Genomic DNA, 57,671 nt, shown 5'->3' on the forward strand with positions numbered 1-57,671 from the left:
TAGGTAGCTTGACAATCCAAGAATCGCCTTTGGCTTGGGCTTTCACGCCGTTAATAGAAAATTCTTTCATCATTGACATTGCATCATTCTTAGTTGCAAAGTCAATGGTAGCCTCGCCTTTCTTAACGGTTACCTTAGCTGATTCAGTCATGTAAGTAGCCATGGTTGAAGCATCAGTAGTACCTGATTTGTAAATTTTGTAGTTTATAGAATAATTGCCGTCTTTTTCAATAGTTGGGTTAGCTGGTGTGGTTGGCTTGCTTGAAGAAGCGGCACTAGAAGAGCTTGAGCTAGGTTTGCTTGAAGAAGCAGCACTAGAAGAGCTTGAGCTAGGCTTGCTTGAAGAAGTAGCGCTAGAAGAACTTTGACTAGGTTTGCTTGAAGAAGCAGCACTAGAACTTGATGATGCACCACCATCATTATCTAATGTTTTAACGCTCTTCATATCAAAGACAATATCTGCACTAGGTGTTTCTGTGAAATTGATAGCAGCAACAAAAATAGTCATCTGGGCATTAGCTGTCTTAGTTAAATCTTTAACAGGTAGCTTGACAATCCAAGAATCGCCTTTGGCTTGGGCTTTCACGCCGTTAATAGAAAATTCTTTCATCATTGACATTGCATCATTCTTAGTTGCAAAGTCAACGGTAGCCTCGCCTTTCTTAACGGTTACCTTAGCTGATTCAGTCATGTAAGTAGCCATGGTTGAAGCATCAGTAGTACCTGACTTGTAGACATTATAATTAATAGAATAAGTGCCGTCTTGCAAGATGTCTTTATCAGGTTTTACTGGTGTTTCTGATGATGAGCTAGCTGATGAATCAGTTTGGTCATTTGATGGATTTGTTAGTGCAGGATTCATATCCAAAGTTATGTTTGATGCATAACCTTTATGTGGACTCATTGGTACACTTGTGAATGATGCAATGGTAACTTTGCCATCTTTGTTGGGTGTTAAGTCCTTAGTTGGAATGGTAAAATCAACCGTAGTTTTGCCATTTAGATCTTTTGTTTGACCATCAAATGTTACATTTGGAATCATTGCCATCATGTTAGGGTTTTGATAAGTAACAGTTACAGTACTGGTAACGTCACCAACTTTAACGTTAAACTTTGGTGCAAAGAAACGATCCATTTGACTGTCAGGACTAACGGCGATTTGGTAGTCGCCAGTTTTGAATGTCTTTTGTGCAGGCATTAATTGACTAATATTGAACGTCAAGTTTGATGGATAGTCCATGACGTGATCTGCAGCATCGACATGGGTCGTTGAAGCTAACGTTACATTACCATCTTTATCTGCTACTAAGTCCTTAGTTGGGATGGTGAAAGTGATATTTTGACTTGTTACATCTTTCTTTTGACCATCAAAAATCATATAAGGAATCATACTAATCACTTTATCGCTATTAAGACTCAAAGTAACGTCGGTCAAATCCCCTTTAATGTTAATATAAGCAGAAGGCTTTAAGAATCTATCCATCCCTTGGTCAGCTGTCATTTTAACTTCTTTACCAGCGGGAATTTGATCATCAGCTTTTGCATCTACAGTACTTTTAGTCGTCTGTGAATTATTAACTGTTGAAGCGGCTGTGTCACTAGTTGCTTGTTGTGAATCATTTTGTGATGAGTCAGTTTTGGCAACAGTTGATTTAGATGTATCAGTTGTTGATGATGGGTTGTTCTTAGTGCTTTGTGAAACACCATTTGCAACATTTGATTCAGTTGTTGCACTATTAGCAACACTGGAACTTGGTGCTACGGCTGAACTGTTGGTAGTTGAGGCACTAGATGTGCTTTGTGAACTTGCAACAGGTTCAGGTTTAAATCCTTGGATATTTAGACGAATTGTATAGTTATGGTCATAGTTCATCATTGGAATATTCACGTGAATATTCGTTTTGATAGGTTGGCCGCTCGCTAATTCATTAGCTGACAAAGTCATCCGATAAACTGTCTGATTGTAACCATTATTTTGCTTTGTTCCCATTTTTACCACTTGGTGTTGGGTATCTGTACTAGCAATCGGTTCATCCCCTAGATTAGCTGGGGTGTTAGATGTTAGGTAGGCATAGTAATCACCATTAGCTAACTTTTCTAATGAAATTGTATCTAAATAAAATTGTGAAGCTGTTGAAGGGGTATCTTTATCCCCTTGCAAAATTTGTAGTTTGTAACTTTGCTTTTGAGCAGCAGTTTGCGTTGTTTCGGCAGCGTGAATAACGGTATCGACACTGGATACTGTGGTTGCTGTCAGCATACTTCCCAAAGCAACTGTTGAAAACAATGTTGCAGTTCGTGAAAAAGTACTCATAATTGTCTATGATCTCCTTATAAAAAATTTAATGTTTGTCCGATAAATGGGACATAGATAGTTTTCTTTGAAAATTCAAAGAATGTTCACAATTGAACATAGACCATTTTAAAGCTTATTTTTAGGTTTATCAAGCAACAGTTGTCATCACAGTTTAAATGTGATTAGTGATAAAATAAATAGAAGAAAAATTAAGAGGTTATGGATATGAAACAAACGTATGCAATTGTTGGTTTAGGCCGCTTTGGTAGTTCGTTATTAGAGTCGTTAATTAATGCTGATCAAGAAGTTTTGGTCATTGATAAAGATCCAAATTTAGTAGAAAGTTATATGGATATTGCCACACATGCTGTCATTGCTGATGCGCAAGATGAAGATGCGTTACGCGATTTGGATTTGGCTAGTTTCGACCATGTCGTTGTCGCGATTGGGCATAATCAACAAGCATCAATTCTAACAACTATTCTATTGAAGGATTTGGGCGTTCGTCATGTAGTTGCAAAAGCTGAGAATAATCTACATGCACGTGTGTTAGATAAAGTTGGTGCTGATCAAGTTGTCCGTCCGGAAAGTGAAATGGCACATCGGTTAGCTGAACAACTGATGACCCCCAACCTTCTTAATTTTATTGACTTGGGAGATAAACATTCATTAGGTGAAATTAAAATTGGTAATTTACGTTTTGCGAATAAAGAAATTGCAGAACTTGATGTTCGTAAGCAGTATGGATTAACAATTATTTCTATTCGCTCACAAGATCGTGTTGTTATTACACCAGATCCAGATGAAATAATTCAAATTGGGGATGTTTTAACAGTAGTTGGTGCAACAAAAGATGTTAAACATTTTGAGTCGTTGGTGGCCAAAATTAGATAATGCTTTCTTGACTAATAATGATAAACAGCATATAGTTAACCATACTAATTTCAATCTCGAAGAAAAAAGAGATTACTAGTCATAAACATGATTTTAGAAAGTTTGCGGTTGATGAAAGCAAATGATTGTAAGCTAGTAATGGCGCTTTTGGAGGGATGAAAATTACCTGTAATTAAGTGGCTTAGTCAGTGACTAAGAATTAGGGTGGAACCGCGTTATCAAACGTCCCTATGTCAAATTTAATTTGGCATGGGGGCATTTTTTTGTCCTCATGCAGTGAGGTATATATTATGAATAATGATGCGGAGCGTGAGCTATCACGTGGACTTAAAGCACGCCATGTACAGATGATTGCTATTGGTGGTGCGATTGGAACAGGACTATTTTTAGGTTCAGGTTCAGCAATTAAAGCAGCTGGTCCTGCCCTTATTTTAGCTTATGCAATCACAGGTTTGTTTGCCTATTTCATGATGCGAGCAGTTGGTGAATTATTGTTGTCTAACACCAAAATACGGTCATTTATTGACTTTGTTCGCATTTATTTAGGTAATAAATGGGAGTTTGCGATTGGTTGGGCATACTGGTTAAGTTGGTCGAGTTTAGCGATGGCTGATTTAACAGCAAGTGGTATTTACTTACGTTATTGGTTTCCAACGTTACCACAATGGGTGACGCCATTGATTGTTATTGTTGTGTTGGTGGCTTTTAATTTAATTAATGTAAAGTGGTTTGGTGAACTTGAATCATGGTTTGCTTCAATTAAGGTCTTTGCAATTCTGGCTTTGATTGTTGTCGGTATCGGTTTGATTTTAACTGGTTTCCATACAGGTGGTAATACGGCTAGTTTTACAAATCTTGTATCACACGGTGGCTTTTTTGCAACTGGTTGGCAAGGATTTGTCATGGCATTTCCAATGGTCATCTTCGCCTTTACTGGTATTGAAATGGTTGGTTTGACTGCTGGTGAAACTGAAAAGCCAGAGCGTGATCTACCAAAGGCCATTAACTCAGTTCCGATTAGAATTGGTTTGTTTTATGTTGGTGCGATTGGTATTATCATGTCAGTTTATCCTTGGAATCAAATTGACACGACACAATCGCCCTTTGTTCAAGTTTTTGCAGGGATGGGTATTAAATTTGCAGCAACATTAATTAATTTCGTGGTGTTGACAGCAGCGTTGTCAGCAGCCAATTCAGCTATTTTTTCAACATCACGTACTTTATATGTATTAGCTAAAAATAAGCAAGCGCCAAAATCATTGGCAAAAGTATCAAAAAATATGGTCCCTATAACAGGGATGTTAGCATCAGCAGTTGTCTTTTTAGTTGTTGTTTTGTTGAATTACTTCTTCCCTTCAAAAATTTTCACACTAATCACAAGTGTTGCAACAATGAGCTTTATTTTTGTTTGGATTTTGATTATGATTGCTCATATTAAATATAAGCAATCGGCAGCATCAAAAAACAATCCATACAAAATGCCATGGTTCCCAGCAACTAGTTATGCTACTATTTTGTTCTTCCTGATTATATTGATTATTCTGACAATTGATGGGTCAACGAGATGGTCAGTGGTTGCAACAATTGTATTTTTTGTTGCGTTAGTTGGTGGTTATAGTTTGTGGTCTAAGCAACATGATGCGCTTAAATAGATGATGATATTAAGGTGGTACAAAATATTTTGTACCACCTTTTTTTATAGAAAGGTTGTTGTGACAGGACTGCAACTAATAGGTGCAAAAATGACGGTTTCAAAAACATTACGTGGGTTTGCTTATTATATTTACTTTGATTTTGTATTTCGTTCCAGTGATTAATAATTTTATTATGAGTTTTATAGCTGGTTTTCAGGATGGTATAAATAACATTAAATAATTTGCATAACACTAGCACTATCGCTTAAATAATATGCCTATAAATAAAAGAAGCCTTGTTTACCACAAGACTTCTTTCGTAGAGCCGTTTAAAACGGTATTAGATTGTGTTTAAATAACCGTTAGCTCTACCAAGCTAAGACGGTTATTTTTTTCTCAAAAATATTAATCAGTCAATAAAAGTTGAAATGCCAATCGATCACCATTTGGCACGGGCATTAACACATGACCACGATAATCAAAGCCGGCCTTTTTAACTGTTTTTTGCATACCTTGATTAATTTCATGTGTATCAATACGGATATCTCGGTAACCATGATCTAAGGATAGCAAAACTAAATCATGAATTAGTTGATGTGCTAATCCTTGCCCCCGAACGTTGGCATCGATGGCAATGCGATGTAGTGTCATATATTGTTTTTCATCCCCTAGCCACGAACCATCAATATTTTCATAGGCTTGCTCTGGACCGGGTACTAGTTTACCAATGCCGGCTATAGCATGATTATAAATTAAAACATAAACGCTCCCCTTTTGGATATCATGAATGAATTCATCGCGTTTTGGTTCGGCCGTGCCCTGCCATTGTGGTGAATTTTGACTACCTAGATATGCAACCGCTTGTTGAATAATACTAAAAATAGCATCAACATCCTCTGGTTGAGCTAGACGTGTATAAGTTAAAGGCATATGATATTCCCCCATAAAAATATTTTGTAATTCATTATAGCAAAGAACTTAAAAAAGAATTTTGTCATTAAGTTAATAAAAGTCTATTTTTTAACTTATTATAAGCCTTTATCAGATATAATGAAGAGAAATAATATAAATATCAACAAAATGATAAATGAAATGAGGCTATAATCAATGCAAAAACGACCAGGAGATACTATCTTCCGTGCTGTTAAAGGCGCATTAATTGGATCGGGATTTATTTTACCAGGAATCAGTGGTGGTGCTTTAGCTGCTGTGTTTGGTTTATATGAACGTATGATATTATTCATGGCTAATCCATTCAAAAATTTCAAAGCTAATTTCTTATTCTTCCTGCCAGTTGGTATTGGCGCTGTGATTGGTATTTTTCTACTTTCCTTTGTGATTAGTTTTATGTTGGGTGAAGTAGAAAATGTGGCACGTTGGTTCTTTATTGGGGCCATTGTAGGAACGATTCCAACTTTGTGGCAAGAAGCTGGTAAACATGGTCGTTCTAAAGCTGATCTAGGTATTATGGTTATGACTGGTGTGCTAATGTTGCTATTCTTATGGTTTGGACAGCCCCTATTTTCGACCATGACACCTAGTACAGGTGCTTGGTTATTATCAGGTGGCTTGATTGGACTAGGTTTATTAGTTCCAGGGCTAAGTCCATCAAATTTTCTGATTTACCTAGGATTATATAAAGGAATGAGTGATGGTATTAAAACAGGTGATTTATCAGTACTGGTCCCACTGATTGTTGGCTTATTAGTTATCGTTTTAGTATTTGCAAAAGTGATGGCATATGTGTTCAAAGTGGCTTATGCAAAGTTATTCCATGCTATTTTTGGAATTGTCATGGCTTCTACCGTCATGATTGTGCCGTTGGACTATACCGGATTTACGATTTGGCACTACTTGTTTGCAATTGCCTTGTTAGCGTTGGGAACTTGGCTTGGTTGGTGGATGGGAAATCTGGAACAAAAAGTTAAACCAACAACAATTTAATTATGGAACCGCTTACTTGAAAGGATTGTATTAATAAAAAAAACGTGCTACTGTTAAGTAGTTAAGTTAATTAACGTATCTGGGGTGCCACATATGGCTGAGAATATACCCACTGAACCTGATTTGGTTAATACCTGCGCAGGAAGATACAGTCCATTTATAGAAATTAATGGGTAGTCTTTTTGTGTATGCAAAGAGACTACCTTTTTTATTTTATTCGGATCGTATAGAGCGATTGGTAAAAATTAAATCTAAAGAATCATCGTCTGGGGTGCCGTAAGGCTGAGAAATACCCATGAACCTGATGTCGGTAATGCGATCGAAGGAAGAGCGATATTTGACTATGTGCAAATGCCCTTCTTTCATGATCAGAAAGGAGGGCATTTTTTAATGATTAATGTAAATGGTAAACCAATGGATCAAATGGTTGGTAAAACTTTAACCGATTTACTAAAAGCTAAGACAAGTATGATGCAAAATGTTGTTGTTGAATTAAATGGTGAAATTATTCATCGTGATCAATTAGATACAAAAATCTTGGTTGAAAATGACAAGGTTGAATTAATTTCTTTTGTAGGTGGTGGTTAGAAAAGAGGACGATGAAATGATACCAAAGTTTCAAGGCGTAGACGTCAAAGAATTCTTTATGGGAATGAAGGAACGTAATGTTGCTGGTACAACTGAGCAATTACAACAAGCGCATGTAATCATTGCAGGTGCTGGCGGATTGGGTTCTAATATTGCAATCGCCCTTACTCGTAGTGGTGTTGGTCATTTAACAATTATTGATTTTGACACGATTGAAATGAGTAATCTTAACCGGCAACAGTATAAAGTTAGTCAAATTGGTTTACCAAAAGTAACGGCGTTAAAGCAAAATTTATTGGAATTTAATCCATTTATTGAGATAGATACGGTGCAAACTAAGATAACATCAGAGAACATTGCTGAATTATTTGCAGATGCTGATATTATCTGTGAGGCATTTGATAATCCAACAGCAAAGGCAATGTTATTGGAAGGTGCAACAAAACATTATCCTGATAAGCCATTGGTTATGGGGAATGGGATGGCTGGGTTGCATCTTACCAATGAAATACAAACAAAGCAACCATTACCAAATGTCTATATTTGTGGGGATGGCTATAGCAAAGGCATGGAAGGATTGATGGCACCACGTGTTATGGTATGTGCCGGACATGAAGCGAATGCGATTTTACGTTTATTGACTAACCAACCCGTATTGTCAGAATAGGAGAAACATAATGACTGAAAATAATGATGAACTAATTCTTGGTGGACACCATTTTTCCTCACGGTTTATTTTGGGTTCTGGTAAGTATTCATATGAATTAATTGATTCAGCAATTCATCATGCCGGTGCGCAAATTATTACGATGGCACTTCGTCGTACGAATACGCAAGAAGAAAATATTCTAAATTATATTCCTGATGATGTTACTATCTTACCTAATACATCTGGTAGTACGAATGCTCAAGAAGCAATTCGTATGGCCCGAATTGCACGTGAATTGAGTGGTAGTGATTTTATTAAATTAGAAGTTGTCCCTGATAAGACATATTTATTACCAGATAATGAAGAGACAATTAAGGCAACACAGGTATTGGCTGATGAAGGATTTATTGTTTTGCCATACATGTTACCTGACTTAAATGCAGCTCGTAAATTAGTCGCAGCTGGTGCAGCTGCGGTAATGCCATTAGGTGCACCAATTGGTACTAATAGAGGATTAGCAACAAAAGATTTGATTCAAATTTTGATTGATGAAATTGACGTGCCAATTATTGTCGATGCTGGTATTGGTCGTCCGAGCCAAGCGGCTGAAGCCATGGAAATGGGTGCAGCTGCAGTGATGGCAAATACAGCAATGGCAACGGCTGGTGATATTCCATTGATGTCAGAAGCTTTTAAGTTAGCTGTTGAAGCAGGACGTAAAGGTTATTTGGCCCAGCCTGGTCGTGTCTTAGATAAAAAAGCAGCTGCATCATCCCCTATTTTGGGAATTAGTAAGTAGCTAGGTTATTAGAATGTCACAATTGTTAGATTTATTGAATCAGTTTACTCATCAACATAATCAAAATAGACTTGTATATAACCAAGACTGGTTGTCCAATCAACGAGCATTAATTTTATTAGGTCAACGTAACGGTGCAACGGCAACGGTCGATGATTATGGCAATGTTTACTTAGATTTTCCTGGACAAATGAATGACCGGCCTGTCGCAACTGGTTCACATATGGATACAGTAAAACATGGTGGCCGTTATGACGGTTTATACGGTGTTTTGGGTGGCTTTTGTGCTATTCAACAAATTTATGAGCAACATGGTATACCAAAACACCCGCTACGATTAATTTCATTTAGTGAAGAAGAAGGTAGCCGTTTTCCAGCTACTTTTACGGGTTCAAAATATTATACGGGTACATTACAGACGGAAGTAATATCAGATAAACAAGGGATAACGTTTGACGAAGCGAGACGTTTAGCGGTTACACAATTGCAGCAACTACCTCATGTTAAAACCCAGCGCGTGTCACTGCCCGTAACTTTTACCGAATTACACATTGAACAAGGACCACGTCTGGCAGAAAGTCACAAAAAAATCGGTTTAGTAACCGGTATCGTTGCACAAAAACGATATGAAGTGACAGTACATGGGCAAGCCAATCATGCTGGTACAACACCAATGATACAACGGCAGGATGCGATTGCAACGGCTAGTGCATTAATGGCGAAGTTATATGCATTAGCAGCTAAAGCAGCAGAAGATTTAACGTTTACGATTGGTGAAATACATGTCTCACCCAATGTCAGCAATGTTGTTGCTGAAAGTTGCCGCTTTACCATTGATTGCCGAGCAAATACTGATGATCAATTAACGGCTTTTGTGACACAGATGCTGCAATTGCTTGAACAGTCTAAACGAACAAGTGTTATCGAAACACTATGCGTATCTGCAACGCGATTGTCAGATGATTTACGTATGCAAAATGCAGCTTTGGCAACCCAAATGAATTATTCATATCAAACATTATTTTCTGGTGCTGGTCATGATAGTCAAATTATGAGTTCGTTTGTACCGACAACGATGATTTTTGTCCCTAGTGAGGCTGGCATTAGTCATACTCCTACTGAATATACAAAATCGGCTGACTTACTAATGGGTGTATCGTTGCTGGCAAACAGTTTATTTGTACAGGCAAATGGTGAATGAAATGAGAATAAAATTAGGTCTAACAACGCAAATTATTATTGGTGCGGTATTAGGCATCATCTTGGGTGCTGTTTTAAGATCTAAGATTGCCGATATTAAAATTATTGGCGATATTTTCTTAAGGTTGATTCAAATGGCAGTAATCCCTTTGGTTTTCTGTACGGTTATTGCGGCAATTGGTAAATTACCCATCAAGCAATTAGGCCGTTTAGGTATGCGAATCGTATTATGGTTTACGATTACAACCGTGATTGCTGCCCTAGTTGGTTTAATTCTAGGCTGTTTGTTCCATCCGGGTATGGGACTACATTTAACACTTAATGCACCTCTGACTGATGACATTGTTAAAAATAAAGTTGCATTAACTGATATGATATTGGGATTTTTTCCAACTAATATTTTTGAAGCCTTAACACAAGGTAACACGATTCAAGTGATCATCTTTGCTTTGTTGTTTGGAGTGGTATTAAGTAAGGCAAATACTAGTCAGCAATATGACGCTATTCTTACGGGATTGTAGCAGTTAAATCAATTATTGGTGTCATTAATTCAAGCTGTTTTACGGTTAGCGCCACTAGGAATCGGTGCTTTAATGGCAGCAGTGACAGCTGATAACGGATTAAAGGTGTTAATACCTTTAATCAAATTTTTAGGCATATTTGGGTTAGGCACGCTACTATTTTTAATGGGCCTATTTACCATGATTATGCTGCGAGCACATATGTCTTTGCATGCGGTCCTACATGGTTTTGCGAATATTATATTGATTGCTATGACGACCACGTCTTCTGCTGCTTCATTACCAGTCGAAATGCATGATGCTGAAAAACGATTGGGTGTTGGGAAAGAAATTAGCGAATTAGTGTTGCCGTTGGGGATGGCATTAAATAGTAATGGATTAGCAATGTATTTAGCTTTAGCTTGTGTTACGATGACGCAATTTTATGGTTTGTCACTTTCGTTTTTGATGATGTTAGAAATTGTTTTATTAGCAATTGTTGCCTGTTTAGGCACTGTCGCTGTTCCAGGTGGTGGCTTAGTTGCTTTAACGATTATCGTCCCTGCCCTTGGTTTACCACTTGAAAGCATTGCTTTATTGGCTGGTATCGACTGGTTTGCGGGTATTTTTAGAACAACTTTAAATGTCGTTGGTGACACAACAACTGCGATTATGATTGCGGCAGATGAGCATGAACTATCACAAGTGTCCGTATCAATTGAAAATTAAAAGTCATACAAAAAAGCAGGTTGCAATTTAAACATTGTGACCTGTTTTTACGTATTCTTCAGTACCATCGGCAACTGCTTGTGTATAGTAATGACATTTATAGTTAATGGTATCTAGTGTTTTTTGGAGTTCAGCCATTTGCTCTTGAACTGATTGCTGTAGTTGTTGGAACATATTAAGGCGTTGTTGAAGTGTTTCATCCCCCGTCTCACACCATTCAATGAAAGTCTTAATATCTTTAATCGACATATTGGATTTCTTTAAACATTCAATGATATTAATGGTGTCCAAGTTTTCTTGTGTGAAAACTCTTGTCCCTGCTGTATTTTTTTGTAAATTTGGGATTAAATGCTCTTTGTCATAATAACGGATAGTTGAGATTGAAAGATTGAATTGTTTAGCAACCTCACCAATCGAGTAGACTGTTGTCATAATTACTACCTTCCTTATTGTTTGACCTAAAGTCAGGTTTAGGGTTTAAAGTAATCGTATCATATAATGTAACCAAGGGGGAAACGAATATATGTCAATTAAAGATAAGGTGATTGTTATTACAGGTGCTTCAAGTGGTATTGGTGCTGCAACAGTTGCAAATTTAGCAAAACAACATGCAAAGTTAGTTATTGGTGCACGACGTGTAGATAAATTAGATGAGCTAAAGGAAAAATATTCTGAAGCAGAAATCATCACACAAAAAGTCGATGTCACTAATTTTGATGAAGTTAATGATTTAGTAAAAACGGCAATTGAACATTTTGGAAAAATTGATGTCCTATTTAACAATGCAGGTATTATGCCGATTAATCCTTTAATTAAGGGTGCTCGTAATGAGTGGCAAAATATTTTGAATGTTAATGTTATGGGTGTTCTTAATGGAATTGCGGCTGTTTTACCAATCATGCAATCGCAAAAATTTGGGCATATTATTGCAACTGATTCGGTAGCTGGTCATGTCGTTGTACCCAATTTAGCAGTTTATAATGGGTCAAAATTTGCGGTACGAGCAATTATGGAAGGTTTGCGCCAGGAACATCATAATGATGGCATTCGTACTTCAATCGTGTCACCTGGTGCTGTAGCAACGGAATTATATAAATCATCTACTGATGAAGCAACGCAACAAGCAGAACTAGAAAACGAAAAGGAAATTGGACTTTCTGCTGAAAATGTGGCGACGGCTGTTGCTTATGCAATTGATACGCCTGACAACATGGATGTTAATGAAATTATTATTCGACCTATCAAACAACCGGTTTAATTATATGAAAGAGGTAATATGATGACTAAAATTTTAAATGATACACGTGTATTTGCAGTAAATCCAAATATAGATGTGCAAGATGTGACATTTCAAAATAGATTCGGTTTTGTTTTAGCTGGTCACCTTTATAAGCCGTTGAATTTCGAAGAGGGAAATAAATATGCAGCAATTGTGATATCAGGACCTTTTGGGGCTGTTAAGGAGCAATCAAGTGGCTTATATTCACAAACTTTAGCAGAACGCGGTTTTGTTACCTTGGCATTTGATCAATCTACTACTGGCGAGAGTTCAGGAAATGTCCGTAACATGGCATCACCAGATATTTTTACAGAAGATTTTTCAGCTGCTGTTGATTTTATTGGTATGCAAGATTATGTTAATCGTGAAAAAATTGGTGCCTTAGGTATTTGTGGGCTTGGTAGTCATGTGCTTACTGCGGCTGCAATTGATAAACGTATTAAAGCCGTTGCGACCAGTGTTATGTACGATATGGGTGAATCAATGTGGCAAGGTATAGATGGTTCTAAGACGCTAAAGCAACAAGATATTGAACGTGATTATTTAGCAGAACAACGTTGGCATGATGCTGAAAATAATACTCACGAAGTCGGACCACATGAATTACCTTTCGATGAGAATGACCAACCTATTCATTTGACAAGTATATTGCCAGATAAATTGGATGAAGATGCAGATCCAGTAACTACCGACTTTTTCCACTATTATAAGGAACGGGCTTTCCACCCTCGATCAGTTAATTCAAATGGTGCTTGGGCAGCTACGAGTCCTTGGAGTTATTATAATTTTAGCTTGCAGCAGAAAATTTCTGAAATCGCTCCTCGACCAACACTAATTGTAACCGGTGAGAAAGCACATTCTCGCCATATGGCAGAAAAATCATATGAATACTTGCACGAACCTAAGGAATTAGTTATTGTACCTAATGCAACACATGTGGATTTGTATGATCAAATGACATTAATTCCCTTTGATAAATTTGAATCATTCTTTAAAGGTAATTTAAAATAAATTTTCTTTATTTGATGCGCTAGTAGATAATTTGAGAAATTTTAGGGGTATAATATGGAAATAAAAGAACTAATAAATAAGATGGACACAGATCACGTTATACCTGCAAATTCAGAACTTAATCGTGCAATGAATGACGTGTCGTCAGAAACACGCCGCTTGTGTATGACTTTAAATACAGGTGTTTACACGGATGATGAAATCAGAGACCAATTTTCTCAGATTATTGGCAAAACAGTTGATTCAGCATTTACACTGTTTTTACCTTTTACAACAGATTTTGGGAAAAATATTGTTGTTGGAAAAAATGTGTTTATTAACTCAGGTTGCCGTTTTCAAGACCAGGGTAAAATTGAGATTGGTGACAATAGTTTAATTGGTCATAACGTTGTCATTGCAACGATTAATCATGATTTAAATCCAAAACATAGAGGAACTTTGCATCTACAACCTGTGAAATTAGCAAATAATACATGGATTGGTTCTAATGCCACCATTTTAGCCGGTGTTACGGTTGGTGAAAATTCAGTCGTTGCTGCTGGTGCGGTGGTTGCCAAGGATGTACCAGCTAATACAGTTGTTGCAGGCACCCCTGCTAAGTTTGTTAAACATCTGGAATATTAAAAAAGAAGCAAGCTACCACTAATTGGCAGCTTGCTTTATTTAATTAATAGATAATTATGCTTCAAAGTCTTTTAAAATGTCACTAAATGCGGGTTGTCCATCAACTGGTAAGTCATATGTTTCACGATAATTATTGACCATGTCTTCACCAAAAGTGCTTGTTTCAAGTGGCATAAAGCTAGTATCAATAGGATCAATATTTTGGATTTTAGCATCCAAGACGATTGGTTTGGTATTACCATGTGCTTGGAGTTCATTAATCTGAGTCATCGCTTCGTGTAATTCAGTTAAATTAGTAACAGTAAAGCCAATTGCCCCCATGTTATTAGCCATCTCACCCCAATTTGCACCTAATAAATCAATACCATAAGGTGCTTGGTTAGCTTGAATTTTTTCATGTGCAATGTAACCAAAGGCACGATTTTCTAAGACAACATTAATAACAGGCAAATTATACTTCACTTCAGTTAGTAAATCAGGCATAACCATAGCGTAACCACCATCTCCTGAAATTGACCAAACTTGTTTGTCTGGGAAACTTAATTTACCAGCTAGACCTGCTGGTAGCCCGAATCCCATGGTTCCGTACCATGCAGACATCGTAAATTTTTGTCCCTTATTAAGTGGTAATTGACGAATTGACCACTCCGTATTATTACCAACATCAAGACCAAAGATAGCGTCATCTGAAGCATTCTCTTTAATTGCTTGTAAGACACCTTCAGCCCGTAAACCGTTTTTATCATCTTTAGCTAGTTTGTCTAACCAATCTAGCCAAAGGTGACGATCCTGCTTAGCAGCTGCTAAGAAAGGCGTCGTTTCTGCTTGATAATTAGTGTTAGCTAATTCAGATAAGAAACGCTTGGCATCAGCTAGGACTGTGATATTCGCATCAAATTGCTTACCTAAGTCAGCTAAATTGTTGTTTACTTGGATAAATGTTTTATCTTGTGGCATGAAACGAGCGAATGGATAGTTGGTTCCGACGAATAGAATCAAATCACTTGTTTGACTGACTTCAAACGCTGATTTAGTCCCAAGACGACCACGAGCCCCCATGTAATAAGGATGATCTGTTGGGAAAATACCAGTTGCTGGAGCAGTTGATAGGACTGGTAGACCAAACTTTTCAGCGACCGCAATTGCTTCCTCACGAGCCCCTTGTGCTCCTTTACCAAGCCACATAATAGGACGTTTAGCGTTTTTAATAGCCGAAGTCACTTGGTTCACATCTGCAGATGACATAGCTAAGTCTAGTTGATGCTGCTTATAAGGCTTGGTTTGACGCTCTGTATAGTCAATTTTTTGACCCGATAAATCATCAGGCAAGATAACAACTGAAACTGAACGTGTTGCGTATGCTGATCGAATTGCTTCATCAACTACTTGAGGAATCTGTTCTGCACTGACAACTTGCTTATGGAAAGTTGCCACGTCAGCAAAGATTGGGTCTTGGTTCATTTCTTGGAAGAAATTAGTGTTCATTACCCCCGTAGCAGATTGACCAACTAATGCTAATACGGGCGTATGATCCATTTTGGCATCATATAATCCATTCAATAGATGAACGGAACCTGGACCAGCTGATCCAAATGCTACGCCAATTGTACCTGTTAACTTTGAATCTGCTGAAGCAGCTAAAGCCCCAATTTCTTCGTGTCGCACTTGAATATATTTAATGTTTTCACGTTCTTGATATAGACCGTCAACCATATTGTTAACAGAATCAGCCGTAATACCATAGACGTGATCTACGTCCCATTTTTCTAATACCTTTGCTAATGCTTGTCCTGCTGTCATATTTGCCATGAATAGATACCTCTTTTCACATTAAACGGAGCGGTATAAAATCGTTCTTTTGTTTTTATTAATTGATATTTGTTCAACTTGTGAACAATGATTAGTATATCACTTACTTTTTGTAAGTTAAAGGACTGTTTTATATTTTTGGAGTAAATTCGGGATTTTGTTTCTGTTTTATTTGTAAACTTTTACACTGTGTCACAGTATATGGATGTATGGGTTGAAATCAGAACAACGAATGATATTATCAGTGAAGAATTAATGGATTTATTGTACGACAATCAAATGGGTGTGCGAGAGAAAACAATTGTCGTGATTGATGACAATTTATTTTTTGAAGAATAGGTATACGTATACAAAAACGACAGTAAATATTTACTGTCGTTTTTAAAATATAAAAATTACATTTATTTGCCTTTTAAATATCGATTGTTTTATTTGTTAATCAACATAATCTGTCTTAGTCTTGTTCATCCAAGCATAAGTCATGCCAATGATTAACGCACCACCTACATAATTACCAATTAAGGCAAAGAATAAGTTGTGTAGCACGCTTCCAAGAGTCATACCAGCAATTGTGCCATGTGAGGCGAAGAAAGCTAGTGAGAATGCTGGGAAATTAGCAATAACATGTTCATATCCTAAGAATGCAAAGATGAAGATGATAAAAATAATAGCCATCACTTTACCAGCATCATCTTTCATTCGTAAGTTCATAAATAAGGCTGTATTAACGATAATGTTAGCAAAAATGGCTTCGACAAAAATTTGCAATGAGGGTTTACTTAGTTTACTCGCAATACCATCAAATAGGTAATTATTTGTTGGTAAATCTTGGAACGGTCCGGTCAATGAAATAAGATAAGCAAATAAAATTCCCCCAATTAAATTAAATAATAATGTTGTTCCTAAAACCTTAACGGCGGTTGAAAAATTAATTTTTTTACGGTAGACCCCAACAGTCACAAACATCATGTCGGATGTTCCTAGTTCGGCTCCCATGAAGATAATCATAACCAATGACCAACTAAACATAAAAGCAAAGGTAAATTTACCAGAACCGGGTAAGATCTTTTCAGCTTGTAGAGCTGTTCCGAATGCGGCAGCCGTTCCTAAAGTTAAAAACAAGGTTGCCAGCATTGCCCGCGCAGCGTAACGTGCATAACTTGTTTGAAACAAAGCGACCTTGTTCATTAAAGCAGCATCTATTTTGCTAAATAGTGGTGATTTTTTAACGGAAGACTCCTGCTTATGGATGGTATCAGCGACAGGTGGTTTCACAGTGTTATCTCTTGTTTGAGGTATATCCATGTTATTTTCTCTTTTCTAGCAATTTTTGAATTTCAGGGTTTATTGAGAAACATAGCATGTTAAATAATAGATATTCTTTATAGTAGTTTGTAACTTGCGTAGATGTTACAGCTGCTCTTTATTTGGTAAAAGTTATTTAATTAAAAAAGACGGGAAATCTAGCCCATACCGGATTATGCCGTGATTATACAAACCTTTTTTCCAAAGTTATCGAGCTTAATAAAGAATTTCTGATGTATTTAAAATTGTAATGTACTCACTCATAACATCATTTTATGAACATAAAAATAAAAGATGTAATGGTATACATCTTCGTCGACGAACTTACATTACGCTGTTATATGCCGTAATTCAAGAAATATTCTGTGAACATTGTGAAGAAAAATAGTATAAAAAAGCATACCGGTATAATTATCGGTATGCTGGCATGGATCATAGATTTATTTATGATATGGTGTGTGGGCGTTAATCATAAATCCTCGATAGATTTGTTCAGTTAAGACAAGACGCATCAATTGATGTGGCAAAGTAAAACGTCCAAAACTAATTTGCGTATTGGCACGCTTTAAAACTTCAGGTGATAATCCTAAAGAACCACCAATGATAAATGTTAAATCTGATTTTCCTTGAACGGTTAAATGTTCAATTTCAGCAGCAAGTTCTTCACTAGAACGTTCAGCTCCTTTGATAGCTAGTGCAAACACATATTCTTTATCTTTAATTTTACTTAGAATGCGTTCGCCTTCTTTACCCATGACTTGGTCCATTTGCGCTTGCGAAAGTTGTTCAGGTGCTTTTTCATCTGGTACTTCAATAATGGATACTTTTGCAAATTTATGCAATCTCTTAGTATATTCAGCTATGCCATCCTTTAAATATTTTTCTTTTAGCTTACCAACGCCAATAATTTTTATGTTCATTTGTTTGTTCGCCTTTCTATAAAAAATAATTGATTTTTAAAATTTATTTGTTTAAATGTGGATAAATAGCGAAAATCATATTAAAAATAAGGTTATCCACAAGTTACTAACAGGTTTTAAAACAACTATAAACATTATTATATCAGACCTTTTAAAGGTTTACGTTAACATTTTTACCTATTTATACACAGTTGTGTGTTATGTCTGTGCATAACTTTTAAAAAGTTATCATAACAGTATTTGTAAACGCTACATTAAATGAATTTTCCCTAATATAAGAATAGTTATAAAAAGTTATGCACAGACTAGATTTCATATTTGTGATTTATTAACAAAATATATAACTTGTTTAAAAGAAAAATATTCGATTTTAGCAATTTATCTCCCCTTTTTTAGTTGATTTAATAATAGTAAAACGATTTAAACACATATTATTTTTGAAAAAGTATGGTAAATTTTATTAAAAGCCTAAAATTTAATAAGGTTTAACCTAATTTTAAGTTAAAACCCTAATTTAATAGTGTTTTGCTTTATTTGCTTCTTTTAAACAGGTTATCCACATTGAGGTATTGGTTGATTTAACAAGGTTTTCTTTGGAAAAAACGTAAGTTATTAACAGGTTATCCACAGATGACGGTGGAATACGTGGACTTTTCCTCCATTTGTCCACAAAAATCTGTGAAAAACTTTTGTGTTCCTCCTGTATAATGTAAATATGTTGGGAGATACTTAATTATGAAAAAAATATTTAGCAAATTAACGCCACCACAGATTTTAACGCTGGGATTTTTGGTTATTATATTTGTTGGTGCTTTTGTATTAAGGATGCCGATATCACAACAACCAGGTGTACATGTTAACTTTATGAATGCATTATTTACGGCAGTTTCAGCTACGGCCGTAACGGGATTAACGGTTGTTAATACTGCGACGACTTGGTCATTATTTGGTCAGATTATCTTGCTTATTATGATAGAGATTGGTGCTTTAGGATTTATGACGTTTGCAGTGTTGTTATTTGCGCTTACCGGCCAACGTTTGGATTTGAAAGCCCGTTTAATGGCGCAGCAGGCCTTAAATCTTAGAAATTTAGCTGATGTTAAAAGTGTGTTATCATATGTGTTTTCATTGTCAGCCATTATTCAATTAATTGGCGCATTTTTGATGCTACCTGATTTTATACCACGCTTTGGTCTGACCAAAGGTATTTATCTCAGTGTGGCTTCATCGATTTCATCATTTGGAAATGCTGGTTTTACATTTTTTGATAAACCAGTCTCTTTCTTACAAAATGATCCGTATATTTTGATTATTTGGATGTTGCTGATTACAGCTGGATCGCTTGGTTTCTTAGTTTGGCGTGATCTGTTATTGTTTTACAAACAACGACGCGTCAGCTTACATACTAAAGTTGCCATTCACGTGTCTGGTTGGTTGATAGGTATCAGTTTTGTTCTATTCCTTATTACTGAAAAAATTTTAGCACCACTTATGACGACCACCTCTTTTGGTAATCGTATCGTGGATAGTTTGTTTTTAGCAGTTGTACCAAGAACCGCTGGATTAGAGGTCATACCGCTATCTAATTTATCTGCTGCGGGAATTATGATTATTACCTTTTTAATGTTTGTTGGTGGAACGCCAGGATCGACATCTGGTGGTATTAAAACGACAACACTAGGTATCTTATGGATGCAGTCAATGGCGGCGTTACGTGGTCAAGAGCAAGTGAACTTTGGCGGCCGACGTTTTAGTCAAAAAATTGTGATTAAGGCGATGATGTTAGCGGTTATCTCAATTGTTTTTGTGGCAGTTGTTTCATTGTTGTTAACGATTACTGAAACAATACCGAAAGGACAAGGTTTAGAATACATTGTTTTTGAAGTAATCTCAGCATTTTCAACGACTGGTTTTTCTTTGGGGCTAACTCCTCATCTGACAGAATTTGGAAAAGTTGTGATTATGATTGTCATGTTTATCGGTCGTGTTGGTTTGTATACAGTTATGTTTTCTGTCATGAATATTCGTGACAAGCCACGTAAATTCCAATACCCGACTGAAGAAGTCATTATTGGCTAGAATAAAGAAAAAAATGTAAATGATGGGAGTTTAAAGTATGACAGAAATTAAAATGATTGCGTCAGACTTAGATAGCACGTTTTTAAATGATAAAAAGCATTATCATAAAACACATTTTACGGCTATTTTAAATCGATTATTGGCACAAAATGGTCATTTTGTAGTTGCAAGTGGTCGTGATGTTGCATCAGTGGATCCAATATTTAAGTCCTTTGCGGGTCAATATGATTTAGTTGCCGATAACGGCGCAGTTGTCCGAACGGCTGCTGGAGAAATTATTCAAATGGTTGGGCTACATGTAAAAGATGTTGCTGTCATTATGGAAGTTGTTAACGCACTACCTTTCCAACCGATACATGGCGCAGTTTTTACGGGGATAACACAACCTTATATGTTGAAATCACAAGCACGTATTAATCTAGCACACAAAGCTAAAATAGCTAAATTTTATCCGAATTTAAAATTAATTGATTCGGTGGATCAAATTAATGAGGCAATTTTAAAAGTAACGATTACGTATGAAGAAAATAAAATGCAAGAATTTATTGATGCAGCGCGCTTAACTTTGGACGATCGTGGCCATGTGACAACATCTGGATATGGTTCAGTTGATATCGTAGCCCCTAAGATTAATAAAGCGAATGGTTTGCAGGTGTTAGCTAGTCATTATGGGTTTAAATTAAATGAAAATTTGGCTGCATTTGGTGATGGCTTAAATGATGCCGAAATGTTAGCCACTGCAGCACGCCCATTTGCAATGATTAATGGTGATGAAACGCTAAAAGCCCTTTATCCGTTAGCTGTTGATGATAATAATCATGATGGTGTATTGAAAACGATTGATACGTTAATTTAAATAATTTTGTAAAAAGCCAGCTTTGTTGTTAAAACAAGGTTGGCTTTTTAATTGCATAAAATGTATAAATATACACGATGTAATGAGGTGGTTGGAGAAAAAGTTCGATTGAAAATTAAATGTGTTAATATTTTGTTTCCCCTTTTAAAATGTAGATAAATTTTCCTTGATATTTATAGTGAAATAATTCACAATTAAGTATAAAAAAAGCCAGCCTAGCTGGCTGGTAGTTTATGATAAGTTATCCATAGCGTCGTTTAATAGTTGATCAACAGTAATGTTACCGTGACTTGTAGCATGACCTTTTACCCAAATGAAAGATAAACGTGTTGCAAGCGGTGGTATTAACGCATAAATCTGTTGCCAAGCATCTAGATTAGCAATTTCACCAGAGCTTTTGCGCCAATTATTATCTGCCCAGTTATACATCCAATTTGTGGCACTATCTAATACATATTTTGAATCACTGACAATCGTAATGGGATCTGAAACTTTACCTGCCTGTAAAAGCGCATTAATCAGGGCTAAAATTTCCATTTCATTATTTGTGCGTCCAAAATAGGCGCCACTGTCGGTGAAAATCGGATCAGTTAGGTTAGAACCGTGGTAAATAGCAATTGCCCAACCAGCTTTATCACTAGCTTTGACATGACCACCAGCTACGTTACCAGTATTACGGCTACCACCATCGGTGAAAATATAATATTGATGAGGGTCGGCTTTAAACTGACCATTATACGCAGTTGTGTACTGACGTGATTGATCATTTTGAACAGCTATTTGCGCATCAAACCAAGTTTGTGCTTCAGCTTTGGTCGCGAACCCCTTAAATTTTGGTGCAGGTTTTGTGCGTGTATAAGCTTGGACTTGTGACCAAGGTTTTGTGTAAAGACCTTCGTATTGATTACCAACAATGGCGTAAGTTTTCATAGTAAATCAGCTATCCTTAATCATGAATTTTATGACTTAATCATAACGTATTTTTTGGTATACTGCCAAGTTGACAGTTAATATTGTTTTAGTGTAGTATAACAGTGCAACACTGAAAGGAGCTAACATGGAATTTAGTTCGAATCAACCGATTTATTTACAAGTTGCAACTTGGCTAGAACAACAAATTATGGAAGGCACGTATCAAGCTGGTCGTAAAATACCAGGGGTACGTGATTTAGCTGTAACATTAATTGTTAGTACGCGAACTGTGCAAAATGCGATTAACCAATTAGTTGAAAATGGCTTAGTTGTTACGAAGCGCGGTCAAGGTAATTTTGTTACTGAAGATCCAACGAAAATTAGCATCATAAAAGCAGATAAAAAAATTGATATGACCAAACAATATATTGATAATGTGATACACGTTGCGCAAGTTAATGAAATACCTGAACTAGTGGCTCATGCTATCGCTAAATATGAAGAAACACAACCATAGGGAGGCATAATGTTACAGGTTAATAATTTACATTATACAAAAAGCCGGCATGTTATACTACGAGGATTAAGCTTTACTATTCCAGAGAACCGCACAGTGGCTTTATTGGGTGAAAATGGCGTTGGAAAAACAACGTTAATGCGGTTAATTGCAGGCTTGATTGAACCCAATCCACATTCAGACATTATGATTGATGGTGTTATGGGTGCAACGATTAAGTCGAAATTGTCATATGTTTCAACATTGAGTTGGACTAATAATTATGATCGTGTCAGTGACGTTGTGGCTTATTTTAAAATGGGATATCCAGATTTTAATGAAGACCGTATGGAAGAATTGATTAAATTTATGCGTATTGATCGTAGTCGGCGGATTGCTAAATTATCTACTGGAATGATTGAAAAATTACTGATTGCCTTGACTATTTCACGAGACACCTCAGTTTATTTGTTAGATGAACCTTTTGGGGGTGTTGATGTATTAGCCCGCAAAAAGATTATGCAGTCATTGTTACACTGGCTTCCAGAAGATGCGACGGTATTGGTGTCAACACATTATATCCAAGAAATTGAAAGTTTAGTTGATGATGCGCTTATCCTAAAAGATGGCCGTTTATTGGCCTACCAATCTGTTGAAAATATTCGTCAAACAGAAGGCTTGTCGTTAGAACAATACTATACGCAACTTTATATTGAGGATAATGGAGGGCGTGAATAATGTTAAAAAATACACGTCTCTTTAAAATCTTCGCTAAAGATTCAATGAATCATGTACTATTCATTACTGGAATTGGTGCAGTGGTCGCAATACTAATTATTATTTGGCAATTATTACCTTTTGTACCGCATAATACGTTAATAAATGATGGTGGCGGTATTGCCGCATTTAAAGATCGTGTTATCGTCTTTGAAGGCCTTTTAGCATTTTTAATTGTTTTAGTTTTGGGTGTGCGTATGTTTATTTCATCTTCTAAATCATGGAATAAATCAAAATATGTTTTGCTACCAGCACGTATTGATCAATTAATGATTTGGAACTTGGTCGGTCGGTTTATTGTGAATGTGTTTGCCATGATGGTTACTGGAATTGTCTTTTTAGGATTGGAATGGTTGATGAATTCAGACTATCATGACAATATTATGGACGTTTTAACCTCTGTTACGCTGTATCATGTCGGTCAATTTTTTGATGGGTTAATCTTTTTATATTTATTTGTGAATTTAGCCGTTGTAACGAATAATTGGTTAATGGGTTTTGTCGGTGATAAATGGCAACAACGTGCAAAAATATTCGGCCTGATTTTAATGATTTTTATTTTGGGCTATGGGTTATCATGGTTACCTGATAGCTGGATTACAGATATTATTGCTGATATTGGTATGCTAGGATTAATTTGGTACTTGTTAAGATATCATAATGAGGCAAAATAATGAAAAAACATCTCACTGAGCAAAATGTGACTTAGTGAGATGTTTTTTTGTGTAATTTAATTAACTGTACCAATGTGTGTTAATTTATGATCTAAATGACTAAAAATAAAGCGATCAGCATAGCCAACAAATAATCCTTGGAAGAAAAATGAAAAGAGGGTACCAATATTTAATGCCACAATTTCTCCAGAAGCTAACCAGACAATCAGTGAAATAACCATTGGAAATGAGAAATTGAAAGTTTGTGAGATGGCAGCATTACCCTTGAAAAACATAAAACGAGTAAGATTAGTTAAATCATCCATTGGATGCAAAATAAACTGCAGACGTTGGGTTATGGAAACCCCCATGGCAATGAATATAATACCAATGAAGTCAATAATAATACGCCATACCAGTGGTAAATGCTGTAATGAAGAAAATTGTGTTGAAACGATACCAATAACGCTACTAAAAGCGATTAAAAATAATAGGTTACCGAAAATATGGGGCCAATCAATTGCGCGTTGTAATGCACAAGTAACAACGGTGGCGATAACACCGTAAATAAATAAAAAAATACTGATTGATATACCAGTAACATTAGCAAGATTAGCTGCAGATGCAGTCCAAGGTGCTGATCCCATGTTAGTTGCAACGGTAATCCCGTTACCAAAAGCATTAAAAACTAAACCTGCAATAAAATAAATACTAAGCTCTGCTGAAGATAATTTTCTTAGTTGGCCATGATTGTTATACATAAAATACCCCTAAATGTTAAATACGTTCTCTTTTTCATTCTAACAAACTTTACTAAGACTGACTGTTGGATTTGAAGAGAATTATTTAACTAATGACAGCCAATGACTCAATGTTCGTGAAAAATGAATTAAAGTTCGCTTTTTGTCAGGAAAAATAAGCCGTTTACGAAAAAAATAAGATAAACTTTGATTTTTAATGGTTAATTATACTACAATAGGAAAGTTGTTTAAAAATTGAATTATGTATTAAGGGGTCTGATTTCATGTTTGAACGTTATTTCAAGCTTTCTGAATCTGGAACATCTGTTAAAACAGAGTTACTTGCTGGTTTAACAACGTTTCTATCAATGGCTTATATTTTATTCGTTAACCCTTCAGTTCTTGGCGCAGCGGGGATGGACAAGAATGCCGTCTTTGTTGCAACAGGACTAATTGGTGCTATTGCAACTGTCTTTATGGGTGTTGTCGCAAAGTATCCATTTGCGATTGCGCCTGGCCTAGGTATTAACGCTTTTTTTGCTTATAGTGTTGTTATCGGTATGGGTGTTAAATGGCAAACTGCGTTAGCTGGTGTGTTTGTGGCTGGTGTGATTTTTTGGATCTTAACAGTCTTTAAAATCCGCGAGATTATCATTAATGCGATTCCGGCTGATTTGAAAGCTGCGATTGCAGGTGGTATTGGTTTGTTCATTGCCATGATTGGTTTGGTTGATGGTGGTATTATTTCTGCTAATAAATCAACAATTATTGGTTGGGGTGACTGGAGTGATCCAAAAGTATTGCTAACCATTGTTGGTGTGTTAATTACTTTTGCACTATATGCTCGAAAAGTTCCAGGCGCTATCTTTATTGGTATGGTGGCAACGTCAATTATTGGCTTGTTCACTGGTTTGATTCCATTGCCTTCATCACTAGTTGCTAGTGTACCAAGCTTATCTCCAACCTTTGGTCAAGCAATCTTTGGCTTGAAAGATGTGTTTACCTGGGAAATGGTGCCAGTTATCTTAACATTTTTGTTAGTTGCTTTCTTTGACACAGCTGGTTCATTGATTGGAATTGCCCGTTCAGGTGGTTTCTTAGTTAACAATGAGTTACCACGTGCCGGTAAAGCCTTGATGGCCGATGCAATTGGTATGTTGGGTGGTTCTCTACTAGGAACGTCACCAACTACAGCATTTGTTGAGTCATCTACTGGAATTGCAATTGGTGGTCGTACCGGACTAACTTCAGTATTTACTGGATTGTTCTTGCTATTATCGTTATTCTTCTCACCATTATTGGTTGTTGTGACATCTAATGTTACAGCAGCCGCTTTGATTATTGTTGGTGTGTTAATGGCAAGTAACTTTAAGGCAATCAATTGGGATGATTTCCCAATTGCTGCTGCATCATTCTTAACGATTATTGGTATGCCATTATCATACTCAATTTCTGATGGTATTGCGCTTGGATTTATTGTTTATCCATTGTTGATGATCGTTACGGGTCGTGCTAAAAAAGTTCATCCAATTATGTACGGATTAGGTTTGCTATTTATTTTGTTTGTTATTATTCTACAAACAAATGGATAATAGTTTCATGTGAAACATTAAAAAAACGATAGGTGTCTTTTTAGAAGATGCCTATCGTTTTTTTATAGTGTTTTTAATGCATGTCGTATCTCATTTATTAAAAAAGCCACTAAACGGGTAGTGCGACCGTTTAGTGGTTAATACGTAGAATAGTCTTTCTTATCAATAAGTACATTATACAAGGTAATTTGAATCATGACTAATAGAAGCTATCAGATGACTAATTTAATTCATGTTCACTAGTTTTTCCGGCAATGATTGTGAGCATGTCGTGTAATGAAATTTCGACCATATTGCGAATGGCATTATCTGTGTAAAAACCAATATGTGGTGTCATAATGGCATTAGGTAAGGCCATGATAGTTTTCAAATAGGCATTATTAAAATCAGTAGTTGAAAAATCATTACTGAAAATATCTGCTTCACCTTCAATTGTATCTAATCCAGCGGCAGCAATCGTGTGATTCTTTAGAGCAGTAATTAATGCAGGTGTATCAACAACACTGCCTCGTGAAGCATTGATAAAAATAGTGCTAGGTTTCATCTGTTGAAAAACAGCTGCATCAAATAGGTGATAAGTACTATCAAGTAATGGTGTATGTGTTGTAATGATATCAGCAGTTTTGAAGATTGTTTCATGATCAACATAGGTTAAAACGCTGTTTAGTTCAGGCCGATGAATAGGGTCAGCAGCAAGTACGGTCGCACCAAGCGCTTTAAAAATGCGAGCGACTTCACTACCGATTTTACCAGCACCGATAATACCAACGGTTAAATCGTGTATTTCACGAGATTGAAGACCATCCCAGGTGAAATCATGATTTTGCACACGTTGTTGCGTCGTGTGCAAGTTGCGTAATAACCACATGGTTTGGGCTAAGACCATTTCAGAGACTGAACGTGGTGAATATGCAGGGACGTTGGTGACTTTTAGATTATTTTGAGTTGCTAACGGTAAATTAATAGTGTCGTAGCCAGTAATGCGAAGTGTGATTTGTTTAATTCCAAATTCATGCAATTTTTCATATACGATTGGATCATCAATAAGATTGTCTTGCTCAGTTGAAATACCGTCATATCCGTTAGCTAAATCAACCGTATCAGGATTAAGGGTGACAGTATTCCAATCAATTTGGACATCATGATGATGCTTTAGCCATTCGGTAACGACAATTTTTTCATCATCCATGATGTTATACATTAAAATTTTGATCATTAGCATTTCCTCTAATTAAAAAGTTAGTTTTTCAAAAGCACGGACTGCTGCTTCTAATGTTGTCATATCTTGTGTAACAGCGATGCGAATATAACCACGACCAGCATCTCCAAATGCCCGTCCAGGAATAACTAAGACACCTACTTGTTCTAGTAAGTAGTTACTGAAGGTTACATCATCCATGCCACTGGCTGAAATATCAGCAAAGAGGTAAATACTACCGGCAACAGGTAATATCTTTAGCCATGGTAATTTATTTAAAGCAGCAGCAACGTAATTGAGGCGGTTACCAAATTCTTCTTTAAGGGCAGGTGTAAAATCATCAATGTGATTTAAAGCATAAGTACCGGCTGTTTGTGAAATACTAGGTGCCGAAAATGTAATGCCTTCATTTAATAAACCAGCGGCGGCAATGACATTAGCAGGACCGGCTAGGTAGCCAATGCGAAAACCAGTCATAGCGAAAACTTTAGATAATGACCCTGTGACTAAGGTGTGGTTTGGAGCCAGCTTTTCAAGCGGGGTAAATTCATGATCACCATAAACAAATGGCCAGTAAACTTCGTCAGCAATCAAATAAAAATCATGCTCTTTAGCAAGATTAGCAAGTGTTTGAAGTAATTCCTGATCATAAACAGCACCAGTCGGGTTATTAGGCGTGTTGACTAAAATTGCTTTTGTTTTATCGCTAATTGCCGCTGTAATGGCCTCTTTAGTTGGCTGGAAGCCGTTTTTAGCCTCACAAGTAACGATGATTGCTCTACCGCCGTTAGCCTCTACTTGGGTTTTATAAGGTGAAAAGTAGGGCTCAAAAATGATGACCTCATCCTCGGGATTAATAATGGCACCAAAAGCTAAAAAGGTTGCATGTCCGGCCCCAACTGTAGCGCGAACATTTTCTTTTTTGTAAGACAAATCAAATTTTTCTTGATAAAAGTCAACAATGGCTTGCAAATATTCGATGTCACCATCACTAGCTGAGTAATGCGTATTACCTGCGGTTAAACTATCTTTAGCAGCAGTTAGTATTGGGGTAGCAGTTACCATATCGGGATCCCCGATTGATAAATCAATGACATTTGTCATTAGGGCAGCTGTTTTGCCAATTTCTGACATAATATTTTCGGATGGTTTACTAAATAAATTAGCTAGACTACGTGGCATATGAACACCTTGCTTTCTCATTTTATTTTAATGTTATTATACATGTATTATGACTGATGTACAGATAATGTTATATGGTGTGGTTTATCGTGATTTATTTGAAAAATCATAAAAATACCCCGAGAGTTAAGTTTTTACTTTAACTTTCGGGGTACACTTCAGTTTGCGTTAGTGGTTTTTTATTATCATTAAGATAAATAAATCGTTAAATTAGTGTGCGTTAAGGATTTACAATAAAGTTAGCGACTTCTTCTTGTTCAACCAAAATAACGTTGTCGGCTACAATTTTGGCCATTGCATCACGAGCTTCCACGGTAGCATTGCCAATATGGGGTGTTAAGATGACGTTCTTTAATAACTTCAAACCATCATTTACGTCTGGCTCGTTTTCGTAAACGTCTAAAGCAGCACCAGCAATTTCATCATTGTTAAGTGCTTCTAATAAAGCAGTTTCATCAATAATTGGACCACGACCAACATTAATAATAGCAGCTGTCGACTTCATTGCTTTGAAAGCACTCATCGCAAATTGATGATAATTTTCATCAGTTTGTGGCGCACTAATGACAATAAAATCACTTGTTGCTATTAATGTATTTAAGGGTGCATAAGTAACTTTTTCTGAGCGTTCTTCGGGATCAGATAGTGGATTGCGCTTGTAATATTGAACATGCATCCCCAAAGCATTTGCCTTACGAGCAATATCACGGCCAATATTTCCTAGGCCAACAATTCCCAAGGTTTTCCCAGCGATTTCATTGCCTAAAAAGTACAAAGGTGCCCAACCTGGAAAACCTTCACGCCGCATTTTTTTGTCGCCTTCAACAATACGATGGCTCAGTGATAAAATAAGGCCGATTGCGACTTCAGCAACAGCATTAGTCGATACTTTTGGTGTGTTGGTGACAACGATTCCTTTTTCTTTAGCGTAAGCTGTATCAATGTTGTTAAAACCAGCCCCAAAATTAGCAATTAATTTTAGTTTGGGTGCAGCGTCGATGATATCACGGTCAACCTTAGTAGAAAGTGGTGTGATCAAAAAATCAATATCTTCAACATTTTGTAATAGTGTCTCGTGTGAAATGAGTTTTGTACCGTCATATACAGTAACTTCAAAACCAGCATCAATTAATTTTTGTGTGGCAACTTTAGGCAACTTTGCTGATAAATAAACCTTACTCATGATAGTCTCCTTTGTGTTTTGGTTACGCTTACATTATCTCGTTATTTACCAGAAACTTCAAATAAGTTAACTGTTAGTTTTCTGGATTTTTTAGTAATATTTAGATACAATGACTTTTAAAATACATTTGGGGGATAACATGAACAAACGTTATATACGACTCTTAATAAAAATATTATCAGTGATTATGCTGATTTTATTAGGTTGGTTAATTGTTCGTTTATATCAAATTGGGATGTTTAACGATACAAATACTTTGATTAATGTTTTGAAAAAGTATGGTATCTGGGCGCCCATTATATTTATTTTTGTGCAAATCATTCAAGTTGTGGTACCTATTTTACCAGGTGGTGTTTCACTAGCTGCAGGGGTTGTGATGTTTGGGCCTTGGTTAGGATTTATATATAATTATGTAGGGATTGTCCTGGGATCAATGATTTTATTTTGGTTAGGACGACGTTATGGTCGTCGTATCATTGATGTTTTCGTCAGTGAGGATACGTTAAATAAATACATTGGCCGTCTGGATTCAAAGGGATGGCATTGGACATTTGCGTTACTAATTTTTTCACCAGTAGCACCAGATGATGCTTTGGTACTCCTTACAAGTTTAACTAAAATGACCTGGCGAGAATTTATCATGATTTTATTGTTGGGTAAACCATTGTCAATCTTTATTTATAGTTTGGGGATGTTGTACGGTGCAGATTGGTTGTTGAGAATACTAGGTAGTTAAAAGATAGACGGCATCTAAGTTACTTATAGAGACAAATAAGCCACCAACCTAACCATTTTAATTTGGTAGATTGGTGGCTTATTTATATTAAAAATATTTGTTTATTCTTTTACTGTTTTATTTAACTTTTCAGCTTGGTAATAATCTGGGAATACTTTGGCACTTTTGACACCCCAGTAATAGAAAATTAATGAGATGATAATAATGACAACAAAGTCCCAAGGATAATGAATCCAGTTAATGCCGTTAAATTCATGACTACCAATAAATGAAATGATTGAAATAAAGATTAAGTAAACAATCAACCACAAAGCTGATTTAAACGCTTTAAGGGTATCGTTGTGCTCGGCTTTATATTCATAATAAAAGTAGATTGGTAGACCTAACATGATGACAAGAATAACTTCCACTGTGGTTGGCCACATTGACCAGTAAATAGCTAATGAAGCTAATACGAAAGCAAGTGGCGCCATAATTGATAAGAAACGTAATTTAATAGGCCGTTTGAAATCAGGTGCTAAGCGTCTAAAAGCAACGGTTGTAACTGGTCCAGTTAAGTAAGCAATTAATGTTGAAGCACAGACAACAGTTGCAAGTGTTGACCAAGAACGGAACACAGAAACCATTAGCATACTAATCACAAGGTTTGTTAACATCGCAGCATGTGGCATATGGAATTTACCACTAAGTTTACCTAAAAAGCTGGGGATGTGTTTATTGCTTTCCATAGCGAATAGGACACGACCAGTAGAGGCGGCAAAAGAGACACCAGTTCCAACGGGTGAGACAAAGGCATCTAAGTATAGTAAAACAGATAACCAATGAATACCTAATAGAATAGCCAAATCAGCAAATGGTGAACTGAAGTTAATACCATGCCAACCATATTTTGCTAAGGTTGCTGGATCAATAGCAGTAATAAATGCACTTTGAATAAGAACGTAAATAATACCACTGATTAATAGTGATAAGAAAATACCGCGTTTGACATTTTTCTTAGTATCTTTAATCTCACTTCCCATGTTAATCACAGTTTGAAAGGCGTTAAATGAGAAAATAATTCCTGCTGTTGCCGTTGCTGAGAAAATAGGCGCAGAGCCATAGGGCATGAATTCATGTATTGAGTGGCCATAGTTACCAGGATGAAAACTTGAAAGTGTCAACATGATAATCGTAATGGCCGGAATACCAATTTTAAAAATTGAAATAAAATTAGTGAAGCGTGTTAATAATGTAACTGACCAAAAATTAATTAGGGTAAATACAAACATAAAAGCAAAAACGAGCCATAGCCCTGATGTTGTAATTTCACCGTTACTAAAAAATTGGTTTGTCCAATTAGCCCATGACCAAGGCCATGAACTCATATATTGAACAGCTGCAACAGCTTCGATTGGGATTAATGCAATCAAAGATACCCAGTTTGACCAGGAAGAGATGAAGCCTAGTAAAGGTCCGTGTGAGTATTGCGCATAACGGCTCATACCCCCAGCTTCAGGAAACATTGTTCCTAACTCAATATAGTTATAGGCGATTGAAGCGATAACTAAACCACCAATTACCCATGAAATGATTGCGGCTGGTCCAGCAACACGGGTTGCCTCCCAAGATCCAAATAGCCAACCTGAACCAATTAATGATCCAAGAGTCAGCATGACAAGTTGAAATAAGCCAATCTTTTTTGTTTTCTTTGACTTCATAAGTCCTCCTTCTGATAATAGCCACTATTGTAACAAATTTATGAAATAATACCAAATTCCGAAAAATACTACATGGTTTTATCTTTAAAATAAATACGTAACGAATACTTGTTTATTGATTAACGTGTGAAAGCGTTTGAAAAAAATAGTGTGTTCATGATATATATTTTGAGGATACGTCATAAATAAAATGCAAATTGATTGTAAAGATTATTACAAGCGAATTGTTAACGAATTAATTAATGCATGTTACAAAAGTTCGCTATATATCGAACTTTAAACGATTAAATGTTAAGAGTATTTGAATTTTGTAAATAATATGGCTGAATTTTAATGATTAATTGACCTTATGTTACGAGAATTTTGTTGCGTATTAGTCTATATTTTTCGATAATATAACTTGTGTCTGTATTATTTTTTTGGGAATCTGATTAAGGAGAACAGCCGTGATTTTTAAAAAACGTCTTGATGAGGCAATCACAACATCAAAGTTAGCAGTACTCTTAATTCCAGCTATGACATTATCAGCTGGTATAACATCTTTAATGGCAGCTAAATCGTATGAAATAATTAGGCTAGCAAATGCTAACGGTAAGGCAATTGAGGAAGAGAAGAAACTGCATGATTAATCGTATTTTTACGTACCTCAAAAGTGACATCATGTTTACTGTTAGTATGTCATTGGCGGTGATAACGTCTTTTTTTGTGGTACCAGACTTCGGTGCTGTTAACTGGCACACCATTTTTAGTTTAATGACGATGATGATCTGGGTAAGCTTACTAGAAAATGCAGGTGTGTTACATGCTGTATCCGTCTGGTTAGTTAGTAGAAGTCATCATACACGAGCGTTAATGACAAGTGTGACGCTATTATCATTTTTTGGTGCGATGTTATTGTCAAATGATATTGCAATCTTAACGCTGATGCCAATTTATTTACGTTTAGCATCTGAATTATCTAATCAATTAAAGATCATTGGGTCGACTTTAATTATTATGGCTGCCAATTCAGGAGCGATTTTGTTCCCATTTGGTAAGTCGCAAAACTTATACTTATTTGGACACTATGGTGTTAGTGTTGGTGAATTTTTTAAATGGTCAGGCGCACTGACAGTTGCATCATTAATTTTGATGTTTATTATTACAAGATTTATTAAATCAACACCGTTATCAATTAATTTACAACCAGCAGAACGTATTGAAAGTCGTTCAATGACGTTTTTGATTATTACTGGCGTTATCTTGATTGTAACAATTTTTGGTTGGTTACCATTTAATATTGTGGTTCCAATCATGTTAGTTATATTCTTTATTTATAATCATAAAATATTTACAATGGTTGATTATGGCTTATTAACAACATTCTTTTTCTTCTTTGTTGCCACAAATAATTTAGCAAACATACATATCGTACAGGATTTAGTTAGTTCACTATTTGATACACCGTCGCATGTGTTGTTTGGAAGTTTTTTGTTGAGTCAAGTCATTTCAAATGTACCGTCAACAATTTTGATTTCAACATTTACAGATCATGCACACGAATTATTCTTAGGAACAAATATTGGTGGTTTGGGAACGATGATTGCATCGATGGCTAACTTAATTGGTTACCGTGTTTATCGCCAAATTGAACCTGATTCATCAGCTGCTTTTTTGCGATTGTTTATGGTTTTAAATTTTGTTATGGCTGTCGTACTATTAGTATTATTCGGCATTTAGTTAATAAAACAGTTTAAGGATTTGATGGGTATATCAAATCCTTTTTTATATGCAAAAAAGCATAATGGTCACTGATTACTGCTATTAAATTGAGGATAAAACAGGTATAATTAGGGGGAGATTTTGGCTTTTTAATGAGTCGGAGAAAGAAATGCAGAAAAAATTAGATGAACCCGATATTGAAACTTTGGCAAAGAAGGATATATTTGCAAAGGTAGCTGATGGCGATTGGTATCAATATGCCAAAGAACCGCAGATACAAGCGATTGTTAAGGCAAGTACACAAGCGATTCAACGAATTAATCAGATAGCTGTTACTGACACGCAAGAGGCGTTGCGCCAAATACATGCGTTAGCACCTAATATAGCCAATGATGTTGAGTTTTATTTTCCGATAACTAATATTGAGCACCCGAATAATTTGTATATTGGTGAGGGAACCTTTATCAATTTAAATTTTACTATTTTAAGCGCTGGTAAAGTTACAATTGGAAAGAATTGCTTCTTAGGACCAAATACACAGTTGTACACCCCTAATCATCATCCACGAAATAAAGTGTTGCGTCGGGCTGGTTGGCAGTATGATTTGCCAATTACAATTGGCGATGATTGTTGGTTTGGTGGCTCGGTAATTGTTTTACCAGGAGTGACGATTGGCGATAATGTCGTTGTTGGTGCTGGAAGCGTTGTAACGCATGATATACCTAGCAATACGGTTGTTGCAGGTAATCCTGCTAAACCAATTCGTTATGAATGATAAAGTGTTGGAGTATGAAAGTAATCTAGCGTAAAAAAGTAGTAACTTGCCTGATTTATCAGCAAGTTACTACTTTTTTCATTATCACGAGTTAAATAAAATCTTTACCAACAAAACCAGTTTTATCTGTATCGGTAATTTTTCGTAAAATGCGGCAAGGATTACCAGCTGCAACAACGTTATTTGGAATATCGTGTGTCACAACGCTACCAGCACCAATAATCACATCATCGCCAATGGTGACCCCTGGTAGGACCGTAACGTTGGCGGCTAACCAGCAACGATTGCCAATCGTAATTGGTTTGGCGATGCACCCGCCAATTTCACGTTCATGAGCATCAAATGAATGGTTGCTTGTATACAAACCGACCTTTGGACCAAATAAAACACGATTCCCAATGGTGACCTTAGCGCCATCTAAGATGACCGCATCATAGTTGGCATAAAAATAGTCGCCCACATGGATATTACGACCAAATTCGCAACGGAAATTTGGATTAATATCAGGTTGTAGACCGGCACTTCCAAATAAATGACGGATTAGTTGCTCTTTTTTCACTGGGTCTGTTTCTTGGTTGAGTTCGTTGGTTAGCTTTGTAGATTGCTTGCGCTCGGCCACTAGGATTGGATCCAAATCATTATATGTTTTACCCGTGGCCATATAGGTGAATTTTTCATCTAAATTCATTATATATCCCCCAAAATTATAAGTATAACTAGCATAGCATAATTATCTTTGCTGGCTAAATAATAACAAATAGGTTGACAAATGATTTTAAATTAGATTATTATGAGAATACAATTAAAGCCGAAGGAGTTATATTATGAAAAATCATCGTATATCACAAGTAAATAGTTGGCGTTATTACTTTCGTTTCTTTATGTAGTGTTTGCATCACATTAATACAGGTGCAAACACGAAACACATGTTTGCACCTGTGGGAAATGAAAGCTATTTAGAGTGGCTTTAAAAGATCCTGCAGGTTTAGGAAAAATCTGTAGGGGAATTATATTTGGTTATGGATGACCCCCGGATTATTTCTATCTGGTGGGTCTTTTTTGTATTATTGGCGCTTGTTGTAATGAAAATAACCAAAGAGGTAAAACATAATGGAAATGACAAACTATTTAAATCGACAATTAGCAGGTGTTAAAGCTTCTGATATTTTGAATTTTGCAAATTTTGCACAACAAATTCCAAATATTATTAACTTCACATTGGGGGAGCCTGATTTTAATACACCAGAACATATTAAACAGGCAGCAATTCAAAGTATTCATGATGATCATTCACATTATGCACCAGCAAACGGTACATTAGCTTTACGTGAAAATGCTAGTACGTTTTTGGCAAATAAATATCAACAACACTATACACCGGATGAAATTATTGTGACGCAAGGGGCAACAGAAGCACTTTATACTGCAATTGTGTCAGTTTTAAATCCTGGTGATAAAGTTATTATTCCAACACCAACATTTCCCTTATACATTGCAGATGTTACGGTAGCTGGTGGGCAACCAGTATTGGTTAATACAGCAGCGACAGGATTTAAACTAACACCTGAGTTATTAGCAGAAACGATTACCCGTGAAGGTGAAGCTGTTAAGATGGTTATTTTGAATTATCCAAGTAATCCAACGGGTGTTGTGTACTCACCAGAAGAGTTAAAAGCTTTAGCAGATGTACTACGTGATAAGCCAATTTTTGCATTGTGTGATGAAATTTATAGTGAATTACATTATGATCAACCACATGCGTCATTAAGTGCTTATTTACCAGAACAAACAATCTTAGTAACCGGTGTGTCTAAATCACATGCTATGACGGGTTGGCGAATTGGTTTATTGGGTGCACCACAATCATTAATTAACGAATTAAGTAAGATTCATCAATTTACGATTACAAGTACAGCAACGGTGACTCAGGATGCTGCGGCTTCAGCTTTGGGGCAAGGAAAAGATGATGCGTTACCTATGAGAGATGCCTATAGTACACGTCGTGATTATATTTTGGCGACATTAGATGATTTAGGGTTTATAACGGTTAAACCAGAAGGCGCATTTTACATTTATACAAAAATTGCACCAGATTTGGAACAAGACGATGAAAAATTTGCTTATGATTTAGCAGAAAGAGGATTAGTTGCTGCAGTACCAGGTTCATATTTTGGCCCAGGTGGTGAGCATTACTTACGTTTGAGTTATGCAACGAGTATGGCTGAAATTAAGCAAGGTATGACTAATTTGAAAAATTATGTTGCACGACAACGTACAGAATAATTCAAAACTAGGAGATAAAATGACAAAAATATTATTATTGAGTGTACGACCAGATGAACGAGCTGCAATCAACGCATGGGCGCAACGACATCCAGATATCGATGTTACAATGTCAGAAGCAGAATTACATTCCGATACGGTTGAACAAGTTGCCGGATATGATGGTTTAGTAATTCAACAACGTAGTCAAATTGAAGCAGATGTTTACCCACGTTTGCATGCCTTAGGTGTTAAACAGATTACCACAAGAACAGCTGGCTACGATGTAATTGATCTAAAAGCAGCACAAGCAAATGATTTAGTCGTTAGTAATGTACCTGCGTACTCACCACGTTCAGTAGCAGAGTTGGCTTTGACACATACGATGCGTTTAATTAGGAAACAAGAATTAGTGGATCAACGTGTGCGTGAACAAGATTTTCGCTGGGACGGGTTACAAGGTAGCGAAATTCATTCGCTAACAATTGGTATTATTGGTGCTGGACGTATTGGAGGTACATCAGCAGGATTATTTCATGCATTAGGAGCGAACGTCATTGCTTATGATATTAAGCCTAATCATGACTTAGATGATATTTTAACGTTTAAATCATTAACAGAGGTGTTGCAACAAGCTGACGTTATTTGTTTGCATGTGGATTTAAACGAAACCTCAATAGATTTAATTGATGCAGATGCTTTGTCATCAATGAAATCAACTGCTTATTTAGTAAATGAATGTCGTGGACCAGTTGTGGATACTGATGCGTTGATTAAGGCATTGGCAAATAAGCGTATTGGTGGGGCAGCACTGGACACAATGGTTGGTGAAGAAACGTTCTTTAATTTCGACTTACGAGGTAAAGTATTACCTAATGAAAATTTAATCCGATTACGTGAATTTGATAATGTTATTATTACACCACACGTTGGTTTTTATACAAATATTGCTGTACAAAATATGATTGATATTAGTTTAGACGATACCTTAGCAATCATTACGGAGGGTAATTGTAAACACTTAGTTGGATAATATAGAAAAAGCCTAATCTCGTAAAAGAGATTAGGCTTTTGATTATGTTTCATGTGAAACATTAGCGACTACGAGCAGGTAGATCTAATGAAGCATCTGCCAATACATGACCGTTAATAGCTCGTCTGAAATCATTTAAAAAGTAACCGGGTGTCAAATCCAATTGATCGTCTAGCGCAAATACTTTTAATGTATAATCGTGTGTTTTATCAGGAGGCATTGGTCCAACGTATCCTTGTGTAAGTGCTGGATTATCTTGATGATATTGCGCATACTTTGAATTGGTTCCTGGTACGTATGAAATGTCACTGTGAGCTATATTTTCTGGAATATCTGCGACAGGTAAACTAGCAGCTAACCAGTGAATCCAAACAAAACCTGCCACTGGAACTGAATCATAATCAACAAAAACAACCGCAAGTGACCGAGTACCAGTTGGTATGTCAGTCACTTTAATTGGAAAGTTGGTTGTTGGTGTATCATCTAATCGGTTTTCTGCGGGTGCAAATTTTGCATATTTATCAGGTAAAAAATGATTATCATCTAGGGATACATGAATTTTCATAAAAATAGCCTCCGTCCTTATTTACTAAAGTCAATTTATCATAATAATGATTGTTAATTGTGAGATTGATTATTTTGTTTAATTAATTTAAAGTAACATCCTCACGAGCATGAATTAATTCAGTAATTAATTCGTTAACAGGTGTAGGAATATTTAGTTCTTTACCCATACGAGCAATTGCGCCATTTAGATAATCTATTTCGGTACGTCGTCCAGACGCAATATCTTGATGCATTGATGGATAATGATCACCGGCTTGATCAGGTGCAAGGGCGGCGTTAATTGTCGTTAAGGCAAGCTTTTCAGTTAGTGGAATACCTTTGGCTTTCGCTACTGCTTCGAATTCAAGGACCACTTTATCTGTTAAAGTAGGCACATAGTGACTCATGTTTAGATCCATTACTTTGCAATCTAGTAAGGTACAAAAAGTATTTAATACACTGTTAAGACAAGCTTTTTTCCAAATTGATAATAAAACATTGTCGCTTACGCGCGGATTTAATTTCGCATTAGTTAATGCGTCATTAATCGCGTTCAATGTTTCATGTGAAACATTATCAATTGCCTGGAATTCAATATAACCTGAACCATTTAAAATGATAGAACCGGGTCCTACTAATTCACTAGTCCATAGGGTCGTTCCCACTAATAAAGGTGACTTTGGTGCAAACTTTTGGATTGTTTCTAGGTTACCGATACCGTTAGATAGGCAAAGAATTGCTGTGTCTTTATCCAATAAGTGAGAAATCTTTTGCAACATATCTTCAAGCTGCATGGCTTTGGTGAACAATAAGATCAAATCATAGTTATCATGAATGTCCTTAGGAAAGGCAGCCGGAATTTGAACAAATTGTTGTGTATCGTTTATTTCAACAGAGAGGCCCTTATTGTTAATTGCCGCAATATGCTCTGGCCATAGGTCTAGTAAGGTGACATCATTGCCTGATTGTTGGAGCATGTAGCCAAAACGACTACCCATTGCGCCACTACCTGCAATTGCAATTTTCATGATATATCCTCCAATTTAGTTGGTTGTTTCACCAATTAGTAGTTCGGGAACTATGTAAACAGATTGGACAGTTTTTCCAGATAATTCGTCTAATAATAATTGGACCATCTGTTGTGCAATGTCCTTTAAGGGTTGTTTTACGGTCGTTAATGATTGTTCTGCTAGTTGATGTACATAAATGCCATCAAAGCCGACGATGCCGACATCACGAGGAACAGATAATCCTTGATGGATACAGGCACGCAATGCACCTAGGGCTAGACGGTCAGTAGCTGCGACAATACCGGTTTGGGGCATTAGCGATTGACCAATTAAAAATTCTCGTGAAACATGTTCATCATTAGCTAGCTTATATATTTGAATCGGTTTTTCAGCTGTTTGCATAGCTTGTCGATATCCAGCTTCTCGATTGAGTTCAAAAGCCTCGTCGACGTCCATGCCTAAAAATAAAATGTGTTGATAAGATTGTTTTAGTAATAGTTCAGTTGCTAATTGTGTACCGATAGTGTTATCGATATCGACAGCAGTAATGCCAGGCTCACTACCGTATATTACTACTGGGACTGATAAATTACGCAAAGCGTCATAGTCACTGTGACGAACACCACTGACTAGAAAGCCATCCACATTTGTGACGTCAAAATTACGTTCATGACGCATTTCAAGTGTGTAGCCATATGACTGTAGTACATCAGTTAAATGTATTAACAAATGAGCGTAATAAGGCTCAATTTCGTCAACATTGTCTAGTAGAATGAAGGCAATGTTATAGTGACGATGGTTGGCTAATGCACGACCAGCACGATTTTGAACGTATCCTAGTTGATTAATGACACGTTGTACTTCAGTTCTTATTTCCAAAGAGACTTGTTCGGGATGATTAATAACCCGTGACACAGTCATCTTGGAAACATGGGCACTACGAGCAACATCTGATAACGAAACCATAATATACACCCCAATAATATTGTTTAATGATTAAATAAATCATAACACGAATAGACAATAGCAAACGATTTGTTTAAACGTTGAATGAACATTGTGTGAAAAATATGTTAACGGTAACAGTGAAAATACACTTTCATAATTTGATCATAAAAGCTATAGTTTAACTTGTTGTTAAAGCGCTTACATGAAAAATCATTGCATGCAAGTAGATTAAGGAGTTAAATTATGGAATCATTTAAAAATAGTTTGGGGAAGAAACGTTTACCAACGTTATCAATTACAACTTTGATGTTGATGACATTTGGAAATCTAGGAACTTCGATGGCTTTTTCATTACAAAGTGCCAATATGGGACGTATTTTTCAAACTTTAGGGGCAGATCCTACTAAATTAGGGTTCTTTTTTATTTTGCCACCATTAGCAGGTATGGTTGTCCAACCATTAGTAGGGTATTTTTCTGATCGTACGTGGATTCCTAAAATCGGGCGGCGACTACCTTATCTAATTTTAGGTGCCACTGTGGCTATTATTGTGATGATGTTATTACCAAATGCTGGTTCTTTTGGTTTTAAAGCATCAACGGCTTTGTGGTTCGGGGCTGTTGCCATTTTATTTATGGATTTGTCTTCAAACATGTCAATGCAACCATTTAAGATGATGATTTCGGATATGGTAAATGACAGCCAAAAGGATATGGCTTGGTCATGGCAAACAATTTGGGGAAACATTGGTGGTGTTATTGCTAATTTATTTCCATTCTTTTTTACAGCAATTGGTGTTGCAAATGTTGCTGCTCAAGGTGAGTTACCAGCGTCGGTTAAGTGGTCATTTTATGTTGGGTCGATTATTCTAGGTATTTCTGCAGCATTTACGATTTGGAAAGTTGATGAATATGAACCTGGTAAATATGCTGAATATCATGGTATCGCTGAGAATGCTGAAAAAATTAATATGGTTAAACTTATCAAAAAAGCACCTAAAGTATTTTGGACGTTAGGCATTGTGCAATTCTTCTGTTGGGCAGGATTTCAGTATTTGTGGACCTATGGAACGGGGGCTATTGCACAAAATATTTGGCATACAACCGATGCAGCTTCAGGATCCTTTCAGTCAGCAGGTAACTGGTTTGGCGTGTTATCATCAATTGAAACAGTTGCTGCCATTATATGGGGATTGATGATAACGCGTTTGAATAATAAAACCCGTAAACCAGCTTATACGCTAGGATTATTGTTGGGTGCTGTTGGTTTCTTTATATTAGCAGTGACGGGTTCAAAGACCATGTCAGTAGTAGCTTTTATTTTGCTCGGCATTGCATGGGTAACGATGAATGCCATTCCATTTACAATTTTAACAAATGCATTGGATGGTAAGCATGACGGTACTTATATGGGGTTATTTAACACATGGATCTGCTTACCACAAATTGTGGCATCAATTGTATCATTTGCACTTTATCCATTGTTAGGTAACCAAATGCCACATATGATCTTGGTATCGGCCATATTGTTTATTATAGGTAGCCTTAGTGTGTGGTTCATTAAAGAATCTTCGGTTGAACGAGGCGATTCGTTTTAAAAAAATACTTTGTTGTTTTAATCATTAACGACTTCATTTATGCTAGTCAACATTATGGCAATTTAATAAGTGTTTACTGATAGAATATAAGTTGTGATGTTTTTATTGCAGTTATGAGCGGATGTAAATTTCTAAAAAAATAGAGCAGGTAAGAAATATTATTTTCTTACCTGCTTTTTAACTTATCGTTGTCTAAATGATGTCATGCTTATTAGCAAGAACTTTACGACGATACAGAATAATGATGACCAATGTAATATCTAATAATAATAGATAGATGGTGAAGGCAACATTACTAAATGACCAATGAGTTGTTGCAGCCAAAATACCAGTTGTTGTAGAAATAATACCACCTACGTAGTAAATCGGTGCTTCAGAACTGGGACGGATCCAAGCTTTCCGCAGAGTAGGTAAGGCAGCAATCGCATCACTGATAATCGAAAATATAATTGCTAATATAGGATTACTAGTTGCTAACCAAACGATTAATGCTAATATAGCAACCACACCACATAGATAATCTAGGGTTGTTAGCTGCCAATAGGCATCTCGATTAAACATAGAAGTAATAAATACTAATAAGGGCATAAAACCAGCCATAAAGACAGGCAAAATGGCCCAATTTATACCAGTATCAGTGATAGTAGCACCAACTGATATTAAGGGTGCGATAGCCCAAAGTAACCAAGTGACCTTGTTGGGTTGAACTCTACCTTGAATGGTTGCGATGAGATAAAATGACCCAAAGAAAGCAGAACACAAGGCACCAAAAATGACTAAGTATTGCACGATTTAATGACCTCCATTTAAAATCATATCTATGTGAGGAATATTATCCTCTAAGTAAACGTCTGAGACGGCTTTAAACCCAAATGATTCATAAAATGAACGCAAATAGTTTTGGACACCAATTTTAATCATTTTATTTGGATAAAGATGGTGAATTTCTGCAATAGTTGCAGTAACAATCTGGCGTCCGTAGTTCTTTTTGCGGTAAGCCAAGGGAACTAACACACGCCCAAAACGAATATAAGCATTATCACTATCCTTAATAATACGTGTATAGGCCAGCAGATTATTGTCTAATGTTAAGTAAACATGGTGGGCATTAAAATCGGCTTCATCAATTTCTTGATAAGCACAACGTTGTTCCACAACAAAAACCTTAGTACGTTCCTGCATGATCGTTAGTAATTCTAGTGGCGTAAGCTCAGATGTGGTTTTAATAATTAATTCTGGTTGTTGCATCACAATTATCCCCTTTGATATAGCAAGTAATTTTACATAGTCGCTAATTCTTAATATTAACATATTCGTGAAAATATGCAGTTGATTATTAGAAAAAAATGAACTTTCTGAAAAAATAACTTGACTATTATATATTAGTTCCGTTATCTTTAGATAAATAAACAAAAAGAGTGGGGAACCTTTTCGATGAAGAACGTATATTTTAATCACGATGGTAACGTTGATGATTTAGTATCATTATTACTATTACTACAAATGCCAGATGTTAATTTATTAGGGGTTGGTGTTACGGATGCTGATGGTTATGTTGATCCTTCAGTTTCAGCATCACGTAAGATTGTTGATTTGTTTGGTACTGAAGGTCGCAAGCCTTTGGATATTGCTAAGTCAAATTCACGTGCAATCCATCAATTCCCAGATGCATGGCGTTTGAGCTCATTTTCATTTGATGATTTCCCAATGCTAAATGAACACGGGGCACCTAAGACACCGGTAGCAGCCAAGCCGGGGCATTTGGATATGATTGATAAGATCAAGGCATCAGAAGAAAAAGTCACACTTGTGATGACTGGTCCTTTGTCAGATTTAGCACGTGCTTTGGAAGTAGATCCAAGTATTACTGAAAACATTGAAAGTTTGCACTGGATGGGTGGAGCCCTAAATAGCAAGGGTAATGTTGCTGCACCAGGTGCTGATGACACAATGGAATGGAATGCTTACTGGGATGCAGAAGCAGTAAAGCGTGTTTGGGATTCTGATTTGAAGATTATTATGGTTGGTTTAGATAGTACTGATCAAGTACCATTGACACCTGAATTACGTTTGCGTTGGGCAACGCAACGTCAACATCGTGCATTAGACTTAATTGGTCAAGGGTACTCATTAGTACATTCTTTTGAAGCTAACTCAATTTACTATCTATGGGATGTTTTGACGACATTAGCTAGTCGTTACCCAGAATTAGTTGAATCAATCCAAGTTAAGACAGATGTTATCACAGAAGGTGAATCAGAAGGTCGTACTTATCAAACAGATGAAGGTCGTGAAATTACCTTTATCACTAGTGTTGATGCTGATGCATTCTATGACAAGATTGATGAATTAGCTATATCAGCTGATTAATAAATAAGAAATTTGAAATTACGATAATCCGCATGGGTTATTGTAGTTTTTTTTTGCATGTTACAATGGAGTAATGGAATATTCAAAGGGGGAACTAATGATGGATAAGCAAACATTTATGGATAAAATTGCAGGTGGATTAATTGTTTCGTGCCAAGCATTACCAGGAGAACCATTATATACAGAAAAAGGTGGTGTTATGCCATTATTAGCGCTAGCAGCACAACAAGGTGGCGCAGTTGGCATTCGTGCTAATTCTGTACGAGATATTAAAGAAATCAAGGAATTAGTTGATTTACCTGTGATTGGTATTATTAAACGAGATTACTTACCTGAAGAACCCTATATTACGGCGACTATGCGTGAAGTTGATGAATTAATGACGGTCCATCCTGATGTCATTGCTTTTGATGCCACGTTACGGCCACGTCATGATGAATTAACAATTAGTGAGTTTATTGGTCAAATTAAGGCAAAATATCCAGACCAATTATTAATGGCTGATACAGCAACATTTGCTGATGGTAGCAATGCATGGAAAGCTGGTATCGATTTTGTTGGCACAACATTAGCGGGTTATACAGATAATAGTGAAGTAATTGATGGCCCTAATTATAAGTTTATTCAGCAACTTGTGGATGCTGGTATTGATGTGATTGCAGAAGGTAAAATACATACACCTGCTGAAGCAAAAAAAATCCAAGACATGGGCGTTGCGGGTGTAGTTGTTGGTGGGGCAATTACTAGACCTAAAGAAATTACAGAACGTTTTGTTCGTGAAATGCAATAATAATAGAAAAAAGCCGTTGTATAGTACAACGGCTTTTTAGTATTACTAACGATAATTAGAACATATTTTTAACTATATCGATGATCAATTAATTTTTCTAAAATTTTATTTTTTCTTGAATCACGAACAGCTTCTAGTTGACTATCTTCTAAATTATTAAAATCTTGTGCTACTAACAGTGCTTCTAGATATAAAGTTAATTGTCTTTTTATATAAATTTTGTTATCTTCATCTTTTTTTTGTACATTACCACCTAGTAATGCTAGTGCAAAAGATTCAGGATCTAACGTCACCATATCTTTTTTCATAATAAATTCTCCCGCTTAATTTGATTCAGCCGAACTATCACCAAGCTTTTGTCGCAAAGCTCTCACAACATCGTCGTGCTTTTTTTCTGTTAATGTAACTTTTTTAAAGAAAATAAATGCAGAAATAATTAGCAAAATCATGGGGATATAAAACATAAATGTTTTAAATTGTATTAATCCTGAAGCAGAAATATCACTTGGCTTTACATTACCTGTCATACCAGCCCCAATTGCAACTAATCCAACGATACCGTTGGAGAAAGCACCAGCTAATTTATCGATTAAAGGACGTACTGAAAGTGTAACAGCTTCGTTTCGTTTACCACTTTTTAATTGTCCGTATTCGACCAAATCACTAATTGTCATTAATGTTGACAAGAATATCATTGGGTATGGGAAGAAAATAATTGAAGCAGCTAACAATGCCAAGAACAAGTTCTGACCTGCAAAGGCAAATAGTATGAATCCAAGGAACATCAAACCAATTCCGCCAATATATACATATTTACGTGAAATTTTTTCTGCTAATGCTGGGAATGAAGCAACTGAAACAACACCCAATACACAGGTAATAATACCAATATATGAATATGCTTCTGCGTGCCCTAATACGTAACGGAAATAGTACAAAAGAAGTGAGTTGTTAATAACGTAACTAAAGGCAAATAAGAAATAACTCAATGCAAGCCACATTAATTGGTCATTAGAACCAATAACCTTAAATACATCACGGAATCGTGTATGTTCAACATTTTCTCGAATTAGATTTTTATCTTCCTTAACATTTCGTGCCAAGAAAATGGCACCTAAAGAGGCAAGTAATCCAATGACGATAGCATAACCTAACCATCCCATAGAATTTTGTTCGCCTTGTTTAGCACCAAACATACCAGAAAATAGGGTAACTAATGGAACGATAACAATAATAACGCTTTGTGCACCTAATGTAGATCCAAAACGTGAGAAGGTACCAAATTTCGTGCGTTCTTTACTATCCATTGATAATGCAGGTAACATCGACCATAAGGCAATGTCACTAAATGAATAAAAAACATCCAGAATTAAAAATGCAATACCAAATAATACTAAATAAAGCATTGGTTTGCTTAGAGCAAGGCCACCAAAATCAGTAAATATTAGAATTAACATTAAAGATGCAATAATTGTACCAGCTAGTAACCAAGGTTTGAATTTCCCCCATCTAGTCTTAGTATTATCAACAGCACCACCAATCATTGGATCAAACATAATTTCAGCAACACGGATAACGGTCATTAATAGTGTGACGTATCCGATCATTCTTGAATTAAAACCTGCATCGTTTGTTGTAAACAGTTGACTAGTAACAAACATTACAAAATATAAGCTTAAAGTATTATAAAATGCATCGTGTCCAAATGCCCCAAGCGCAAATGACATATATTTTTTCATCGTTTTTTCCTCAGTAAATGAATTTTTAGTATTGGTTCCTAGGCCACTAAATTTCTAAAAATTCATAAGCGTTCCGAAGAAAGTAAACGCTTACATGTTGTATATTAGCAAATCAAATTCTAGAGTGCAACTTTTTTCGTGAATTATTCACGGAATAATCATATTCAGATGTTCAAACAGATTATTTTAAATATTTTCAATAAATTTTTTAACAAATGGTAGTGCTGCCCCAACGGCAACAGGATGATTATGAGCTTTTCCAATTGATAAATAAGGGTTTTCTTTTGGAAATACGCTAATCTTTGAGATGCGATTTTCCAAATAATCTATATCATAAGGCCTTAAGTACATTGATAGTTCGCCAGCTAAGACGATTGGTGAATCAACAAACATATGTAAATTCATAATTGCTTCAGAAACGTTATCTAGATATTGATGCCATCTTTGTAAAGTAGGCTCATCTCCTTGATAAACTAGATTAAAAAATTGTGACAAAGTCTCTTCACCATCACTTAAAAGAGCATTAATAGCAATATATGTCTCGATACAGTTATATCGGCCACAATAACATGGACGTTTGTCATTCATTGCAATTGTAATATGTTCCATCGTCCCCGAACGTCCACGAGAACCATTATATATTTTTCCATCTACCATCATAGCTGTCCCTAAATGTGGGCCAATTGATAAGTAAATGGCATCCTCACGATGCGTAGAAATACGTTCTTCAGCTAAAGCAACAGCATCAGCATCGTGTAAAAAGGTGACGGGAAATGATAAATACCGTTGTAAAACATCCGTTGTCACGCCTTGCATAGGTAAAATTTGACTATAAATAATATTCTTTTGATTTTGTGATACTAATCCTTGAATACCAATTCCCAAGCCAGTAATACAATTTTCATCAATATTTTCTTGAATAATAAATGATTTAACTACCTGTGAAATTTTGTAATAATAATTATCTATATTTTTAAATACAATATTTGATTTGCATTCAGCAAATAATTCTCCACGAGTATTTAAAGCAACAAGTAGTATGTAATCACCAAATATAGCCATTCCTAAACTTATAAATGCATTATTATTTAATTTATATGCTTGTGCAGGACGACCAGTTTTTTTGGTCGTAAATTCACCATCTTTGACAATTAGGTTGCGATCTAATAACTTTTTTAAATTACTCGTAATTGTTGGTAAACTATGTCCTAAATTATCTGATATAACCTGTTTTGAAACTCGGTCATGTTGAAAAAACAAGTGAAATGTTTCGGAAAAATTATTTTTTTGTATGCTTTTCATTCCTTGGTCTTTCATAATTTCCTCCCGAAATATAGATATACCAAAAGCTTATCACTACTGGGTTTTATACGCAATTTCTCTCAATTAAGTAAAGTGATTTTATATAAATTAGTTGACATTATGAAAACGCTGTCATAAACTGTGACTATATTAAATAAAGTGATTTTACATAACTAGCGCTTAATTGGAAATTCATTATTATAGAATACAAAAAATTAAAATTTATAATGTGAGGTTTATTATGACGACAATTAATGATCGTTTGCGTCTAGACGGTAAAAAAATCTATGTTACTGGTGGGGCACAAGGTTTAGGTAAATCTATGGCACAAGGTTTGGCAGAAGCTGGTGCTGATATTGCTATTGTAGATATCCAACTTGAAAAGGCACAGGAAACTGCTAATGAAATTGCAGAATCTACGGGGCGTAAGGTAATCGCTGTAAAAGCTGATGTTACTAGTCCAGAAGAAGTAGATAAAATGATTAAAACAATTGTCACTGAACTGGGTGGATTAGATGTTGCGTTTAATAATGCAGGTATGGTAATTAATACACCAGCAACTGAAACATCTTTTGAACAATGGCAAAAGGTAATTAATCTGAATTTGAATGGTATTTTCTTAACATCACAAGCAGCGGGAAAGTACATGATTGAACACGGTGGTGGCTCAATTATTAATACGGCTTCTATGTCAGCTCATATTGTTAACCGACCACAACCACAAGCCTCATATAATGCTTCTAAAGCAGGTGTTATCCAACTTTCTAAGTCATTAGCTATTGAATGGGCTAAGAAAGGGGTTCGCGTAAATACGATATCACCTGGATATATGGCAACGGATTTGACACTTAGTTCCGAAGCACTTAAACCACTTATTAAGATTTGGAATGATTGGGCACCTATGGAACGTATGGGTAAGCCTGAAGAATTGCAAGGAATTGCTGTTTACTTAGCTTCAGATACTAGTAGCTTTGCTACTGGTGCTGATTTCCAAATTGACGGAGCCTTTACCGCTTGGTAAGCATTAAATAAAGTTGTGACTACTTCCTAGGCCACTAAACATATTTTCTGAAAATATTTTATAAGGACATTGAATAAATATGAATTATCTAATTGGAACCGATGTTGGAACATCTGGTGCAAAGAGTGTGTTAATGGATACTGATGGTAACCTTGTTGCACAATCTTTGGTTGAATACGATGTTTTAACACCTAAAAATTTATGGGCTGAACAATGGGCTCAAGTGTGGCTAGATGGTGCTAAACAAACTATTAAGCAAGTTATTGAAAAAAGTAAAGTAAATGCTTCTGATATTAAAGGGATTGGAATTTCAGCCCTTTATGGTGGTGCAGGTGTTCCTGTTGATTCAGAGGGTAAGGAAGTTCGACCAACTCTTATTTGGATGGACAGGCGTGCTGAAAAGCAAGTTCAGTGGATTAAAAATAATATCGACCTTGATCATTTATCAAATATTACGGGAAATGATGTTGTTGATCCTTATTATGGTTATACAAAAATTTTATGGATTAAAGATAACGAGCCTGAAAATTGGCAACGTATTAAAGAATTTTTACCACCAGATACATTTATTGTTAAAAGTTTGACAGGTGTTACAGCAGTTAATCATTCTGCAGCAGGTAATATTGGAGGTATATACGATATTAACCAAAATGCTTGGTCAGATGAGATGCTAGATGCATTAGGGATTCCTCATACAATGATGCCTGATAATTTAGTTACTGGTAATGATATTGCAGGTTATATAACAGCAGAAACTGCTAATGAATTAGGGCTTACGCCTGGAGTTCCTGTGATTGTTGGTGGTGTTGATGTTGGTGCTGCAAATGTCGGTATGGGAGTATTAGAACCAGGACGTTACGTTGCGGCTATTGGTACATCAATGAATGCAGCATTAGTTAGTGAAAAGCCAATTAAAAATAAAGGGCTTATTGTTTGGCCATATCCATATAATTCGCAGGATCTAAATTATAATTTTAGTGGTTCAGCTACTGCAGGTGGCATAACGAAATGGTTCCGTGATAATTTTGCACAACTTGAAGTAGCAGAGCAAAAAAATGGTGGCGTAAATGCTTATGTTGCATTAGGCAAAGAAGCTGAAAATATACCAGCAGGTAGTGATGGATTGGTTGTTTTGCCTTATTTTATGGGGGAACGTGCACCAGTATGGAATTCAGATGCTAAAGGGTTATTGTTTGGCTTATCACTATCGCACAGTAAAGCACATATTTATCATGCATTTCAAGAAGCAGTAGCATACGCGTTGCGTCATTCAATTGAATTGACGAATGAAAATCTAGGCGATTATATCGTAATTGCTGGAGGTGTTACGAACTCCAGGGATTGGGTACAGATGTTTGCAGATGTTACAGGTTATGCCGTGCGTACGCCGCTTGAAGATGCTGAAGCCAATTTGGGAGACGTTATTTTAGCAGGACTTGCAACAAATACGTTATCCTTAAATCAGGTTAAAGGATGGCAAGTTTTGGGTGAAAAAGTTACTCCCAACAAGAAAAATCATGAAACCTATAATAAATCTTTCAAATTATACAAAAAATTGTATACTGATTTGAAAGATGACATGAGTCTTCTAACAGAGATTAATAAATAAACTATAAGATATTTACACATTTAAAATACGAAAAAAGATGTGAGCCAGGATTAAACGGTTCACATCTTTTTTATTTAAAATAAATCGCATAATGCAATTTACATTTAGGATTAAAATCATAATGACATATAGGGCAGGCGTTTTGTGAGTATGCTTGAAAATTCATGGTGTGCCGACAATGACCACATAAAATTGCATTACAAGCTTTATCAACTGGGACAAATGAGTGGTCTTTTAATGCGTCATGACATAAATAGCAGGCAAAAAATTGTTGGCATTGGGCACAAGCTAATGCAACGACATCTTGCTGGCTGTGGTAGTGTTGGCAACGACCATCGTCATCTAGATTTAACCCATATATTTCATGCTTATTGGACGTTGGTTTTGATAACTTCGCCACTTGTAAATGATTTTGTATTGCCATTTTCATCCTCAATAATTAAACCACCATCACTGGCAATTTGTTTGGCAGTTCCTTTGATAGTTTGATTCCCTAATTTTAATGTGACGTGTTTTCCAATAACGTTGGAACGACGCCGATATTCAGCTAATAGCGTCGTAAAGTCACCGTGGTAATAGGTATTGATAATATTTTTAATTAATGTTGCTAATAAGAGATTGCGATTAATAGTAGTTGATTTGTTGATACTTTGAGCAATATCGGCTAAATTATCAGGAAAGTCCTTGGTCGTTAGATTTAGGCCAACACCCATGATGAAAGCTGAAACAGAATTAGATTCAAGTTCAACATTAGCTTCCGTAATAATGCCGCCGACTTTTTTATTATTAATAAATAAGTCATTTACCCACTTTAAATCGATTTGTTCTTTTGGGAAAAATGATTCTAATGTTTGGGCGATAACAACAGCCATATTAGTCGTTAATAAGCCAACTTGATTCCAGTTATCAGTCGTATTGGGTAAGATTATTGTAAAATAAAGACCACTTGTGGCAGGCGAATAAAAATGGCGACCACGCCGCCCGTAACCTGCTGATTGTGTTTCAGCAGCAAAAAAGGCAGGCTTGCTAATAGTATGCGTTGTTAAGTATTGTTTGGCTAAATGTTGTGTAGAAGTAACTGCTTTCTCAACAAACATGGCATCTATCAATTGTTTATCCATGTAATAGTTGACGATATCTTCATCTAAAAAAGGCGTTTCAATATATTGATAACCTAAATTTTTACGACTCTCAATTTGATGCGCTTTCTTTTTTAAAGCATTGATCGCTTTCCAGATACTTTCACGGCTAACATTTAAATCAGTTGCCAATTGATCACCAGATAACCAGTCCCCTTTATGTGCTAATAGTTCAAATAAAACTTTTTGTTTTGTTGTTGTCACCATCATGCTCCTTTTAAAATATCGTTTGTAAACTTGGGAGTTTTCTTAAGCGCCTTGCTAAGAAAACGGCTAAACCTGCTTTAATGATATCACCAGGAAGGAAGGCAAGGTTAGAAATAAGTGCTGTCCCTAGGGGCATGTGTGATTGTACGGATAGCCAAATTGAACCGATTAGATCAATAAATAAAACACCAGCCACAACGACAATAATAAATTCTAACCACCATGATAAATGTTGGTGTTGTTTTAGAATGTGTAAGATTGTGCCAAGTACGAGCGGTACTAGTAACCAACCCAATAAATAACCACCAGTTGGACCAAGAAAGATGGCAAAGCCACCACGGCCACCTGATAAGACTGGTAAACCAAATAAAGCAAGTACTAAGAATAATCCAATTGAGAGAAGGCTATACTTGGTGCCTAATAATTCAATTGTTAATAGAATGCCTAAGTTTTGAATAATAATGGGTACTGGAATAAATCCTAGTGGAATACCAGGGAAAAAACCTAAAATAATTAAAATAGCAGTCATCATGGCGGCTAGGGTTAATTTTTTAGTTCGTTGACTTGTCATAATACATATATGTCCAATCCTTAAAATTTAGAATAAATTCATTATACTAAGTTGTAACCCTTAAATCAACAAAAGGGTTACAAAACAAAAACACGAACTATTTTATTTTAAATAATAACAAAGTTAGTCATTTATTGCGATTTATAATGAAAACACATATAATGTTTGCTATAATTTTGAGTGTTGAAAAAATAATCATAAATTTTTTGAGGTGAATATTATCTATAAAACGGTATTAAAAGGTAGTTACTATACTGCCATTGATAAGAATCAAATAGATTATCAAATAGATAGTTTAATTTGTATAGACGAAAACGGGCAAATTGCTAATATTGTAAAGCCAAATAATGGTGATTATGAAAAAATACATCACGAGGCAGAACAACAAGGGACTTTGATGGCATTAACTAAGGACCAGGTAATTATGCCAGGATTTATCGATCTACATGTGCATGCACCGCAATGGCCAAATGCAGGTTTGGCATTAGATCGACCATTATATGAATGGTTGGATCAATACACTTTTCCATTAGAAGCTAAATTTAAAGATGCTGACTATGCGCATCTAGTTTACGATAATTTAGTTGAGACTTTGTTAGCAAATGGTACAACGACTGCACTCTATTTTGGGTCAGTTGATAATACTGGTAATGTTGAATTAGTTAAAGCTTGCTTAGATCATCATCAACGTGGATTTGTTGGGAAGGTTGTTATGGATAATCCAGCACAAACACCTGATTATTATCGTGATGAATCTGCACAAGTTGCATTAGATGAAACCGAAGCATTTATACATCAGGTTGAGCAATTAAATAAAAATGAAAAGATACCTGTGACACCGGTTATTACGCCACGCTTTCTACCATCTTGTACAGATGAAGTATTGGCAGGATTAGGTCAGTTAGCAACAAAGTATAATTTACCAATTCAATCACATTGTAGTGAAAGTGATTGGGAAAATGGTTATGCACTTGAAACGCATGGTCAGCGAGACGCAGCAGTTTTAGATGATTTTGGATTACTAACTGATAAAACAGTTATGGCACATGGCACATTGCTTAATGATGAAGATCTCGATCGTTTTAAGAATCGTGGCGTTGGGATTGCACATTGTCCAATTTCAAATGTGTATTTTGGTAATGCTGTTATGCCTGCTAAGAAAATTTTAGCTAAGGATGTAAAGGTTGGATTGGGTACTGATATTTCGGGTGGCTTTGACCCAAGTATTTACCAAAATATTCGTCAGGCAATCATGTCATCACGAATGCTTGATGAAGGAGTTGATAGTAAGTTATCTCCTGAATTGCGCGGGCAAGAAGATGCAGCAATTACTGCTCGAAATGCTTTTTATATGGCAACAGTTGGCGGTGCGCAAAGCCTTAACTTAACAACAGGACAAGTCAAAGTGGGGTATGCTGCTGATTTACAAATTGTTCATACAAAGTATCCAACATTTGGACATCAAGAGCCTGAAGATACGTTTGACAAAATGATGTATCAAACAACAGCAGCAGAAATTGATCATGTGATGACCCAAGGTATTTTTGTTAAGTAAAGTGTTTCACATGGAACATTAGTAATTAAGAATAGGAAAGAGAACAATTGATGGCACAAGAAGAGAGCGGATTATTAATTGGTGCAAATGATAAAGTACCTGTAGCAGAGGCAGGACTTTTAGGATTGCAACACGTTTTAGCAATGGATGTATATGTGCCACCGCTAATTATCGCAGGTTTGTTATCAATGAGTGCAGCACAAACTAGTGGCTTTTTACAGGTTGCATTTCTAGCATGTGGTATTGGTACATTATTTCAAACATCATTGTTTATGAAAATGCCTATGTCACAAGGACCATCATACGTGCCTATTGGTGCCATTGTTGGTGTATTTATGGGAAATGGGGCTGGTCATGGTGGCATGGCAACTGTGATTGGGTCAAGTATTGTTGCTGCTATTTTATTGATACTACTAGGCTTTTCTGGATTTTATCAAAAAATTGTAAATAAGTTAGTACCATCAATTGTTGGTGGAACAATTATTACTTGCGTGGGGTTATCGTTAATACCATCAGCTTTGAATGATAATATTTTTGAAGCTAGCGGTAATATTTACCAAAATATTGAATTAGCAGTTATAACGATGGTAGCATTGTTGCTTTCTATCACAATTGGAACGTATCTGCCTAAGCTACAAAAGATTTTTAAAATTGGATCGATTGTGATTGCACTAATGGTTGGTACAATTGTGGCAAGTTTCAAAGGACTAATGGATTGGTCAACAGTCTTGAACGCAGATTGGTTCAGCTTGCCAAAGTTTACAGCATTACACTATGGCATCAATTTTAATTTATCAGCAATTATTACGTTCATTATTATTTTTGTGGTCTTAACAACTGAAACAACTGGTACATGGTTTGCCATGAGTGCAGTTACGAAAGAAAAAATCAGTAATAAGCAATGGAATCACGGTATTATCGGTGAGGGAATGAGTTGTTTGGTATCAGCCTTACTTGGTAGTACACCAATGACAGGATATTCAACGAACGCAGGTGTTGTTTCAATTACAGGTGTTGCTAGTCGACGTGTTTTCGTAGCAGCTGGTTTTTGGTTCATTTTACTAGGATTTTTTGGTAAGTTATCGGCACTATTAGCAGCTATTCCAGCAGCAGTAGTTGGGGGTGTTTTTGCAGTCATTGTTGTTATTATCATGTTAAGTGGGTTGAACGTTATCGGTGATTTGAATATGACGGGTAATAAGGGTTATATTATCGGAGTGCCGATTGTTATGACTTTGGCACTTGTATTTTTGCCAGATAAAGTCATTAATGATGCCCCACAAATGATTCAATACTTGCTAGGGTCACCAATTACCGTAGCTGCTGTTACGGCAGTAATTTTGAATTTAGTATTGAATAAAAAAGAAGCAAAGTCAGCAATTGCCAAGTAAGTATAGAAAGAAGCATAAATTTATGCTTCTTTTTTTGTTTTATAAGCCAATTAAAAATGCCTTTTTCATGAACAATAAAGGACTTTAATTTGCCGAAATAAATAATGAATTTACAAGTGTAAATATTTGTAAATACGATAGCTAAATGTTAATATATCAGTATTGAAAGCGCTTACTATCTGCTTTCAAAAATCACAATGGGTTATTGTATGATGGGAGTTATTTTATGTTTAATTTTTTAAAACCGTTGCCGGATGCAGCGCAACAAGTGCCGCCAAATAAAGTTGAGTCAAGTTATAAAAAATGGCAGTTTCGGGTGTTATTGTCGACCTCAATGATTTATATTGGCTATTATATTATTCGTTTAATTTTTACAGCACAGCAAAATGAAATTCGAGCAGCATATGGCTTTTCATTAACGCAAATGGGATTTATCTTATCAATGTTTGGAATTGGTTACGGGGTTTCTAAATTGATTATGGGAACCTTAGCTGATCGGTCGAATGCTAATCGATATATTGCATTTGGGTTGCTGGCTAGTTCAGTAATTAATGTTGTTTTGGGCTCAACCAAAAGTTTTACATTAATTCTATTATTGATGTTGATGAATTCTATTCTACAAGGAATGGGCGCAGCTGCAGCACAACGTAGTATTTCATTATGGTTTGGGCGTCATAAAAAAGGTTCCTTTTTAGCACGTGGTACAGCCTATTCAATTTGGTCAAGTGCGCACAACTTTGGTGCCTTTGCTGCTGTCGCAAGTATTAATTTATCAGTATTTATGTTTGGACCAAGTGTTGCCTTTTCATTTTATACTGCCTCAGCAATCTCTGTTATTATTGCAATTATCTCATTATGGTTAGGTTCAGATAGACCAGCAACACAAGGATTACCAACAATTGAAGAATACTCTGGTGAGGCAGTTGTTGTTGATGGTGAGGTGGTTCAAAGTGAATTAACTGATGATTCTGTTTTTAAGGTATTTACTAAGTATATTTTGAAGAATAAGTTAGTTATGGTAATTATTCTTGTCTCATTGTCATTATATGTTGTTCGCTTTGGTATTATGTCATGGATTCCAGGTTATCTAACTGAACATAAAGGTTTTAGTCAAAGTGAAGCTAAGTGGTTATTTGGAATCTTTGAATTAGCATCAGTGCCCGGTGTTATTCTGTTAGGTTATATTTCTGATCTTTTGAAGGGACGTCGTGCAATGGCAATGATTGGTTCGTTGGTATTGTTAGCAGTTGATTTGACAGCTTACTTTTATGTGACTAATCACGCTGCTTTGATCGTCATCTTGTTGCTATTAGGTAATTTAATTTATGCGCCAATTACGATTATTGGTTTAATGGTTAATGAGGCAGTGCCAAAGTTTGCTGTTGGTATGTCAACGGGAGCGATGGGATTTGCACAGTATGTATTTGGTGAAGTGATTGGTACATTAGGTGTCGCTTCAATCGCACAAACGTATGGTTGGGCAGCCGCAGATATTGTTATTTATCTCTTTACAGCGATTGCTATTGGTGGCGCAATTTACATCATGATTAAGCAAAATAGTATGCTTAAAGAAGCTTAAGCAGGTTATGGGAAGCGAGATATTCGCTTCTTTTTTTTCTATAAAAAACGAGAATCAATGAATTATCATTAATTCTCGCCTTCATTATGTGAGTTATTCATCTGGTAACTGATACCTTAGATAGTACGTATTATCTTTACTAAAGTAGTACATATGACCATCAATGTAATGGTAGCCTTGGACGGCACGACCATCATTTTCTACATAGTAGGTATGGCCATATGCTGATACCCAGCTATTAG

At 36.0% G+C, this 57,671-nt stretch carries 56 protein-coding genes, 1 pseudogene and 2 riboswitches (1 of these 59 running past the window's edge); of the genes and pseudogenes, 32 read left to right on the plus strand and 25 right to left on the minus strand.

What is annotated here, in order from left to right; translation table 11 throughout:
* The coding region (locus tag FFM55_RS00155) for an NEAT domain-containing protein (RefSeq protein WP_137600335.1) at positions 1-2,314 on the minus strand (2,314 nt) is incomplete at its 3' end.
* A 207-nt stretch (positions 2,315-2,521) separates the two neighbouring features.
* Between FFM55_RS00155 and FFM55_RS00160 the strand changes: the two genes are divergently transcribed.
* Both FFM55_RS00160 and FFM55_RS00165 read left to right on the plus strand, forming a co-directional pair.
* Entirely contained in the window at positions 2,522-3,190 is a 669-nt protein-coding gene (locus FFM55_RS00160; protein ID WP_042492309.1) for a potassium channel family protein, read from the plus strand.
* Between the two features lie 290 nt (positions 3,191-3,480).
* Entirely contained in the window at positions 3,481-4,842 is a 1,362-nt protein-coding gene (locus tag FFM55_RS00165) for an amino acid permease (protein ID WP_042492306.1), read from the plus strand.
* A gap of 387 nt (positions 4,843-5,229) precedes the next feature.
* Here FFM55_RS00165 and FFM55_RS00170 read toward each other — a convergent pair whose 3' ends face one another.
* The gene (locus FFM55_RS00170) at positions 5,230-5,754 is read right to left on the minus strand and encodes a GNAT family N-acetyltransferase (protein ID WP_042492304.1); all 525 of its coding nucleotides are present in this window, start codon (positions 5,752-5,754) and stop codon (positions 5,230-5,232) included.
* A 177-nt stretch (positions 5,755-5,931) separates the two neighbouring features.
* Here FFM55_RS00170 and FFM55_RS00175 point away from each other — a divergent pair, with 177 nt between their 5' ends.
* From FFM55_RS00175 to FFM55_RS00200, 6 genes and pseudogenes are all read left to right on the plus strand, one after another.
* Positions 5,932-6,768 carry a DUF368 domain-containing protein gene (locus tag FFM55_RS00175; RefSeq protein ID WP_137600336.1) on the plus strand — a complete coding sequence of 279 codons (837 nt, stop codon included), beginning with the start codon at positions 5,932-5,934 and terminating at the stop codon, positions 6,766-6,768.
* A 70-nt stretch (positions 6,769-6,838) separates the two neighbouring features.
* Positions 6,839-6,930, plus strand: a riboswitch (TPP riboswitch).
* 95 nt (positions 6,931-7,025) lie between these two features.
* Positions 7,026-7,114: riboswitch (TPP riboswitch) on the plus strand.
* 44 nt (positions 7,115-7,158) lie between these two features.
* Complete coding sequence (gene thiS / locus FFM55_RS00180; RefSeq protein ID WP_042492300.1) at positions 7,159-7,356, plus strand: sulfur carrier protein ThiS; 198 nt, start codon at positions 7,159-7,161, stop codon at positions 7,354-7,356.
* 16 nt (positions 7,357-7,372) lie between these two features.
* On the plus strand, positions 7,373-8,023 hold the full coding sequence (thiF, locus tag FFM55_RS00185; protein WP_042492298.1) for a sulfur carrier protein ThiS adenylyltransferase ThiF: 651 nt from the start codon (positions 7,373-7,375) through the stop codon (positions 8,021-8,023).
* Positions 8,024-8,033: 10 nt separating this feature from the next.
* On the plus strand, positions 8,034-8,804 hold the full coding sequence (locus FFM55_RS00190; RefSeq protein WP_137600337.1) for a thiazole synthase: 771 nt from the start codon (positions 8,034-8,036) through the stop codon (positions 8,802-8,804).
* Between the two features lie 13 nt (positions 8,805-8,817).
* Complete coding sequence (locus FFM55_RS00195) at positions 8,818-10,005, plus strand: Zn-dependent hydrolase (protein ID WP_042492294.1); 1,188 nt, start codon at positions 8,818-8,820, stop codon at positions 10,003-10,005.
* Between the two features lies 1 nt (position 10,006).
* Positions 10,007-11,233 (plus strand): annotated as a pseudogene (locus FFM55_RS00200) (dicarboxylate/amino acid:cation symporter).
* A 27-nt stretch (positions 11,234-11,260) separates the two neighbouring features.
* Here FFM55_RS00200 and FFM55_RS00205 read toward each other — a convergent pair.
* On the minus strand, positions 11,261-11,665 hold the full coding sequence (locus FFM55_RS00205) for a MerR family transcriptional regulator (protein WP_042492289.1): 405 nt from the start codon (positions 11,663-11,665) through the stop codon (positions 11,261-11,263).
* Positions 11,666-11,756: 91 nt separating this feature from the next.
* Here FFM55_RS00205 and FFM55_RS00210 point away from each other — a divergent pair, with 91 nt between their 5' ends.
* Genes FFM55_RS00210 through FFM55_RS00220 form a run of 3 tightly spaced genes read left to right on the plus strand, consistent with a single transcriptional unit; the run spans position 11,757 to position 14,147 of the window.
* Positions 11,757-12,491 (plus strand): SDR family oxidoreductase, encoded by a 735-nt coding sequence (locus FFM55_RS00210; protein ID WP_137600338.1) that lies wholly within the window; start codon positions 11,757-11,759, stop codon positions 12,489-12,491.
* Between the two features lie 21 nt (positions 12,492-12,512).
* Complete coding sequence (locus tag FFM55_RS00215; RefSeq protein ID WP_137600453.1) at positions 12,513-13,523, plus strand: alpha/beta hydrolase; 1,011 nt, start codon at positions 12,513-12,515, stop codon at positions 13,521-13,523.
* A 54-nt stretch (positions 13,524-13,577) separates the two neighbouring features.
* Positions 13,578-14,147: a DapH/DapD/GlmU-related protein gene (locus tag FFM55_RS00220; protein WP_137600339.1), complete on the plus strand. Its 570-nt coding sequence runs from the start codon at positions 13,578-13,580 to the stop codon at positions 14,145-14,147.
* Between the two features lie 54 nt (positions 14,148-14,201).
* Here the strand turns inward: FFM55_RS00220 and FFM55_RS00225 are convergent, their stop codons facing one another.
* Positions 14,202-15,956 (minus strand): thiamine pyrophosphate-binding protein, encoded by a 1,755-nt coding sequence (locus FFM55_RS00225; protein ID WP_137600340.1) that lies wholly within the window; start codon positions 15,954-15,956, stop codon positions 14,202-14,204.
* Between the two features lie 201 nt (positions 15,957-16,157).
* Between FFM55_RS00225 and FFM55_RS09760 the strand changes: the two genes are divergently transcribed.
* Complete coding sequence (locus FFM55_RS09760) at positions 16,158-16,295, plus strand: hypothetical protein (RefSeq protein ID WP_155982497.1); 138 nt, start codon at positions 16,158-16,160, stop codon at positions 16,293-16,295.
* A gap of 96 nt (positions 16,296-16,391) precedes the next feature.
* On the opposite strand, the gene FFM55_RS00230 is transcribed toward FFM55_RS09760, so the two are convergent.
* Together FFM55_RS00230 and rlmH are read right to left on the minus strand one after the other, a co-directional pair.
* Positions 16,392-17,261, minus strand: coding sequence for a formate/nitrite transporter family protein (locus tag FFM55_RS00230; protein ID WP_081839282.1), 870 nt, complete (start codon positions 17,259-17,261; stop codon positions 16,392-16,394).
* A gap of 440 nt (positions 17,262-17,701) precedes the next feature.
* Positions 17,702-18,181: a 23S rRNA (pseudouridine(1915)-N(3))-methyltransferase RlmH gene (gene rlmH, locus FFM55_RS00235; protein WP_042492279.1), complete on the minus strand. Its 480-nt coding sequence runs from the start codon at positions 18,179-18,181 to the stop codon at positions 17,702-17,704.
* 735 nt (positions 18,182-18,916) lie between these two features.
* On the opposite strand from rlmH, the gene FFM55_RS00240 reads away from it, so the two are divergent.
* Together FFM55_RS00240 and FFM55_RS00245 are read left to right on the plus strand one after the other, a co-directional pair.
* On the plus strand, positions 18,917-20,260 hold the full coding sequence (locus tag FFM55_RS00240; protein WP_137600341.1) for a TrkH family potassium uptake protein: 1,344 nt from the start codon (positions 18,917-18,919) through the stop codon (positions 20,258-20,260).
* 37 nt (positions 20,261-20,297) lie between these two features.
* Positions 20,298-21,116: a Cof-type HAD-IIB family hydrolase gene (locus tag FFM55_RS00245; RefSeq protein WP_042492276.1), complete on the plus strand. Its 819-nt coding sequence runs from the start codon at positions 20,298-20,300 to the stop codon at positions 21,114-21,116.
* Positions 21,117-21,347: 231 nt separating this feature from the next.
* On the opposite strand, the gene FFM55_RS00250 is transcribed toward FFM55_RS00245, so the two are convergent.
* Positions 21,348-22,046: a ribonuclease H1 domain-containing protein gene (locus tag FFM55_RS00250; RefSeq protein WP_042492274.1), complete on the minus strand. Its 699-nt coding sequence runs from the start codon at positions 22,044-22,046 to the stop codon at positions 21,348-21,350.
* A 127-nt stretch (positions 22,047-22,173) separates the two neighbouring features.
* On the opposite strand from FFM55_RS00250, the gene FFM55_RS00255 reads away from it, so the two are divergent.
* From FFM55_RS00255 to FFM55_RS00265, 3 genes are read left to right on the plus strand one after another with little or no spacing between them, the layout of a single operon-like run.
* Positions 22,174-22,545 (plus strand): GntR family transcriptional regulator, encoded by a 372-nt coding sequence (locus tag FFM55_RS00255; protein ID WP_042492271.1) that lies wholly within the window; start codon positions 22,174-22,176, stop codon positions 22,543-22,545.
* A 9-nt stretch (positions 22,546-22,554) separates the two neighbouring features.
* Positions 22,555-23,262: an ABC transporter ATP-binding protein gene (locus tag FFM55_RS00260; RefSeq protein WP_042492270.1), complete on the plus strand. Its 708-nt coding sequence runs from the start codon at positions 22,555-22,557 to the stop codon at positions 23,260-23,262.
* Complete coding sequence (locus FFM55_RS00265) at positions 23,262-23,975, plus strand: hypothetical protein (protein ID WP_042492268.1); 714 nt, start codon at positions 23,262-23,264, stop codon at positions 23,973-23,975. The genes FFM55_RS00260 and FFM55_RS00265 overlap by 1 nt, the downstream gene beginning before the upstream one ends.
* A gap of 56 nt (positions 23,976-24,031) precedes the next feature.
* Here FFM55_RS00265 and FFM55_RS00270 read toward each other — a convergent pair whose 3' ends face one another.
* The gene (locus FFM55_RS00270) at positions 24,032-24,715 is read right to left on the minus strand and encodes a DUF6198 family protein (protein ID WP_137600342.1); all 684 of its coding nucleotides are present in this window, start codon (positions 24,713-24,715) and stop codon (positions 24,032-24,034) included.
* Positions 24,716-24,978: 263 nt separating this feature from the next.
* On the opposite strand from FFM55_RS00270, the gene FFM55_RS00275 reads away from it, so the two are divergent.
* Positions 24,979-26,286 carry an NCS2 family permease gene (locus tag FFM55_RS00275; protein WP_137600343.1) on the plus strand — a complete coding sequence of 436 codons (1,308 nt, stop codon included), beginning with the start codon at positions 24,979-24,981 and terminating at the stop codon, positions 26,284-26,286.
* A 220-nt stretch (positions 26,287-26,506) separates the two neighbouring features.
* Here FFM55_RS00275 and FFM55_RS00280 read toward each other — a convergent pair whose 3' ends face one another.
* The 3 genes from FFM55_RS00280 to FFM55_RS00290 all read right to left on the minus strand — a co-directional run bounded on the left by FFM55_RS00280 (position 26,507) and on the right by FFM55_RS00290 (position 29,849).
* Positions 26,507-27,502 (minus strand): D-2-hydroxyacid dehydrogenase, encoded by a 996-nt coding sequence (locus tag FFM55_RS00280; protein WP_042492261.1) that lies wholly within the window; start codon positions 27,500-27,502, stop codon positions 26,507-26,509.
* A 15-nt stretch (positions 27,503-27,517) separates the two neighbouring features.
* Positions 27,518-28,666, minus strand: coding sequence for an aminotransferase class I/II-fold pyridoxal phosphate-dependent enzyme (locus FFM55_RS00285; RefSeq protein WP_042492260.1), 1,149 nt, complete (start codon positions 28,664-28,666; stop codon positions 27,518-27,520).
* Between the two features lie 220 nt (positions 28,667-28,886).
* On the minus strand, positions 28,887-29,849 hold the full coding sequence (locus FFM55_RS00290; RefSeq protein WP_137600344.1) for a 2-hydroxyacid dehydrogenase family protein: 963 nt from the start codon (positions 29,847-29,849) through the stop codon (positions 28,887-28,889).
* A gap of 139 nt (positions 29,850-29,988) precedes the next feature.
* On the opposite strand from FFM55_RS00290, the gene FFM55_RS00295 reads away from it, so the two are divergent.
* Positions 29,989-30,585: a TVP38/TMEM64 family protein gene (locus FFM55_RS00295; RefSeq protein WP_052348378.1), complete on the plus strand. Its 597-nt coding sequence runs from the start codon at positions 29,989-29,991 to the stop codon at positions 30,583-30,585.
* Between the two features lie 101 nt (positions 30,586-30,686).
* Here FFM55_RS00295 and FFM55_RS00300 read toward each other — a convergent pair whose 3' ends face one another.
* Positions 30,687-32,285 (minus strand): APC family permease, encoded by a 1,599-nt coding sequence (locus FFM55_RS00300; RefSeq protein ID WP_137600345.1) that lies wholly within the window; start codon positions 32,283-32,285, stop codon positions 30,687-30,689.
* Positions 32,286-32,731: 446 nt separating this feature from the next.
* On the opposite strand from FFM55_RS00300, the gene FFM55_RS00305 reads away from it, so the two are divergent.
* The 3 genes from FFM55_RS00305 (at position 32,732) to FFM55_RS00315 (ending at position 34,761) form a co-directional block, all read left to right on the plus strand.
* The gene (locus tag FFM55_RS00305; protein ID WP_042492251.1) at positions 32,732-32,914 is read left to right on the plus strand and encodes a hypothetical protein; all 183 of its coding nucleotides are present in this window, start codon (positions 32,732-32,734) and stop codon (positions 32,912-32,914) included.
* Complete coding sequence (locus tag FFM55_RS00310; RefSeq protein WP_042492249.1) at positions 32,907-34,004, plus strand: SLC13 family permease; 1,098 nt, start codon at positions 32,907-32,909, stop codon at positions 34,002-34,004. Before FFM55_RS00305 ends, FFM55_RS00310 begins: the two co-directional genes overlap by 8 nt.
* A gap of 151 nt (positions 34,005-34,155) precedes the next feature.
* Positions 34,156-34,761: a sugar O-acetyltransferase gene (locus FFM55_RS00315; RefSeq protein ID WP_042492246.1), complete on the plus strand. Its 606-nt coding sequence runs from the start codon at positions 34,156-34,158 to the stop codon at positions 34,759-34,761.
* A gap of 91 nt (positions 34,762-34,852) precedes the next feature.
* Here the strand turns inward: FFM55_RS00315 and FFM55_RS00320 are convergent, their stop codons facing one another.
* Complete coding sequence (locus FFM55_RS00320) at positions 34,853-35,449, minus strand: sugar O-acetyltransferase (protein ID WP_042492245.1); 597 nt, start codon at positions 35,447-35,449, stop codon at positions 34,853-34,855.
* A gap of 419 nt (positions 35,450-35,868) precedes the next feature.
* On the opposite strand from FFM55_RS00320, the gene FFM55_RS00330 reads away from it, so the two are divergent.
* Together FFM55_RS00330 and FFM55_RS00335 are read left to right on the plus strand one after the other, a co-directional pair.
* Positions 35,869-37,044, plus strand: a complete 1,176-nt coding sequence (locus FFM55_RS00330) for an aminotransferase class I/II-fold pyridoxal phosphate-dependent enzyme (RefSeq protein ID WP_170999642.1) — start codon at positions 35,869-35,871, stop codon at positions 37,042-37,044.
* 19 nt (positions 37,045-37,063) lie between these two features.
* Complete coding sequence (locus tag FFM55_RS00335) at positions 37,064-38,056, plus strand: D-2-hydroxyacid dehydrogenase (protein ID WP_042492240.1); 993 nt, start codon at positions 37,064-37,066, stop codon at positions 38,054-38,056.
* Positions 38,057-38,117: 61 nt separating this feature from the next.
* Here the strand turns inward: FFM55_RS00335 and FFM55_RS00340 are convergent, their stop codons facing one another.
* From FFM55_RS00340 to FFM55_RS00350, 3 genes are all read right to left on the minus strand, one after another.
* Entirely contained in the window at positions 38,118-38,621 is a 504-nt protein-coding gene (locus FFM55_RS00340; protein WP_042492238.1) for a YbhB/YbcL family Raf kinase inhibitor-like protein, read from the minus strand.
* A gap of 82 nt (positions 38,622-38,703) precedes the next feature.
* Complete coding sequence (locus FFM55_RS00345; protein ID WP_137600348.1) at positions 38,704-39,630, minus strand: ketopantoate reductase family protein; 927 nt, start codon at positions 39,628-39,630, stop codon at positions 38,704-38,706.
* Between the two features lie 15 nt (positions 39,631-39,645).
* Entirely contained in the window at positions 39,646-40,578 is a 933-nt protein-coding gene (locus FFM55_RS00350; protein ID WP_042492234.1) for a LacI family DNA-binding transcriptional regulator, read from the minus strand.
* Positions 40,579-40,803: 225 nt separating this feature from the next.
* Between FFM55_RS00350 and FFM55_RS00355 the strand changes: the two genes are divergently transcribed.
* Complete coding sequence (locus FFM55_RS00355; protein WP_081839279.1) at positions 40,804-42,156, plus strand: SLC45 family MFS transporter; 1,353 nt, start codon at positions 40,804-40,806, stop codon at positions 42,154-42,156.
* Between the two features lie 192 nt (positions 42,157-42,348).
* Here FFM55_RS00355 and FFM55_RS00360 read toward each other — a convergent pair whose 3' ends face one another.
* Both FFM55_RS00360 and FFM55_RS00365 read right to left on the minus strand, forming a co-directional pair.
* Entirely contained in the window at positions 42,349-42,945 is a 597-nt protein-coding gene (locus tag FFM55_RS00360) for a hypothetical protein (RefSeq protein WP_042492232.1), read from the minus strand.
* Between the two features lie 3 nt (positions 42,946-42,948).
* A complete protein-coding gene (locus FFM55_RS00365) occupies positions 42,949-43,404 on the minus strand; it encodes a GNAT family N-acetyltransferase (protein ID WP_042492230.1) in 456 nt (151 codons plus the stop codon).
* A 186-nt stretch (positions 43,405-43,590) separates the two neighbouring features.
* Between FFM55_RS00365 and FFM55_RS00370 the strand changes: the two genes are divergently transcribed.
* Together FFM55_RS00370 and FFM55_RS00375 are read left to right on the plus strand one after the other, a co-directional pair.
* Entirely contained in the window at positions 43,591-44,526 is a 936-nt protein-coding gene (locus FFM55_RS00370) for a nucleoside hydrolase (RefSeq protein ID WP_042492227.1), read from the plus strand.
* Positions 44,527-44,626: 100 nt separating this feature from the next.
* Entirely contained in the window at positions 44,627-45,316 is a 690-nt protein-coding gene (locus tag FFM55_RS00375) for an N-acetylmannosamine-6-phosphate 2-epimerase (protein WP_042492226.1), read from the plus strand.
* 68 nt (positions 45,317-45,384) lie between these two features.
* Here the strand turns inward: FFM55_RS00375 and FFM55_RS00380 are convergent, their stop codons facing one another.
* From FFM55_RS00380 to FFM55_RS00390, 3 genes are all read right to left on the minus strand, one after another.
* On the minus strand, positions 45,385-45,624 hold the full coding sequence (locus FFM55_RS00380) for a hypothetical protein (protein WP_042492223.1): 240 nt from the start codon (positions 45,622-45,624) through the stop codon (positions 45,385-45,387).
* A 15-nt stretch (positions 45,625-45,639) separates the two neighbouring features.
* Positions 45,640-47,055, minus strand: coding sequence for a glycoside-pentoside-hexuronide (GPH):cation symporter (locus FFM55_RS00385; RefSeq protein ID WP_137600349.1), 1,416 nt, complete (start codon positions 47,053-47,055; stop codon positions 45,640-45,642).
* A 186-nt stretch (positions 47,056-47,241) separates the two neighbouring features.
* A complete protein-coding gene (locus FFM55_RS00390; RefSeq protein ID WP_042492220.1) occupies positions 47,242-48,372 on the minus strand; it encodes an ROK family protein in 1,131 nt (376 codons plus the stop codon).
* Between the two features lie 226 nt (positions 48,373-48,598).
* Between FFM55_RS00390 and FFM55_RS00395 the strand changes: the two genes are divergently transcribed.
* Both FFM55_RS00395 and FFM55_RS00400 read left to right on the plus strand, forming a co-directional pair.
* A complete protein-coding gene (locus tag FFM55_RS00395) occupies positions 48,599-49,378 on the plus strand; it encodes an SDR family oxidoreductase (protein ID WP_042492218.1) in 780 nt (259 codons plus the stop codon).
* Between the two features lie 79 nt (positions 49,379-49,457).
* Entirely contained in the window at positions 49,458-50,987 is a 1,530-nt protein-coding gene (locus FFM55_RS00400) for an FGGY-family carbohydrate kinase (protein ID WP_042492215.1), read from the plus strand.
* A gap of 70 nt (positions 50,988-51,057) precedes the next feature.
* Here FFM55_RS00400 and FFM55_RS00405 read toward each other — a convergent pair whose 3' ends face one another.
* From FFM55_RS00405 to FFM55_RS00415, 3 genes are read right to left on the minus strand one after another with little or no spacing between them, the layout of a single operon-like run.
* Positions 51,058-51,411, minus strand: a complete 354-nt coding sequence (locus tag FFM55_RS00405) for a CHY zinc finger protein (RefSeq protein ID WP_081839278.1) — start codon at positions 51,409-51,411, stop codon at positions 51,058-51,060.
* Positions 51,356-52,333, minus strand: a complete 978-nt coding sequence (locus FFM55_RS00410; RefSeq protein WP_307722219.1) for a biotin--[acetyl-CoA-carboxylase] ligase — start codon at positions 52,331-52,333, stop codon at positions 51,356-51,358. Before FFM55_RS00410 ends, FFM55_RS00405 begins: the two co-directional genes overlap by 56 nt.
* 10 nt (positions 52,334-52,343) lie before the next feature.
* A complete protein-coding gene (locus FFM55_RS00415) occupies positions 52,344-52,904 on the minus strand; it encodes a biotin transporter BioY (RefSeq protein WP_042492211.1) in 561 nt (186 codons plus the stop codon).
* A 211-nt stretch (positions 52,905-53,115) separates the two neighbouring features.
* Between FFM55_RS00415 and guaD the strand changes: the two genes are divergently transcribed.
* The 3 genes from guaD (at position 53,116) to FFM55_RS00430 (ending at position 57,429) form a co-directional block, all read left to right on the plus strand.
* Positions 53,116-54,459: a guanine deaminase gene (gene guaD, locus FFM55_RS00420; RefSeq protein WP_081839277.1), complete on the plus strand. Its 1,344-nt coding sequence runs from the start codon at positions 53,116-53,118 to the stop codon at positions 54,457-54,459.
* 50 nt (positions 54,460-54,509) lie between these two features.
* Entirely contained in the window at positions 54,510-55,850 is a 1,341-nt protein-coding gene (locus tag FFM55_RS00425) for a uracil-xanthine permease family protein (RefSeq protein ID WP_042492209.1), read from the plus strand.
* A 226-nt stretch (positions 55,851-56,076) separates the two neighbouring features.
* Entirely contained in the window at positions 56,077-57,429 is a 1,353-nt protein-coding gene (locus FFM55_RS00430; protein WP_042492207.1) for an MFS transporter, read from the plus strand.
* 93 nt (positions 57,430-57,522) lie between these two features.
* On the opposite strand, the gene FFM55_RS00435 is transcribed toward FFM55_RS00430, so the two are convergent.
* A protein-coding gene (locus FFM55_RS00435) for a 1,4-beta-N-acetylmuramidase (protein WP_137600351.1) crosses the window boundary here: on the minus strand, positions 57,523-57,671 show its end. Its footprint extends 541 nt past the window's final position; the window shows 149 of its 690 coding nt (coding positions 542-690); the start codon falls outside the window, past its right edge; its stop codon occupies positions 57,523-57,525.

It is taken from the genome of Weissella sagaensis, assembly GCF_005405285.1.
Taxonomy (GTDB): domain Bacteria; phylum Bacillota; class Bacilli; order Lactobacillales; family Lactobacillaceae; genus Weissella; species Weissella sagaensis.

Coding starts and splice junctions, on each gene's coding strand:
- FFM55_RS00310 (WP_042492249.1), top strand. CDS start 32,907: ATGATTAATCGTATTTTTACGTACCTCAAAAGTGACATCATGTTTACT.
- FFM55_RS00430 (WP_042492207.1), top strand. CDS start 56,077: ATGTTTAATTTTTTAAAACCGTTGCCGGATGCAGCGCAACAAGTGCCG.
- FFM55_RS00300 (WP_137600345.1), bottom strand. CDS start 32,285: ATGAAGTCAAAGAAAACAAAAAAGATTGGCTTATTTCAACTTGTCATG.
- FFM55_RS00190 (WP_137600337.1), top strand. CDS start 8,034: ATGACTGAAAATAATGATGAACTAATTCTTGGTGGACACCATTTTTCC.
- FFM55_RS00350 (WP_042492234.1), bottom strand. CDS start 40,578: ATGGTTTCGTTATCAGATGTTGCTCGTAGTGCCCATGTTTCCAAGATG.
- FFM55_RS00295 (WP_052348378.1), top strand. CDS start 29,989: ATGAACAAACGTTATATACGACTCTTAATAAAAATATTATCAGTGATT.
- FFM55_RS09760 (WP_155982497.1), top strand. CDS start 16,158: ATGGATGTATGGGTTGAAATCAGAACAACGAATGATATTATCAGTGAA.
- FFM55_RS00160 (WP_042492309.1), top strand. CDS start 2,522: ATGAAACAAACGTATGCAATTGTTGGTTTAGGCCGCTTTGGTAGTTCG.
- FFM55_RS00370 (WP_042492227.1), top strand. CDS start 43,591: ATGAAGAACGTATATTTTAATCACGATGGTAACGTTGATGATTTAGTA.
- FFM55_RS00260 (WP_042492270.1), top strand. CDS start 22,555: ATGTTACAGGTTAATAATTTACATTATACAAAAAGCCGGCATGTTATA.
- thiF (WP_042492298.1), top strand. CDS start 7,373: ATGATACCAAAGTTTCAAGGCGTAGACGTCAAAGAATTCTTTATGGGA.
- FFM55_RS00410 (WP_307722219.1), bottom strand. CDS start 52,333: ATGGTGACAACAACAAAACAAAAAGTTTTATTTGAACTATTAGCACAT.
- FFM55_RS00220 (WP_137600339.1), top strand. CDS start 13,578: ATGGAAATAAAAGAACTAATAAATAAGATGGACACAGATCACGTTATA.
- FFM55_RS00225 (WP_137600340.1), bottom strand. CDS start 15,956: ATGGCAAATATGACAGCAGGACAAGCATTAGCAAAGGTATTAGAAAAA.
- FFM55_RS00340 (WP_042492238.1), bottom strand. CDS start 38,621: ATGAAAATTCATGTATCCCTAGATGATAATCATTTTTTACCTGATAAA.
- FFM55_RS00395 (WP_042492218.1), top strand. CDS start 48,599: ATGACGACAATTAATGATCGTTTGCGTCTAGACGGTAAAAAAATCTAT.
- rlmH (WP_042492279.1), bottom strand. CDS start 18,181: ATGAACATAAAAATTATTGGCGTTGGTAAGCTAAAAGAAAAATATTTA.
- FFM55_RS00415 (WP_042492211.1), bottom strand. CDS start 52,904: ATGACAAGTCAACGAACTAAAAAATTAACCCTAGCCGCCATGATGACT.
- FFM55_RS00355 (WP_081839279.1), top strand. CDS start 40,804: ATGGAATCATTTAAAAATAGTTTGGGGAAGAAACGTTTACCAACGTTA.
- FFM55_RS00375 (WP_042492226.1), top strand. CDS start 44,627: ATGGATAAGCAAACATTTATGGATAAAATTGCAGGTGGATTAATTGTT.
- FFM55_RS00165 (WP_042492306.1), top strand. CDS start 3,481: ATGAATAATGATGCGGAGCGTGAGCTATCACGTGGACTTAAAGCACGC.
- FFM55_RS00210 (WP_137600338.1), top strand. CDS start 11,757: ATGTCAATTAAAGATAAGGTGATTGTTATTACAGGTGCTTCAAGTGGT.
- FFM55_RS00240 (WP_137600341.1), top strand. CDS start 18,917: ATGAAAAAAATATTTAGCAAATTAACGCCACCACAGATTTTAACGCTG.
- FFM55_RS00405 (WP_081839278.1), bottom strand. CDS start 51,411: ATGGCAATACAAAATCATTTACAAGTGGCGAAGTTATCAAAACCAACG.
- FFM55_RS00380 (WP_042492223.1), bottom strand. CDS start 45,624: ATGAAAAAAGATATGGTGACGTTAGATCCTGAATCTTTTGCACTAGCA.
- FFM55_RS00230 (WP_081839282.1), bottom strand. CDS start 17,261: ATGGATATACCTCAAACAAGAGATAACACTGTGAAACCACCTGTCGCT.
- FFM55_RS00365 (WP_042492230.1), bottom strand. CDS start 43,404: ATGCAACAACCAGAATTAATTATTAAAACCACATCTGAGCTTACGCCA.
- FFM55_RS00245 (WP_042492276.1), top strand. CDS start 20,298: ATGACAGAAATTAAAATGATTGCGTCAGACTTAGATAGCACGTTTTTA.
- FFM55_RS00290 (WP_137600344.1), bottom strand. CDS start 29,849: ATGAGTAAGGTTTATTTATCAGCAAAGTTGCCTAAAGTTGCCACACAA.
- FFM55_RS00425 (WP_042492209.1), top strand. CDS start 54,510: ATGGCACAAGAAGAGAGCGGATTATTAATTGGTGCAAATGATAAAGTA.
- FFM55_RS00250 (WP_042492274.1), bottom strand. CDS start 22,046: ATGAAAACTTACGCCATTGTTGGTAATCAATACGAAGGTCTTTACACA.
- FFM55_RS00215 (WP_137600453.1), top strand. CDS start 12,513: ATGACTAAAATTTTAAATGATACACGTGTATTTGCAGTAAATCCAAAT.
- FFM55_RS00385 (WP_137600349.1), bottom strand. CDS start 47,055: ATGAAAAAATATATGTCATTTGCGCTTGGGGCATTTGGACACGATGCA.
- thiS (WP_042492300.1), top strand. CDS start 7,159: ATGATTAATGTAAATGGTAAACCAATGGATCAAATGGTTGGTAAAACT.
- FFM55_RS00390 (WP_042492220.1), bottom strand. CDS start 48,372: ATGAAAGACCAAGGAATGAAAAGCATACAAAAAAATAATTTTTCCGAA.
- FFM55_RS00275 (WP_137600343.1), top strand. CDS start 24,979: ATGTTTGAACGTTATTTCAAGCTTTCTGAATCTGGAACATCTGTTAAA.
- FFM55_RS00270 (WP_137600342.1), bottom strand. CDS start 24,715: ATGTATAACAATCATGGCCAACTAAGAAAATTATCTTCAGCAGAGCTT.
- FFM55_RS00195 (WP_042492294.1), top strand. CDS start 8,818: ATGTCACAATTGTTAGATTTATTGAATCAGTTTACTCATCAACATAAT.
- FFM55_RS00255 (WP_042492271.1), top strand. CDS start 22,174: ATGGAATTTAGTTCGAATCAACCGATTTATTTACAAGTTGCAACTTGG.
- FFM55_RS00400 (WP_042492215.1), top strand. CDS start 49,458: ATGAATTATCTAATTGGAACCGATGTTGGAACATCTGGTGCAAAGAGT.
- FFM55_RS00285 (WP_042492260.1), bottom strand. CDS start 28,666: ATGCCACGTAGTCTAGCTAATTTATTTAGTAAACCATCCGAAAATATT.
- FFM55_RS00265 (WP_042492268.1), top strand. CDS start 23,262: ATGTTAAAAAATACACGTCTCTTTAAAATCTTCGCTAAAGATTCAATG.
- FFM55_RS00315 (WP_042492246.1), top strand. CDS start 34,156: ATGCAGAAAAAATTAGATGAACCCGATATTGAAACTTTGGCAAAGAAG.
- FFM55_RS00335 (WP_042492240.1), top strand. CDS start 37,064: ATGACAAAAATATTATTATTGAGTGTACGACCAGATGAACGAGCTGCA.
- FFM55_RS00320 (WP_042492245.1), bottom strand. CDS start 35,449: ATGAATTTAGATGAAAAATTCACCTATATGGCCACGGGTAAAACATAT.
- FFM55_RS00280 (WP_042492261.1), bottom strand. CDS start 27,502: ATGATCAAAATTTTAATGTATAACATCATGGATGATGAAAAAATTGTC.
- FFM55_RS00175 (WP_137600336.1), top strand. CDS start 5,932: ATGCAAAAACGACCAGGAGATACTATCTTCCGTGCTGTTAAAGGCGCA.
- FFM55_RS00345 (WP_137600348.1), bottom strand. CDS start 39,630: ATGAAAATTGCAATTGCAGGTAGTGGCGCAATGGGTAGTCGTTTTGGC.
- FFM55_RS00170 (WP_042492304.1), bottom strand. CDS start 5,754: ATGCCTTTAACTTATACACGTCTAGCTCAACCAGAGGATGTTGATGCT.
- FFM55_RS00205 (WP_042492289.1), bottom strand. CDS start 11,665: ATGACAACAGTCTACTCGATTGGTGAGGTTGCTAAACAATTCAATCTT.